This window comes from Ectothiorhodospira haloalkaliphila ATCC 51935 (assembly GCF_000633935.1).
In the GTDB taxonomy this organism is placed as follows: Bacteria; Pseudomonadota; Gammaproteobacteria; order Ectothiorhodospirales; family Ectothiorhodospiraceae; genus Ectothiorhodospira; species Ectothiorhodospira haloalkaliphila.
In genome coordinates this window covers 747,888-805,433 of sequence record NZ_KK214996.1, presented here as the reverse complement: position 1 = coordinate 805,433, position 57,546 = coordinate 747,888, and the positions used below count along the sequence as shown (strand labels likewise).

Genomic DNA, 57,546 nt, shown 5'->3' with positions numbered 1-57,546 from the left:
CCTTGTCGGGCGGGGCGTCCATGATCACCCGGGAGGTGTTGTGATCCCGTAGCCGGAAATAACGGCGAAAGCTGGCATCGGCCGACAGGAGGGTGGGTTCGGGCGTCTCGGGCCCCAGGGTTTCCCGTAGCCATTCCTGCATGGCCTCAAGTCGCTGGTCCGGTTCACTGATGAGGGCTGTCATGGGGGGCGAGGCTCTCCGGAGCGGTGTTTCTTGCGCCGTGTCATTATTACACGCCCGCAGCCTCAGCCAATGCCCCGGTGGCCATTGACCGACAGGGTGATGGTCGGGTGATCATAGTACGAGTGGTCGTAGCGGCCGCGTGTTTTCCATGGGCGCCCACAGGCGCAGAAGGTTATCCGCATGAGCCAACCGAACTGGGCCATCTGGCCCGGCAGTCCCTATCCCCTGGGTTCCACCTGGGATGGTGAAGGGGTGAATTTCGCGCTGTTTTCCGAGCATGCCGAGCGGGTGGAGCTGTGCCTGTTCAGCGAAAGTGGCCGGCGGGAACTGGAGCGCATCGAGATGCGCTGGCATACCGATCAGGTCTTTCATTGTTACCTGCCGGAGGCGCGCCCGGGGCTGCTCTATGGCTACCGGGTGCATGGGCCTCACGATCCGGCCGCCGGGCATCGGTTCAATCCCAACAAGCTGCTCATCGACCCCTACGCCAAGGCCCTGCATGGTCAGGTGAAATGGAACGATGCGCTGTTTGGTTACCACATCGGCGCCGAAGAGGCGGATCTGGTCATGGACAAGCGGGATTCAGCCCCCGGCATGCCCAAGGGGCAGGTGATTGACACGGCCTTCACCTGGGGGGATGACAAGCCGCCGAAGACCCCCTGGCACGAGACGGTCATCTACGAGCTGCATGTGAAGGGATTCACCGCCCAGCATCCCAGGGTGCACCCGGAGCTGCGCGGTACCTACGCCGGGTTGGCCACGGCGCCGGTGGTCTCCTATCTGCAGCGCCTGGGCGTGACGGCGGTGGAGTTGATGCCGGTGCATGCCTTTCTGGATGACAGGCACCTGGTGGAGAAGGGGCTGCGCAATTACTGGGGCTACAATTCCATGTCCTTCTTCGCGCCGGACATGCGTTACAGCGCATCGGGGCATGTGAACGAGTTCAAGACCATGGTGAAGACGCTGCATTCGGCGGGGATCGAGGTCATCCTGGACGTGGTGTACAACCACACGGCCGAGGGCAGTCACCTGGGGCCCACCCTGTCGTTTCGCGGTATCGATAACCGGGCCTATTACCGGCTGGTGCACGATGATCAGCGTTATTACATGGATTACACCGGCTGCGGCAACACCCTGAACATGCAGCACCCCCGGGTGCTGCAGTTGATCATGGACTCTCTGCGCTATTGGGTGCAGGAGATGCACGTGGACGGCTTCCGTTTCGACCTGGCCTCGGCGCTGGCGCGTGAGCTGCACGAAGTGGATCGCCTGGGGGCCTTCTTCGACATCATCCATCAGGATCCGGTGTTGTCCCAGGTGAAACTGATCGCCGAACCCTGGGATCTGGGCGAGGGGGGCTATCAGGTGGGCAACTTCCCGGTGGGCTGGACCGAATGGAACGGACGGTACCGGGATACGGTGCGGGCCTATTGGAAAGGCGAGGACGGGCTGATCGGCGATATGGCCTATCGTCTCACCGGTTCATCGGATCTGTACGAATCCAGCGGTCGCAGGCCCTATGCCAGCATCAACTTCGTGACCTGTCACGATGGCTTCACCCTGGATGACCTGGTGAGCTTCAACGAAAAGCACAACGAGGCCAATGGTGAGGAAGGCCGGGACGGCGAGAGCCACAACCTTTCCTGGAACTGTGGCGAGGAAGGGGCCACCCGCAACAAGCACATCATGGACCTTCGGGCGCGGCAGAAGCGCAATTTCCTGTCCACCCTGTTCCTCTCCCAGGGCATCCCCATGCTGTTGGCCGGGGATGAGCGCGGTCGCAGTCAGCAAGGCAACAACAACGCTTATTGCCAGGACAACGAGATTTCCTGGATGGACTGGGCCCTGGACGAATATGGCCGTGACCTGTTGCCCTTCGTGCAATACCTGATCACCCTGCGACGCGAGCACCCCGCGCTGAAGCGGCGGCATTTCTTTCAGGGGCGCCCCATCATGGGGGCTGGCGTGAAGGATCTGGCCTGGATCCGACCCGATGGCGAGGAAATGGACGACGAGGACTGGCAGCAGGGTTTCGCCCGCAGCCTGGGCATGTTCATCGCTGGTGACCTGTTCGAGGAGTATGACGAGCGCGGCCGCCGGGTGCGGGACACCGACATGCTGCTGTTGATGAATTCGAATCACGAGGCCATCTCCTTTCGGCTGCCCGCCCAACCGGAGCGTACCCGTTGGGATGTGCTCCTGGATACGGTCTACCCCCGCGGACCCCGTCCGGACCATCGCAAGTTCCACAGCCACGAGGTCTACCCGCTGCAGGGGCGCTCCCTGGTGCTGATGATCAATGCCAGCCGACCCGTGCCGCGTACCAGCAATGGCATCGAATGAGTCGCAGTGGGTGCCTCCCGTTCGCAGACCGGCCCGCTGCCACAGGGAAGCGGGTACACGAATCAGTGGTACCTGGAATGGTCATGCCCCCGTGGGAGCGGCCCTTGGCCGCGAATGGCGGCGTTGCCGAAGGAGTGGATGCCTGGGTCTGCCTCAGGATCCACACAGCCGCCATGCGGGGGCTTGGGGCAGGTATTCCACCCGGGTGTGGATACGGCCATCCGGGAACAGGTCCAGACGCCGGTAACCGGGTGGCAGGTCATCCAGACGCACGGTCTGACTCCCGGGTGCAAACTGTGCACCGGTGGAAGGCGCGCACAGCAGGCGCACGCCGTTGCGGGTCTGGTCCACTGCCTGATGGGCGTGACCGAAGAGCACGCCGCGCACCTTGTCGTGCTGATCGATGACTCCCCAGAAGTCATCGGCGTTGCGCAGGCCGATGCGATCCATCCAGGGGGTGCCCACGGGGATCACCGGATGATGCAGGCAGATCAGTGCATGCCTTGCCGGGTGTCGGGACAGGCTTTCCTCCAGCAGGTCCAACTCGGTGTCTTCCAGTCTGCCGTGACTCCCTTCCGGTACCGCACTGTTGAGCAGGACGACAAGCCAGTCATCCAGACTCAGAATCTTGCCGCAATGCAGGTTGCTGCCTGCAAGGGTATCCTCCATGAGGTCGGCATCATCATGGTTGCCGGGCAGGCAATGCACCGGGCAGGGCAGGGCGTTCAGCTGTTTGCTCGCCCGCTGGTAGGCCTCGGGCACCGGATCGTGAACCAGATCCCCCGTCACCAGCGCCCGGTCCAGGTGTGGCTCCTGTCGCTTGACCTGCGCGAGCACACGCTGGAGGCTATCATCGGTGTTGATGCCCGACCCCATGACATCTCCCGGTTGCGGGCATAGGTGGAGATCGGTGATCTGAAGGATTCGCAGTGGTGAGACGTGCGCGCCCATATCGCTCATGATGACTACCTCCGTGAGCCGGGATAAGGCATTTTCCAGACAGAAAGTGTATAAAAAGACATCATCCTGTCTCCGGATGGGCGAAGTATAACCGAATTCTCTGACAAAGCTCTGACGGAACCGTCACGGCCCGACGACACAGCACGCCAAGGAGTCACCTGATGTCCAACCTGACCACGCCCATGGACGAGCGCCTGCAGGCCTACATGCGCTCGGTCTCCCTGCGGGAGCCCGCCTTGTATCGGTGCCTGCGGGAGGAAACCGCCCATATGCCCGAACACAACCTGCAGGTGGCGCCCGAGCAGGGCCAGTTTCTGGGCCTGCTGGTGGAGTTGCTGGGGGCGCGGCGCATCCTGGAGATCGGTACCTTCACCGGTTACAGCGCTCTGTGGATGGCGGGGGCCATGCCGGAGGATGGTCAGCTGGTCTGCTGCGACATCAGCGAGGAGTGGACGGCCATCGCCCGTCGTTACTGGGCCGAGGCAGGGTTGGCCGACCGCATTGACCTGCGCCTGGCGCCGGCTCTGGACACCCTGGATGGGCTCTTGGCGGACGGTCAGGCGGGTCGGTTCGACCTGTGCTTCATTGACGCCGACAAGGCCAATTACGTGAATTACTATCGGCGCTGTCTGCGCCTGATGCGCCCGGGCGGAGTGGTCTGCCTGGACAACACTCTGTGGGGTGGCCGGGTGGCCGACCCGAACGACCACGAACCCGATACAGAGTCCATTCGCGCCTTCAACGCCCTGGCCCACGAGGACCCGGGCGTGACGGTGAGTCTGGTGCCCATCGGCGACGGCCTCACCCTGGCCCGCAAGCGCTGAGATTGTCTCAGGCGAGCTTGCGACGCGTGTGTCGGGGCTGCAGTGGCTTGATGAAGATCTTTGAATTTCGCTGGATGTTGTACATCTGCTGCCGGCTGATGGGCAGGGACTGGATCTCCCCGGGCTCGAACCCCCGCTCCCGGAACCAGTGGGCGGTGCGGGTGGTGAGCACGAACAGCCGGGTGATGCCCAGGTGGCGGGCCTGGGCCTCCAGGTGTTCCACCAGCATGTCGGCGCGACCACCGCCCCGATGTTCGGGGTGCACGGCCACGCAGGCCACTTCCGCCACGGCCTCTTCCGTGGACGGGTACAGGGCGGCACACGCCAGGATCATGCCGTCCCGCTCGATGACGTAAAACCGCTCGATCTCCAGCTCCAGTTGCTCCCGGGAGCGGCGCACCAGGATGCCCTCCACCTCCAGGGGCTGGATGAGTTCCAGGATGCCGCCCACATCCTCGATGGTGGCCTGGCGCAGGCGTTCGTAGTTCTCCCCGGTGATCAGGGTGCCTGCCCCCTCGCGGGTGTAGAGTTCCATGAGCAATGCGCCGTCCCGGTTCCGATCCACCAGGTGCACCCGTTCCACCGATTGCCGCGAGGCGCTGATGGCGCATTTCAGGTGCAGGGCCAGTTCCTCGGGCAGGCGACGACGACCGTTCAGGAGCGCCTGGGCCTGGTCAGCGGTCATCTGGGTGATGGGACGCCGGCTGGCGTTGCGCAGAGCAGAGGTGTCGCTGAAGAAGATGAGCTTGTCGGCCCCCAGGGCGGCGGCGGCGGCGGTGGCCACGTCCTCGGCGGTGAGGTTGAAGATCTCGCCCGTGGGGGAATAGCCCATGGGCGGCAGCAGGACCATGTCGCCGGCTTGCAGGTGGTGTTTCATGCCCTCGGTATCCACCCGCCGGACTTCGCCCGTGTGCTGATAGTCCACACCATCACGCACGCCCAGCGGGCGCGCCGTGACGAAGTTCCCGGATGATACCCGCACCCGCACGCCGGACATGGGGGTGTTGGCCAGCCCCATGGACAACAGCGCCTCGATCTCTGCGCGCAGCGAGCCGGCTGCCTCCTTGACCGCCTGCAGGGCGGAATCGTCGGTGAGCCTCAGGCCGTTCACGTACTGTATCTGTGCCCCCCGCGCCCGCAGCCGTTCCTCGATCTGCGGGCGCGCCCCGTGCACCAGGACCAGTCGCACGCCCAGGGTCTGCAGGATGGCGATATCGTGCAACAGGGCGGCAAAGCCCGGTTGCAGGGCTGCCTCGCCACCAAAACAGATGACGAAGGTGCGTTCCCGGTGGGCGTTGATATAGGGGGCGGCGTCCCTGAACCAGGCGACATGGGGGGATGTGGGGTTTTTCTTCAAGGCCATCAGGTCCTTAGGCGGTGCGAGCGTATGCGGCACGATCATAAGCAATTGCCCGCCCCGCTGCCAAATACCGGCGCGATCCGCCTGCGGGCAACCGATGAGTCAACGCGCTGTTCGGCGGAAGTCACGCATGGATGCAGAATCGCTGGATCAGGCCGCGCAGGATCTTCAGCATCGGTTCGATGCGGTCCAGGGCCAGGTATTCATCCGGTTGATGCGCCTGCCGGATGTCGCCGGGGCCCAGGATCACCACGTCCATGTCCATCTGGCGCAGGAAGGGGCCTTCCGTGCCGAAGGCGACCGCCTCGGCGGCATGGCCGGTGAGCTCCTCGGTGACCCTCACCAGTTCACTGTCGGCGGGCGTTTCCATGGGGGGAACGCCCGGAATCAGGCGGAAGACCTCGTGATCCAGGCCCGTATCCTGCAGGGCCTTGTCCACGCGCTCGGTCAGGGTTTGGCGCAGTGCGTCGGGCTCCATGCCGGGCAGGGGGCGCAGGTCGATATGCAGCTCGCATTGGCCGCAGATGCGGTTGGGGTTATCACCGCCGTGTATGTGACCCAGGTTCAGGGTGGGTACCGCCACCTGGAACTGCGGGTTGCGATGCCGGGCCTGGAGTTCGTCCCGCCAGGCCAGGACCTCGCCCATCACCCGATGCATGCCTTCCAGGGCGCTGTTACCCAGGCTGGGGTCGCTGGAATGCCCGGCCTGCCCCGTCACCCGGATGCCTTCCATGAGAATGCCCTTGTGCATGCGCACGGGCCGCAGGTTGGTGGGTTCGCCGATCACCGCCTGGCGCCCCAGGGGTTGTCCGGCTTCAGCAATGGCCCGGGCCCCGCGCATGGAGCTTTCCTCGTCCGCCGTGGCCAGGATCACCAGCGGGTGTCGGAAATCTTTTGGGTCAAAACCAGCTGCAGCCTCCAGGGCCAGGGCCAGGAAACTCTTCATGTCGCAGCTGCCCAGGCCGTACAGGCGGTCGTCACGGAAGACCCCCTGGAAGGGATCCTGGGACCACAGGTGAGGATCGCAGGGCACGGTATCGGTGTGCCCTGCCAATACCAACCCGCCAGGCCCTTTGCCCAGGCTGGCCACCAGGTTGGCCTTGTCGGCCACGCCTTCCAGGGGCCTGACCTCCACTCGAAAGCCTCCCGCCTCGCACCAGCCGGCCAGCTCGTCGATCAGCGGACGGTTCCCCATGTCGTGGCTCGGCGAGACGCTGCTCACCGAGGGGATTTCGATGAGGCGCTTGAGCATGTGGTTTAGCGAAGTGTGTGACATGGTGGGCTCCGGTAAAGGGCCTTTGGGGAGGGGGTCTAGCAATGAATCAGGTGTGGGTTCGTGTGCAGCGTGTTTCCATATTGATACACCCGGCTCCGCATAGCCCAAGGTCAGTGCCCTTGCGCATCCGCGGCCTGAAATGAGCTTTATATGTTGTTGAATGTATCAGGCTCGAAACACTTTTGGTTACTCGAAGTGTATCGCAGCCCACATCAGAAATGTGTCATGTGTCCCAACCTGCAGATCTTGCGGGGTTTTTTGTTGTTGGCTCGATGGTTGCAATTGCTCTTCATCGCGGACCCGGGGTTCATGGGATACCCGCAGGGGGACCGTCGATACGTTGAGGAGGAAGAATCGATGTTGAACTTCAAGAAGACTGCAATCTGCGCTGCTGTTGCCATGACATTGGGTGTGGCTGCGCCTGCCTGGGCTGAAGATGGTATTCCGGGGGGCGCCAGTAACGCGGGCGAAGGGGAATTCGGTGGACAGAGTGCCTACAGTGGGCTGGATTCGTCCTTTAACAGTTCCACCGCAGACTCGGGCAACGCTAGCTATGCCGATTCCAAAAACACGAGCTATGCGGATTCCAATAATACCAACAAGGAAAGCAGTTGGAGTTCCTCTGTGGCTGACTCCGGTAATACCAGTTACAGCGATTCTCATAATACGAACAAGGAGAGCAGCTGGAATGCTTCTTCGGAAAGTAGCTGGAGCTCCGATATTTCTGATTCGGGCAATAAGTCCTGGACCGATTCCAATAACTCCAGCAGCACCAGTGAGAGCAGCTGGACCAGCAGTATGGAGAAGGATGATAACTCCAATCACAGCACCAACGATTCGTTCAACAAGGCGATGGCCGACTCCTACAACTCCAGCAGCTCCAGCGAGAGCAGCTGGACCAGCAACTGGGAGAAGGACGACAATTCCAATAACAGCGTGAACGATTCCTTTAACAAGGATGATAACTCCAACAACAGCATCAACGACTCCCAGAACTACAGCAGCACCAGTGAGAGCAACTGGAGCAGTAGTATGGAGAAGGACGATAACTCCAATAACAGCATCAACGACTCCCAGAACTACAGCAGCACCAGCGAGAGCAACTGGAGCAGCAGTATGGAGAAGGATGATAACTCCAATAACAGCACCAACGATTCATACAATACGTCGGATTCCCATAATTATGCGGACAATTCCGACAGCAGTAAGAATGACTCGTTCAATACGAACATGAGTTGGACCGATTCAAACGATGACAATTCCGATTACAGCAACAATGATTCGTTCAATACAAACATGAGCTGGACGGATTCGAATGATGATAATTCGGACAACAGCCAGCACACCACCACCAACACCACCAACAACATCGACAACAGTGTGACGGATTCATTCAACGTCGAGACCATGGTGGTGTCCGAGAATGACCTGAGTGGCAGCGTGAGCTTCACCGGGCTCAATATCGATGCCGAGACCACCTACACGGCGTACAACTACATCGGCGAGGGTGGCGTGAGTAACTCGGCGGGTGTCACGCAGGTGGCCCAAAACAGTGGTACCAATAGTCTGGTTCAGCAGCAGGTCTCCGTGCAGGCGCATCTGGGCCTGGGCAACGGCAATGGCAACTGATGAACCACGGTTAGGCTGACCGTGTGTTGGGGACGGCGGCGGGCGTGTTGCCCGCCGCCGTCATCGTCCACCGAGTTACAGGGGTGAACGCGTGATGAGCAGTCAATCCGTTCTTGGGCGATATTCAATGCGTCTGGGTGCCTGCCTCGTGGTCGGCACCTGGCTTTGCGTGATCGCGCTGCCAGCTGCCGGGGACTTCGCTGCACTTGAGGGAGCGCTGTCGGATGCGGAACTGGAAGGGGAGCGCGCGATGAGTGATGTGGGTACCCTGCAGATGACCCGGGTGACCTCCAATGCCTACATGTCCAATACTTACATCGAGCGGGGAGTCAGCGGCGACAACATCCTGGCTCCGGGCGCACTGGCGCATGCCCAGGGTATCAGCACGGTGATCCAGAACTCTGGTCATAACGTGATCATCCAGGATTCAACCGTCATCAACCTCAACATGGCGCCGTGACTCCGTCATGTCGTCGCGTGGATCGAGCATCATCGGTGTGGTGGCCCTGGTCTGGGGTGGATGGGCGCTGATGGCCCCGTCGCACGGTCATGCCACGGGCATGGTGCATGTTCCGGGCGCCATGGGCAGTCACGAGATGACCGTGACCAGCTTGCAGGGGATGCGTTTCAAGACGGTGGTGCGCCAGCAGTATGACTTCAGCTGCGGCTCGGCAGCCCTGGCGACCCTGCTGACCTACCATTACGACCGTCCCACCCAGGAGCGTGACACTTTCGAGGCCATGTATGAAATGGGGGATCAGGCCCGGATTCGTGAGCAGGGTTTCTCCATGCTGGACATGAAGCGCTATCTGGCGGGCCTGGGAATCGCTTCAGATGGCTTTCGGCTTCCTCTGGAAACGCTGGAGGAAGTGGGTGTGCCGGCCATCGCCTTGGTGGACATCGAGGGCTACCGTCATTTCGTCGTGGTCAAGGGGATCAAGGGGGACCGTGTTCTGGTGGGCGACCCCGCACTGGGTGTGACCGATTACAGTCGCGCCGAATTCGAGGCCATTCGCAGTAACGACATTCTGTTTCTGATTCGTGACCAGCTGGACCTGGGGCGGGCGAATTTCAACGCCCCGGTGGCCTGGGAATCCTTGGCGGCACCCCCCTATGGTACCGCCCTGGCACGTAATGGGTTGGCGGATTTTATCCTGGCATTGCCACGTCACTCCGACTGGTAGGCCGAGGTACAGGCAGATATGGAAGCGCTATCTTTCGAGCGGGTCGATACACCGCCTCGTGCTTCGGGGCTCTGGATGCGTTTTTTGTGTCTGAGCCTTGTGATGGGCAGCGTGCTGCCGACCCTCTCGATGGCTCAGGGTGAATGGTCTTATCCTTCGGACCCTGCCGGCACGGGTGACCCTTTGGAGATGATGGCCTGGGCGGTCGTGCCGGATCATGAACTGGCGGATCAGCGGGGTGGGCTGATTCAGCGCGGTGGTTTTGAATTGGCCTTGGGTATCGAGCGCACCACGGCGATCAATGGGGAGGTTGTGGCACGCACGGTACTCATGGATCCCTCTGGAACCGGGATGAATGCGGCTCCGGGTAGCCTGCGTATCCGCAACACCCTGGATGGGGTGTCGGTTCATGCCCTGTCGGGTCCAGGCTGGAATACCGTCGTCCAGAATCAATTGAACCACCAGGTGATCAGCAACCAGACCATCCTGAACGTGGACATGGCAGGCGTGAACTTCAACCGCATGGAGATGCGCCGCATGCTGGACGCCCAGATGATCCAGGGGCTGAGGGGCTACTGAGCCGATTCAAACCCTCAGAAACGCATGGGCAAGCGAAGTGTAATCTGGGTATCGGGCGCAGCCGAGGTAGCTCCTATGCCCACCGACAGGTTCATGCTGGTGCGGTCGGACACTCTGTGTGACAAACCCCAGAGGAAGGTCCCCACCTGTATGCGGTCGAAGGCCGGGTCCAGCGGTGGTGCATTTTCATACCGGGTCTTGAAGACCATGCTGTGATCGTAGCCGAGGCTGATGGAAGTCCGGTTGTTCAGGGCGATACCCACGCCCATGCTCATTCCCAGGGCATCCCCCGGGTTGATTTTGCCCAGATCGTTGCCCACGTCGCGCTCAACGTTCCACAGGTAACTGATGTTGCCGTAGATCACGGCCGGATCGGTGGGGTAGGTCATGGTCAGGCTCGGCTGGACGGCCCAGAAACCCGAGCCGGTGGGCTGTTCGATGAAGATTTCCGTGATGGGGCGCCCATCATCGTCGAGGATGAGCTCGCGTTCCACATCGAACGGGGAGGTGCCCGTGGGGGCTTTGACGCGCAGGTTGCCGATGAAGAACGGCTTGCCCGTCACGGCCCGGTTGAATTGGTAGTGCAGGGCCAGTTCCACGTCCCCAAGGCCATGGCCATCGGAACCCGTGACCTGTTCGGCAGAGGTGCCCACCAGGACTTCCCGCCGACGCAGCGATTCATCCCGCCAGACGTAAGGTATGCGAATACCCACTTCCATGCGATTGGACAGGCCATAGCGGAAGGAAAGCGCTGCGGTGAGCGTGTCCCTTTGGACTTCGGTCAGGTCGATCAGGCCGATGGCAATGGCCGGCAGGATGGTGAACCCGTCGATGGCCACCGTGGTGGATGAACTGTGCACGTACTGCAGCGATGGCTCCACCACCCAGCCCCCCTTGGGGGTGAGCAGACCGCGCTCCTGGAACACCGCCGCCACGTCCGGCTGGGCCTCTTCCTGGGGCGGCCTCTCACCCACCTCTTCTGGCGGCTGTCCCTGGGCCCAGGCTGCTTGAGTCAGCAGCAGTGGCAAAGTGGAGCAGGCAATTGCCAGGCGTTTGCGGGTGAATCTCATGACCTATGGGCTCCCTTGTATGGATGCTTCAGTGCGGCAGTTATTGAGCGGGCACGTTGAGCGATGCCGTGTTTGCCTTGCCGTTCGGGTCTCTAGCTCTTGATTGCCGCTTGCCCCTGCAGGGAGATTTCGTGACGTCGAGCCAGACGGTAGAGTGTGATGCGCGAGACGTTCAGGCGACGGGCAGCCGCCGAGACGTTGCCCTCGCAGGCCCGCAGGGCGCGGACAATGGCGGCGCGTTCCGCCTCTGCCCGCACCTCCTCCAGAGAGGCCTGGGGCAGGGTGTTCTCCAGTGCGTCCTCGAGCCCCAGATCCTCGGGCTGGATGAAGCGGTTCTCGCACAGCACCATGGCGCGCCGCACGCGATTGATCAGTTCCCGGACATTGCCGGGCCAGTGGTGCTGGCGGATGGCTTCCAGGGCGGACGCGCTGAAACCCTTCACGCGGGCGTTGCGGTCGCGTGCGAAGGCCTGAAAGAAGTGATGAGCCAGCAATACGCCATCCCCGTCCCGTTCCCGCAGGGGTGGCATCTCGAAGTGCAGGACGTCCAGGCGATAGAACAGGTCCTCCCGGAATCGCCCTTCCTTCACTGCCTCCGTCAGGTTGACATGGGTCGCAGCCACGACGCGCACATCGACCTTCTCTTCATGATCGCTACCCACCTTCTGCACTGTCTGGTTCTGCAGGAATCTGAGCAATGAGGCCTGTACCTCCAGGGGCAGGTCACCGATCTCATCCAGGAACAGGGTTCCACCATGGGCAGACTGCACCCGGCCACCTCGGGTGCGATGGGCGCCCGTGAAGGCCCCGCGCTCGTGCCCAAACAGCTCCGACTGAATGAGCGAGGCCGGCACCGCGGCGCAGTTGATGGCCTCGAAGGGGCGGCCTGCCCGGGGGGAGGCCTCGTGCACGGCGCGGGCCGCCAGCTCCTTGCCAGTGCCGCTCTCACCGGTGATCAGCACCGGGGCGGCGACGCGGGCCACCTTGGAGATGGTGCGGCGGATCTGATCCATGGGTGGACTCTCGCCGGTGAGAGGGTCCTTCTGATCAAGGGAGTTGCAGTGCACGTCGGAGTGCATGAGCAGCTCAGCCATGCCGAAGGCATGCCCCAGCACCACCTCCAGGCGATAGGTATCCACCGGGAGGGAGTGGAAGTCATAGCACCAGTGGCGCAGGATCTCGCGAACACGCGGGTCCCAGAGCAGGTCTGGTTCCACCAGTGCAATCCACTCCCGGGTACCATGCTGTTGCAGGAAACGCTCGAGGGCGGGCAACTGGTTCAGCAAATCCTGCCTGAGCGGGAATACCCCTATCATCACGCTGGGGTCCCTGAGGATTGCTTCCGCCTCGGCGAGGCAGGGGACCACCAGGATCTCCCAGGAATTCGTCAGATCAGGTGGCTCTGTGTGTTCCGAGAGGTCCACCCAAAGAAGTCGGTGTGCTTTTATCGCACCTGAGTCCACGCCTGATTGCCTGCAATCCGCTTATCCTTAACTTGATCAGCATATCTCGTGCCGTAAACTGAGTTGCTAATGAAATCAGAGTGTTGAGCGTTTTTTGGGTATGCATCCTGGCGTGTGCTGTAAAGAATTTTGACGATTCAGCCATTGCTGCCGGCATGATCAGCCCCGGCCTTTCAGGCTTCTCCCGGCGAAGGCTCCACGGGGCGATCCGACCTTGTTACCGTTGCAGATACTCGGAACGGGTCGGGTGCCGGTGTAGACTGTGCGCCATCAGCAACAATCTTCGGAATCACCCCATGCCCCAGTACAGATCTCGCACCACCACCCACGGACGCAACATGGCCGGGGCCCGCGCCCTGTGGCGCGCCACCGGCATGAAGGACGGGGACTTCGACAAGCCGATCATCGCCATCGCCAACTCGTTTACCCAATTCGTGCCCGGGCACGTCCACCTCAAGGACCTGGGACAACTGGTGGCGCGGGAGATCGAGAAGGCCGGTGGCGTGGCCAAGGAATTCAACACCATTGCGGTGGACGATGGCATCGCCATGGGCCACAGCGGCATGCTTTATTCCCTGCCCTCCCGGGAGGTGATCGCCGACGCGGTGGAGTACATGGTGAATGCCCACTGCGCGGATGCCCTGGTGTGCATCTCCAATTGCGACAAGATCACCCCGGGGATGCTCAATGCCGCCATGCGTCTGAACATTCCTGTGGTGTTCGTCTCCGGCGGCCCCATGGAGGCGGGCAAGGTGCGCCGCGGCGAGCAGGTGATCAGCCTGGACCTGGTGGATGCCATGGTGGCAGCGGCCACGCCTGGGGAGAGCGATGAGAGCGTGATGGAATATGAGCGCTCCGCCTGCCCCACCTGCGGCTCCTGCTCGGGCATGTTCACCGCCAATTCCATGAATTGCCTGACCGAGGCCCTGGGCCTGTCGCTCCCGGGCAATGGCTCCCTGCTGGCCACCCATTCGGGTCGTCGGGATCTGTTCCTGCAGGCCGGTCGTCAGGTGGTGGATCTGGCGCGGCGCTACTACGAAGGTGACGATGACTCCGTGCTGCCCCGCTCCATCGCCAGCATGAAGGCCTTCGAGAATGCCATGAGCCTGGATATCGCCATGGGCGGTTCCACCAACACGGTCCTGCACCTGCTGGCGGCGGCCCGGGAAGGAGAGGTGCCCTTCACCATGGAGGACATCGACCGGCTCTCACGCAAGGTGCCCAATGTCTGCAAAGTGGCCCCGGCCACCCAGAAGTACCACATGGAGGATGTGCACCGGGCGGGCGGGGTCATGGCCATCCTGGGCGAACTGGAGCGAGGTGGTCTGCTCCACACGGAGGTGCCCACGGTGCACAGTCCCAGTATGGGACAGGCCCTGGATGAGTGGGATGTGGCACGCACCACCCGATCGGAAGTGGCCCGGGAGCGTTACCTGGCGGCCCCGGGCGGGGTGCCCACCCAGGAGGCCTTCTCCCAGTCGAAACGCTGGGACGACCTGGATCTGGATCGCGAACAGGGTTGCATCCGCAATGTGGCCCACGCCTATTCCCGGGACGGGGGGCTGGCGGTACTGGCGGGTAATCTGGCCTTGGACGGCTGCATCGTCAAGACCGCGGGTGTGGACGAGAGCATCCTGAAATTCTCCGGTCCGGCGCGGGTGTTCGAGAGTCAGGATACGGCGGTCGAGGCCATCCTTGCGGATCAGATCAAGGCAGGGGATGTGGTGATCATCCGCTATGAGGGCCCCAAGGGTGGCCCAGGGATGCAGGAGATGCTCTATCCCACCAGTTACCTGAAATCAAAGGGACTGGGCAAGGCCTGTGCCCTGATCACCGATGGCCGCTTCTCTGGTGGCACCTCGGGACTGTCCATCGGCCATGTGTCTCCGGAGGCAGCCGAGGGGGGTGCAATCGGTCTGGTGGAAGAGGGGGATACCATCGAGATCGATATCCCGGCACGCAGCATCCGCGTGGCCGTGGAGGATGCGGAGCTGGATCGCCGGCGCCAGGCCATGGAGGCCCTGGGCGAGGAGCGGGCCTGGCAGCCGGTGAGCCGCCAGCGGGTGGTGAGCCAGGCCCTGCAGGCCTATGCCCTGATGGCCACCTCGGCCTCACAGGGCGCAGTGCGTGATCTTTCCCAGTTGAAGCTCAAGCGCTGAGGTCAGATCTCCACGGTCTGTCCCAACTCCGGCACCCGGGCATCGCGTTTGGCCCGGGTGCGCAGGGCCTCCGCAAGCGCCTCCCGGGCCTCGGGTTCCCCGTGCACCATGTGGAACACCGGCTGGTTCTTGAAGGCCCCGGCCCAGTCCAGCAGAGCCGACTGCCCGGCATGGGCGGACAGCCCCCCCAGGGTGTGGACCTTGGCGGCCACCGCCAACTCGTTGCCGAGCACCTTGATCCTTTTGGCTCCGTCCACCAGTTTTCGTCCCAGCGTGCCTTGTGCCTGAAAGCCGACGATGACCAGGTGTGTCTGGCGGCGCCACAGGTTGTACTTGAAGTGGTGGGTGATGCGTCCGCCATTGCACATGCCGGCACCGGCTATGATGATGGCGCCCCCCGTGATCTGGTTGATGGCCATGGATTCTTCCACCCGTCGGGTGAACTGCAACTGGGGCAGATAACGCTGGAGATCGCCCCCTGATGCCCGGTCCAGTTCATCCATGTCGGCGCCATTGAGCAGTTTGCGGCGTCTGGCGTAAAGCTCCGTGACCTGGATGCCCATCGGGCTGTCCAGAAAGACCTTCTGCTGAGGCAGGCGCCCTTGATGATGCAGTCGGCCCAGGTGGTAGAGCACCTCCTGGGTGCGACCTACGGCGAAGGCGGGGATGAGCACGTTACCGCCGGCCTCATGGGCCTCTTTCAGGATGCCGGCCAGTTCTTCGATGGTCTCTTCAAGAGGGCGGTGATCCCGGTTGCCGTAGGTGCTCTCCAGCATCACCAGGTCGGCATGGGTGAGCCGGGCCGGCGTGTTCATGAGCACCGAGTCCGGATTGCCCAGGTCTCCGGAGAAGACAAGATGACGGGAGCGCCCGCCGTCCTGGAGGACCATCTCGACGATGGCCGAACCCAGGATATGTCCGGCATCGTGGAACTTGAGCTGGATGTTCTTGCCCACCGCCTGCAGGTGGCCATAGTCCACGGCGCAACACTGGTCCAGGGCGGCTTCCACATCGTCCATGTTGTAAAGCGGTTCGATCAGATCCTTGCCGGCGCGTTGGCGCCATTTGTTCTCCCATTCCACATCCTTGGACATGACATGCGCGGAGTCCCGCAGCATGATGTGCAACAGGTCCCGGGTGCCGGTGGTGCAGTAAATGGGGCCCCGGTAACCATCCCTCACCAGCTTGGGCAGGAGGCCGGCGTGGTCCAGGTGGCCATGGGAGAGGACGACCGCATCCACGCTGTCGGCCAATGCCTTGAGGGAGGCCTGGTTGGCCTCGCCGGCCTGGCGTCCGCCCTGCTGCAGGCCACACTCCAGCAGCAGACGGGTGGTTTCGGTCTCGATGAGGTAGCGCGAGCCGGTGACTTCGCCGGTGGCGCCCAGGAAGGTGAGCTGGGCCATGGCAGGGCCTTGATCGATGGGCTTGCACCCAGCCTACTCCCGCTCAGCGCGGGGTAACAGGGGCCTGGGTCAACGCTCGCGCCGGTAGAGCAGGTCCATGCTCTGGGCCTCGCTGCTGGAGCGGGTTTCAAGGCTCAGGGTACGGGTGAGCTGGTAACGCAGCATGACGGTATTCACCCGATCGAACAGGCCCACGCTGTAGCGCAGGAACAGGCGCGGCGAGAGATACTTGCCCATCATCAGGGCCGAATCCTCCAGTTCTGTGCCCGTGTCCACGGTGAACTCGTCCAGGCCCACCTCCTGACCGATGCGGTCGGTGATGAAGCCACCTCTTTCGATGCCGAACATGGCCACCGCCGACACGATGTCGGTGGCCTCTCCCTCGCCTGCGCCCGACAGGGGGCGCCCCGTCACCAGAAAGGCCAGGGCATCGCTGTCCTCCATGGGGGGCTCCGAGAAGACCCGTGAGCGGGGCTCTTCCAGGGTGCCACCGATCTCCAGCCCCACGACCACGTCGTAGGCGGGCACACTTCTGGACGCCCGGATGTTCAGCCCCGGGTTCTCCGGCGGACCCTGGAATACGATGATGCCCCGTTCCACGGTCAGGTCCTGTCCGTAGGCCTTGTAGCGGCCCTCAGCCACGCGCACTTCGCCCACCAGTCTGGTGGGCCTTCCCGGCGAGTCCTGCACGGCGATGTCGCCGGTCAGGCGGGCCTCCAGGCCATAGCCGCTGATGCGCACGTCATCTCCCAGGATGACCCGCACCCGGGCGATCACCACCAGCGCCTCACCCGCCTCTTCCTCGTCATCCAGGATCAGCTCGTCCCGGGAGACGGACACCGCCTGGGGCGGCAGTTCCACCAGTTCCACTCGTGCTTCGGGAATCTCCACCTGACCGGTGACGATGGCCCGCTGGCCGATGAGGGTGATGCGCAGATCCGGGCTGACCAGGGCCTGCACATCGGGGCGACGCGCGGCCTGGAAACGATCCCCGCGCACGTTGATGATGATGGGCATGTCCCCGTCGGCCAGCTGCACCTCGCCATCCACCTCCAGGGCGCCGGGGCCGGAGCGCATGTCACCCGCGAACACCAGGCGTTCCAGGCCCTCGTTGCGCAGCTCCAGATTCAGGGCCTCCACGGTGATGCCCGCCTCGGTGATGAAGGCCGTGCCCTCGGTGAGGGTCAGCAGGCCCTCGATGCGGGGATCCGCCGTGGTGCCGCCCACGGTCAGGTCCACACGCAGGCGCCCACCGGGGTCTGTCACCTGGGGAACCAGCGGCATCAGCCAGCGGAATTCGTCCAGGGCCACCTGGACGTCGCCGTCCAGGTCCAGGTCGCCGTCGTCCCGTTGACGGGCGTCCAGTCGGCCGTCAACCTGTCCGCCCTCCAGAAAGCCCAGTGCCAGGCGCGCGGTGATGTCCCGGTCCTCAACGAGCAGATCCACCTGGCCGTCCTGGTAGGGGATGATGTGTTCCTCGTCGTCCAGGTCCCGCAGACGCAGCTCTCCGGCGCTGGGCTCCACCCGTGCCTCGAGCCATAGCTGATCGTCCAGGCGCAGGCTCGCCGTGGCACCCAGCGAGCCGTCAATCCGCAGGTTGGGGGGCAGGAAGGGGGTCAGAATCTGCAGGGAGAGCTCGGTCAGTTGCAGGTCGGCTGCGGCCCCCGCCTCGGCGGACCAGTGGCCGTCCAGACACAGGCGACCCTCGTTCTGTGCCAGGCAGAGGCTGTCCTCCAGGCCTGCCGCATGGGGAGAGGCATGGAGGCCTACGGCGGTTTGCAGCTGCCAGGCACCTGCCTGGGGCTGATCCAGATCCAGGCGGGTGAGCTGGCCCGCCCAGGCGGGGCCCTCGTCCAGGGCGCCTTCCAGGGTGAGCCCCAGTTGGCCCTGATCCGCCTCCAGGTCCAGGTTGATCTCATGGGCCTGCGCGGTGCCACTGCCCTGCAGGCTGAGGCTGCTCAGTTCCAGGTCCTGCCCAAGCCGCAGGTCGCGAGCCTCCAGGTCCAGGCGCAGGGGGCTGTCGGGACTCACCCCGGCCTCCAGGTCCAGATCCAGTCGAGCCAGGGAGAGATCCCCCAGGCCCAGGTCGCGGATGTCTGCCCGGGTGGAGACCACCGGGGCCTCCAGGGGGCCGCTCACCTGTCCGCTGGCGTTCACCCGACCTTCCAGTCCCGGCCACAGAGCAGGCAGGTCCGGGGCATTGAGATCAAAGTCCAGTGCCAGGGTGTCGCTCACCCGACCGCGGGTGCTCAGGCGGTTCTCGCCCACGCCCAGTCTCAAGCCGGGGGTGTTGAGGGTAGTGCCTTCGATGGCTACCTGCCCCTGGCCCGTCACGGGATAGTCACGCAGTTGACCCGCCAGACGCTGCAGGTCCACCTGCGCCACCACCCCCTGTTCCGGATCCAGGCGCCCCCGGGTGTGCAGGTCCAGGTTGAGGCGGCCGGTCAGGTCCGCCACGAACTCAGCGGGATTCAGGTCCCGTCCACGAACTTGTAGTGCCCAGTCCGGGGCGTCGACCCAGCCCAGGCGACCGGCCACTTCCAGGTTGCCGGCCGGACTGGTCACGGACAGGGGGGCCAGATTCAGGGATTCCAGGTTCCCATCGGCGGCGAGGGCCAGGTTTGCAGCGGGCAGGTCGGTGACCTGCAGGGCCGCGCTCAGACCCAGTTCATAAGCCTCCAGACCACCTCGCGTGGTGAGGGTGCCCGAGGCCACGGACAGGCGCTGTTCGGGTGCCAGATCCAGCTCGAAGGGTTCCCACTGGTGGGTCAGGTCAAGATTGAGATCGGTGATCGGTTGATTGATGCGACCCGCGCTGACCAGGGACAACGGACCCAGCAACCGATGATGGATTGTCAGGCTGTCCAGATCTCCCTCCAGGGCCAGTCGCCCGCGGGCGGGTTCGTCCGGCAAGAGCTCCCGGGCGGCCTCGGGCAGATCCAGTTGCCAGTCCAGCGACAGGGCAAGGGGGTAAGGTTGGGCCAGGGCCGCGCGACCGGAGGCCCTGGCCTGAATGTCGGGCGTCTGGGCGTTCAGATCACGGATGAGGGCACGCTCGGCATCCAGGTGCAGGGTCAGGCGCACCTCATCCACGAGGATCGGTTCGGCCTGCTCCTGGGTGCGAAAGCGGATGTTCTGAATCACCCCTTGGGTCAGATCCACCGTGACCGGCATGGGGATGGCATCGGGCAGGGTGAAGGGCGCATCCGGGTCCGGCGGTGGCGCGTCGGGATCCGGTGTGAGAGTGAGCTCCAGGCCCTGGGCATCCAGTGCATTGATATGCACTGCCAGACCGGTCAGGGGCAGCAGTTCCATCTGCAGGTCGAGGCTTTCCAGGGACGCGTTCAGGGCCTCGTGGGTGTAGACCACCCCCTCGGCCCGCAGGCCGGTGAGCAGGGTGCCGCTCACCTGTTCGATGCGCAGTTCCCCCGGCACGAAGCCCACGCCCTGCTTGACCACCAGGCGGGCGCCGGGTTCGGTGGCCACCAGGGCCGTCACCAGGCCGGTGATCAGGGCCACCAGCAGCAACAGCACCACGACGAAGCTGATCAGGGCGCGTCGTATCACAGATCCATTCCCATGGTCAGGTGCAGCCGGAAGTTGTCATCGCCATCGGTGGGATGGGCGATATCCACACGAATCGGCCCGATGGGCGAGCGCCAGCGTACACCGGCCCCGACGCCGTACTTGGCGTTGTAGTCGTCCAGGCGCTCGAAGGCGTTACCTCCGTCCACGAACACGGCGGCACTCCATTGACCGACGATGGGATATTCGGCCTCCACGCTGGCGGTGAAGAAATGCCGTCCACCGATCACCTCGCCGTCATCATTGGTGGGCCCCAGCTTTTGGTAACCGTAGCCGCGCACGCTGTTGTCGCCGCCGGCGAAGAACCGCACGGAACTGGGCAGCTCGGCAAATTCATCCACTGCCGTGGTGCCGGCATCTGCCCGGGTGAGCAGGCGTCCCTGGCCCAGGGGAGTGATCAACTTGGCCCGGCCCGTGGCCTGGCCGAAGGTGACGGTGGAGAGCAGGTCTTCGGATGCGCCACGCACGTTGGCGCTCAGGCGCCAGCCCTGGCGCGGGAAGATGGGGTGATCCGCCTGGATGCGTGACCATTCCAGACCGGGGGTCAATAGCCTTGAGGTGCCCCGGGTGTCGGAGATCTTGTAGTCCTCGTGCTCGTAGCGCAGGAAGCGGGTATGGGTCCAGCCCGAGGGTCTTTGCCGGATGTGGGCGACCCCCAGGGTGAACAGGTCACCGTCGGCGGTGTCGGTACTTTCGGTCTGAAAGCCCGCGGTGAGATCCAGTCGTTCCCGGGCCGGGTCCCCCAGGGGGATCTGATAGTTGAGGCCGATACTGGAGCGCACCGGTGACAGTTCCAGGTCTGCACCATAGCGGTGTCCGGACAGATTGGCTCGGTGGTTTTCCAGGCCGAGGCGCAGCCGGGGGCCGATGTCCGTGCTCACCCCCACGCCAGCCAGATAGGACCATTTGTTGCGGGCGCCCAGGGTGGCCGTGATGGGGATTTCCAGATCTTCGGCATCCTCCGGGTGGGTATCCACGCGCACATCGGAGAAATAACCGCTGTCGATGAAGGCCTGCTGCAGCTGGATCAGGCGTCGACTCTCAAAGTCGCTGCCCTGCTGGAAGGGTACGAACTTCTGGACCAGTTCATCGTGGAGGATGTCCTGCTCCACGCTGACTGGGCCAAAGCGGTAACGGGGGCCGCTGTCCATGTGCACCACCACATCGGCGGCCTGCTCGCTGACCTGAACCCGGATCTGGGTGGTGGTGAACCGGGCATAGAAATAGCCACGGGAGGATGCCAGCCGGTTGAGGCCACTCTTGATCTGCTCGTACTGGTTGTGGCGCAGGCGCTGGCCTTCGCGCAGGGGCAGGTTGCCCAGGAACTCTTGGAAGGCCGAATCCTCACTGGCGGCACCGGTCAATGCCACATCCATGGAACGGATGCGTACCGGCGGACCCGGGTCCACCCGGACGTTCAGTCGCCAGCAGTCGTCGATGCGTTGGAAATCAATGTCGATCTCCGGGCTGTAATACCCCAGGGCTCGCAAGGCGTTGCGGGCATCCTCCCGGGCCGCCCGCACCAGCGGGCGTTCCCGCCAGGGGGGCAGGTCGCATCCCTCGCGGGCAAGACCCAGGTGGGCGCGAATGTTATCCCGAATTTCACTGTCGCCGCCGGAGATCTCCACCCTGGGGCTGCCCCAGGCACTCGACGCCATCACCAGCAGTAACACGGCCGCGAACGCCGACGTCAGCCGGGTCCTGGGGCGTGGCCGTCGCGAGGGATGGATGGAGACTTCAGGGATGAGGGCGGGTGTCATGGGGCGATTGAGGATCCTTTTCCATCGGACACCGGGAGGGTCGCTTGGTTCACGTGGAAGCGGGGCCGGGTCCTTGGTGATGATGCCAAGGATAACCCATGGGCATGGGGTATGCCTCCTGCGGGGCCACTCGGGGTTTACCGCGCTGGCCTCGCAGGGGGCAGGGGCTTCAGCCCTGTAGCTGGCGTCTCTGCAGGTTGCGGGGGTCGTGACGGCGATGGTTGAGGATGACCACCACGCCCTGGCGTTTGCCCTCGGGCAGGGACTGCACGATGGCACGACCCAGATGACGGGGCAGGCGCTCGAACAGGCGGGCGACGGTGTAGGTGGGCAAGCCGCCTGCCAGGCGAACGGCATCCTGCTGGGGGATGTGCTGGAGAACACCGATCTGGGATGACTCGGCCAGTTTCAGAAACCGGGTACGGGCAGTCTGGTAATGCCCTTGTCTAACGGCCCGGTCCACAGTCTGCAGTGCGGGGTCCTGGCGCTCATCAATCCAGTGGATGGCCTGGTTGCGGCTGGTTTCGAAGTGGTCATTGGCCTTGGTCATCATCTCGGTCATCTCATCGTTTCCTTCTTGCCCGGGGGCGTGCTGCGCGGTCTGGCGGATATGGCAACGGGCGGAGGGTGGGGAGAGATGATCCCGACATCAATGCCGTACCCCCACGGGACCGGCCGGGCCGGGCGTGGGGACGCGAAGTCGGGTGTCGGGCTCTCCCGTGCGTGCCGGATGGCGGCGCCTGGGGGAGGGCCCGGGAAGGTCAGATGACCATTGCGGGGCGCTCGTCCCGATGGACGCTGCACACCATCCTGGGCAAGGCCGGAAGGGCCGCCGCGCGTGTGCCGTTTGTACTGCAACTGTCCATACGAGAGGTGAATCCTCTATTGCCTCACAAAGGCCCCCGGGCAGGGTTTTCAACCTGCACGGGGATGCGGACGGGGTGGCCAGGGGCCAGGGTTCGCATCCCTCCGGGAACGGGCGCCACCATAACGCTTCGGGACGCATTTTTGAAGGGTTTTAAAGGGCTTTTTTCATGCCATTGGTCTGCCCTTCAAAGCCATGCCCGGCGGTGATATGTTCATGCCTCCTCCCACGGACCAGGGAAGTCCTTCGATGCCCATGGATGTGCCTGCCAGACAGCCCCATCACACCCCTTTATCCCGGGTTGTCCCGGATTCGACCTTGCGCCTGACCCTGGGCGGCCTGGATCTGCCCGTCGTGGCCCTTCGGCTGCGCGAGGGGTTGTCCCGTATCACCCGCATGGAGGTGGAGGTGATCCATGCCGGATCGGCATGTCTGGAGCGTCTGGGGGCGTCGGCCCGTTTGACGCTGTCTGCCGCCCCCGGCTCTGTGCGTGAATGGCAGGGCATTCTGATGGCCTGTCGCCCCAGTGGTCTGGCTGGGGACGTGGGGCGGCGCTGGCGCCTCACCCTGCGCAGCCGCCTGGCGGGACTGACCCTGCATCGCCACACCCGCCTGTTCGCCGGTCTGGATGCGGTGGACCTCGCCCGTGAACTGCTGGATCCGCTGGGGGTGGCGGTGGATGCCCGGTACCTCACCCTGGATCACCCGCGTCGCGGGGCCATCCTGCAGGCGGACGAGAGCGACGCCGATCTGCTGTTTCGGGTGCTGGCCCGGGCCGGTATTCACACGCGGCTGGCCGTGGTCCAGGGAATGGAGACGTTGCGACTGGCAGACGGCCTGGATGCGAACCCGCCACGGGTGCTGGACTGGCTGGGATCACCCGGGGGGTGGGGGGATCGAGCCCCGGGGGTTTTCAGCGTCCGGGAGCATCATCGCCAGGTCTGCCGGCAGGTACGGGTTCGGGGTCGGCTGGCAGATGGCCGGCCCTGCGAGGCCCTGGCGGATACCGGGCATGGCGAAGGGATTCAGGACCATCCGGGCTGGGGGCTGCATGACAGCCAAAGCCTGGAATGGCGTGCACGTATCCTGGCCCAGCGAGAGGCCTGTCGGGCTCGTACCGTGTTGCTGGAGACCACGGTGCAGGATCTGCAGCCCGGAGACCGGGTGCGGATATCGGCCCCGGACCACCCCTCAGTCCCCCCGGGGGTTTGGCGTGTGGAATCCGTGCTGCATCGGGCGCGCTCCGATGCGTCGGGTCGATGGGCTTATTGCAATCGGGTACGGCTGTGCCCCGGGGATATTCCCTATCGACCCGACGAGCCCCGTCGTCACGGGTCGTTGCCGGATATGCTGCAAGCCCGGATTCAGGGATTGAACGTCCCGGACCTGGATGAGGCCGGGCGCCAGCGGGCCCGCGGGCTGTTCGAGGATGCGGGCCTCGTGGAGCCCGACAGGAGGGGCCGCTGGGGGCGCCTGACCCCTTACGTCGCTCCACCTGGGCAGGATGGCCGGGCCAGTGGCTGGCATGCGCCGCTGCATCCTGGTCAACCCGTGAGCCTGCTGATTCTGGGCGGTGATCCGGATGGCTTTGCGGTGATCGCCGGCGCCGGCTTCGATGGGGCCCATGCCAATCCGGTGAACGGCCCGGATGACACGACGAACCGCTACCGCAGCGCCAGCGGTCACACCCTGCTGATGGACGATCGGGAGGGGCGGGCGCTGCTGAGGTTGTTCACCCGCAATGAGCAGCATTTGCTGGCCCTGGATTCCCACGCGGATGCGGCCATGCTGTCCCTGATCTGCCGGCAGGGGGCGCTGATTGCCACCACCGGTGGTTGCCTGCACATTCGGTGCGGTGGCGATCTGGAGGCGCGGGCCGGGGGGGATCGGCATGAGCGTGTGGCAGGCGAAGCCTCGGTTCAGGTTATGGGGCAATGTCTCCATGGGGCTGCGGCTGACTGGTGTGGGCGCGCTCGCCGCCACGTGGCCATGGTGACTGAAGGGGGGCTGCAGGTGACGGCCGCCCGCGAACTGAACCTCGCCAGCGGTGATCGGGTGGGCCTGGAGGTGGTCGCGGGGGATGGTCGCTGGCAGGTGCAAGGGGATGTGTACCTGTGGGCAAACCGGGATCTGCATATCCGATCCCGGCGTGGGCGCCCCATCGTCATCGGCACCCCCGAGGCGGGGATCACCCTGCTGCCGGCCCGTGGTGTGGTGATCCTCCATGGGCGAGCCATCCATCTGGCGGGCAGCGCCGTGCAGCTGCGGGGCCGGGTGGAGCATCACCTCAGCGGGGGAAGATGACCAGATGATTGAAGCCCAGTTTGAGGGGGATGCGTTCCCCCAGGGCAAAGTTGTAATGGGAGGGGGTCAGGCACAGCACCCGGGTGCCGCTGCCCAGCTGCAGGTTGTACAAAAAGCTGGCGCCACGGAAGGCCTTGTCCATCACTTCCCCGAAGATCTCGCTGTCGTCGTCGGGCATGATGTCGTCGGGCCTGACCAGGACATCCACCGGGGCCCCGGGGCTGCAGTCCTGGGGGACATTGCCGGTGATGGTGCCCAATTCCGTCTTCACCTCGTGCTCGCTGAGCACCTGGCCGGGAAGCATGCGGCCCTGACCGATGAAGTCGGCCACGAAGCGGTCACGAGGTTTGTGATAGAGGTTGTAGGCGGTATCCCACTGCAGTACCCGGCCGGCATGGATCACGGCGATGCGGTCGGCGAAGGCAAAGGCCTCGTTCTGGTCATGAGTGACCAGCATGGCGGTGATTTCCTCCTGCTTGAGGATGGCCCTGACCTCCCGGGCCAGGCCCTCGCGCAGTTCCACGTCCATGTTGGAGAAGGGTTCATCCAGCAGCAGCACCCGGGGGCGGGGTGCCATGGCCCGGGCCACGGCGATGCGCTGCTGCTGCCCGCCGGAAAGGGCATGGGGGTAGGCCTCACCATAGCCATCCATGGAGATCAGGCCCAGGAGCTCCTTGACCCGCTGACGGCGCCGAGCCGCCGTTTGACTGCGGATTCCAAAGGCGATGTTCTCGGCCACGGTGAGGTGCGGGAACAGGGCAAAATCCTGGAAGACCATGCCCACCTGACGACGTTCCGGCGGCTGGGTGCGGCCCGGTCGACTCACCTCCTGGCCCTCAAGCCGGATCTGTCCGTCGCTGATGGGCTCGAAACCGGCGATGGAGCGCAGCAGCGTGGTCTTGCCGCAGCCGCTGGGGCCCAGCAGGCAGCCAATGACGCCGGTGTTCAGGTTCAGGGTGACATCGTGGACGACGTTGGTACCGTCGTAGCCCACGCTGACGTGGTCGATCTCAAGCAGGCGTGTCATGTCCGGGTCTTGAGCGGCTGATGGTGCGGCTGATCAGGATCACGGGGATGATCCCGACCAGGACGATGGCCAGCGCGGCGCTGGCCGAGTCTGCCAGGCGTTCATCGGAAGCCAGCTCGAAGGCGCGCACCGCCAGGGTGTTGAAGTTGAAGGGGCGCAGTATCAGGGTGGCGGGCAGTTCTTTCAAGACATCCACGAACACCAGCAGCAGGGCGGTGAGGATGCTGCCGCGCATGATGGGCATGTGCACGCGCCTGAGCACGGTGCGCGGCCCCGAGCCCAGGGAGCGGGCGGCATCATCCATGGAGGGCTTGATCTTGGCCAGGCCCGCCTCGACCGTGTTCAGCGACACGGCCAGGAAGCGCACGCAATAGGCAAACACCAGGGCCACCAGGGTGCCGGAGAGGATCAGTCCGGTGGAGATGCCGAAGGCCTCGCGCATGAAGCTGTCGATGGTGTTGTCGATCCAGGCGAAGGGCAGCATGATCCCCACGGCGATCACCGTGCCCGGGATGGCGTAGCCCATGCTGGCGATGCGCACGGCGGCGTTGGTGGTGCGGGAGGGGCCCAGGCGTTTGCCATAGGCCATGATCAGGGACAGGAACACCGCCAGCACCGCGGCGATGGCCGCCAGGGACACGCTGTTCCACACCAGCCCCAGGAACTGCGGCTGCATCCACATGTGGGTGGTCTTCAGGGCCCACTGGAACAGCTGCGTGGAGGGCACCAAAAAGCCCAGCACGATGGGCAGCAGGCAGGCCACCAGGGCACCGATGCGGGCCCAGCCCGTGAGGCGATAGCGGGGCAGGCGGGAATAACGGGCACTGGTGTGATGGAAGCGGGCCCGGCGCCGGGAATAGCGCTCGAGCACGATGAGCACCAGGACGAAGGTCATCATCAGCGCCGCCAGTTGCGCCGCCGCCCCCGGGTCGCCCAGGCCGAACCAGGTGCGGAAGATGCCGGTGGTGAAGGTGGGGATGCCGAAATATTCCACGGTGCCGTAGTCGGCCAGGGTTTCCATCAGGGCCAGGGTGAGGCCGGTGATGATGGCTGGGCGCGCCAGCGGCAGGGCCACGCGCCGAAATCCGGACCAGGGGCTCGAGCCCAGGGTGCGGGAGACCTCCAGCACGCAGATGGATTGCTCCAGGAAGGCGGCACGGCTGAGCAGGTACACATAGGGGTAGAGCACCAGCGTGAGCATGGCGATGGCGCCCGAGAGGGAGCGGATCTCGGGGAACCAGTAATCGCCGTAGCCCCAGCCGGTGAGCTCGCGAATCTGCGTCTGCACCGGGCCGGCGAAGTCCAGCATGCCGGTGTAGGTGTAGGCGATGATGTAGGCGGGCATGGCCAGGGGCAGGAGCAGGGCCCATTCGAAGATGCGCCTGCCCGGGAAGTCGCACATGCTCACCAGCCAGGCCGTGGGCACGCCGATGAGCAGCACCCCCACGCCCACGCCGAGCATCAGTATCAGGGAGTTGACCACGTAGTCCTGCAGCACGGTCTGCCGCAGGTGCTCCCATACCTCCGAGGCGGGTATGAACACGTGGGCGAAGATCACCAGGATCGGCAGGGCCAGCACTGCCGCGATCAGCAGCGTGCCAATGCTCCAGGCGTCCGGTCGCCGCCAGCGGGGACCAGACAGCGCCCCTCCGAGAGTGGCCAGGGCCGATTTCATGAAACGCTTGGATGATGGGTCATGGGTACGTGAAGCTAAAAGCCCGACATGTTAACGCGTTGCGGCCCGGATGACAGCCTGTTGTGCGGCGTCCGGGGGTGAATGCGGGCTTGCGGGCGGGGTGCCATCCAACCATCGAGATGGCCATGGACCCTATCACAAGTGCGGGAGAGGGATGATTGTGGGAGCCGGCCTGCCGGCGATGGGCTACTCACCCCTCACCCCAACCCCTCTCCCCGCAGGGGAGAGGGGCTTGTCACGGGTGGTGCTTGAAAGTCAGCGCCAGTTCACCCGGTCCATCAGACGCACGGCTTCGGCGTTGTACTCACCCAGTCGACCCAGGTTGACCGAGTCAGCCTCAAATTCACCCAGGCTGGTGAGGGTGTCACTCCATTCCACGCCGGGTTTCACCGGGTATTCCTGGTTGGCCTCGGCATACCATTGCTGAGCCCGGTCGCTGGCCATGAACTCCATCAGCTTGATGGCGTTGTCCACGTTTTCGGTATGGGTGATCAGGCCCGCGCCACTCACGTTCACATGGGTGCCCCGATCCTCCTGATTGGGCCAGAACACGCCGATGGCCTCGGCAGCGGCCCGCTCGGCATCGTCGCTGGAGTTGAGCATCTGACCCAGGTAGTAGGTGTTGGCGATGGCGATGTCGCAGACACCGGCGGCTGCGGCGCGGATCTGATCCCGGTCGCCGCCACGGGGTGGCTGGGCCAGGTTGGCCACCAGGCCCCGTGCCCATTCCTCGGTTTCGGCCTCACCGTGGGCGATGATCATGGAGGCCACCATGGACTGGTTGTACACATTGCTGGAAGAGCGTACGCAGATGCTGCGGCGCCACTGCTCGTCCGCCAGGGCCTCGTAGGTGGAGAGTTGCTCCGGGTCCACCTTGCCCTTCACATACATGATGGGCCGGGCGCGCATGGACAATCCGTACCAGTAGCCATCGGGGTCACGGTAGCTCTCCGGTATGGCCTCCTTGAGCACCTCCGATTCGATCGGACGGAGCACACCGGCCTCCTTGGCGCTGTGCAGGTTGCCCGCATCCACGGTGATCAGGACATCGGCGGGGGTGTTACGGCCCTCGCTGCGCAGGCGCTGCAGCAGGGCGTCGGCCCGGGCGCTGACGATGTTGACGCGAATCCCGGTCTTTTCGGTAAATTCATCCATGAGGGGCTTGATCAGGGCTTCCTGTCGGGCCGAGTAGACGTTCACCTCGCCGTCGGCCAGGGCCGGCAGGGGCAGGGTGAGTGCGGTCACGGCGGCCACGGCAAGGCTGGCCAGGGCGGTGATGGGGCGTTTGATCATGGACGGGGTCACTCCCTATCTTGAAGGTGCGGGACTCGGCTGTGGCCGAATTAAACAAGAACGATTGTTATTTTGTTTCGTGTCCATGTCAACAAGATCCGCATGGCGGTCTTCGTCAGCGCAGGATGTTTGCGGCATACTGTCCCGTCATCCGTCGATGATCGCCAGATCCTCCATAGGGGGCACCCGTGGACAAAGAAGCGCTGAAGATTCCCAAGAAGCTCAAACCGGTCAAGGTCTGGGTGCATCCTGATGGCCTGGTCGTGGGCTCCCTGTTCGTGCATCTGCAGAGTGCGCAGCATGCGGGCGAGGAGACGCCGGCGGAGATTCTCAACGGGGCCGAGCCGTTCTTTGTGATCCAGTGCGGCGAGGAGGAGACGCGGTTCTACAACAAGCACTCGGTGGTGCGGGTGGAGCACGAAGTGGATGCTCCCGGGCCCGATGAGCGCGGCGTCTGCCTGGGCGCGCGGCTGCATCTCATGGACGGCTCGAACCTGACAGGCACCATCCGGGAGTTGCTGGATCCGCAAAACGCCCGCCTCTACGACTACATCAATATCCACGATCAACGCTTTGTGCGCCTGTTCCTGTCGGACACGGAAGTCACGCTGGTGAACAAGGCCTACATCGTGCGTGTCTCGCCCGATGATGGCCCCCGGGACTGAGCGTCTGTGTGCCCCGCGGCGTCCCGGCAGACGGGGTGATGCCATCCTTCGCCTGCCCGCCGGGGGCTTTGCGGGGAGCTGCCCATGAGCGTGTTCAGCGATTTTCGTGCCGAACGCCAGATCCAGCGCCTGTTGGAGGCAGCGGATCTGGACGAAGCGGAAGCGCAAAAGCGCCTGAACAAGCTGAGGTCCCTGGGGGAAGCCGGCGTGCGGCGCCTGCTGCATGGGCTGGCCGATGCGTCGGGTGACGGTCTGCCCCGGACCATGGAGCTGTTGCGGCGGCTGGTGAACGATACGACCCTGCCGGTGTTCCTGCGGGCGCTGGCCGACATCAACCAGACCCGGGTGGACCGGGTTGCCCAGGTGCTTGAGGGCGCCAGTGGTTTCGACCCCAGCCCCCTGGCCCGTGCCTTTCGGGACCCCACTGTGTCCAAGTCGGCCCTGGTGCGGGTGCTGCATGCCCACCGGCACCGGCTCAATGCCAGCCTGCTGTTGCGCGAGGCGTATGACTTGCAGCCGGTGGACCGCAATGCGCTGTTCCGTGTGGTGGACGAGGTGGCTGACGAATCGGTGCTGCCCGACCTGGTAAGCCGTGCCTCCGGGAAGGATCCCGTGATCCGGCGGATGGTGGTCAAGGTGCTGCGCCGCTTTGATACCCCTCAGGTGCGCGCCGTCCTGCAGGAACGGCTCAACGACGAGGACAAGGGGGTGCGTGGCGCCGCCCTGGAGGCGCTGATGGCCATGGGCGCGGTGGACATGGAGGCCGGCTCCCTGTGCACCTTGCTGCATGATCCTGACATCAACGTGCAGCACAAGGCCATCGACGCCATCATCCAGCTCGACGACCCCCACATCATGCGTCACTTGTTGCCGGTGCTGCAGGACGAGTCGGAGTATGTACGCCGGGCCGCCGTGGAGGTGCTCAACGGTGTGGGTAACGCCAGCAACATCAAGGAACTGCTGGTCTCCATCAAGGATGAGGACTGGTGGGTGCGCGCCCGTTCCGCCGACGCCCTGGCGCAGATCGGTGGGCCCCGGGTGGTGCGGGCCGTGGTGGAGCTGATCCGTGATGAGGATGAATTCGTGCGCCGCTCGGCGGTGGAGATCCTCAACTCCACTCGTGATGAGACGGCCCTGACCTATCTCATCGATGCCCTTGAGGACTCGGACTGGTGGGTGCGGGAGCGCGCCGTGGATGCCCTGGGGAGTATCGGCAATGCCTCGGCGGTGCCGGCCTTGCTGAAGATGCTGGATCGGGACGCCGATGCGGCCCCCGTGGTGGTGCGTAACCTGGCCCGTCTGCAGGATGACCGGGCCGTGGAACCCTTGATGCGGCATCTGGCAGGCAACGATCGTTCGGTGCGCCTGGAAGCGGTGAATGCCTTGGTGGAACTGGCCGATGCCCGCACGGCTCCCGAAGTTCTCAGGGCCATCCAGCAACACACGGCGGATGCCGACGAGGAGTTGCAGGACATGGCGCGGGATGCCAGTGCCCGGCTGGAGGCCAGGTTTGCCATTTCTTCGCTTGGGCAGGGGGGCTCCGGTCAGGCCCTGCCTGAAGCCACTTCCATGCTGGATAGCGATACAGGGCAGATCGCCCTGACCCTGGGCGGGGCGGACGAGACCGCTGCAGGCACCCGTCGCTTCAGTGCCCACGGCGCCGGTCTGAACCTGGAGGCCCTCAGGCCGGGGGAAATGCTGGGCGAGCGCTACCGCTTCATCCGCCGCGTGGGCAAAGGGGCCTTTGGCACCGTGCTGCTCATGGACGATGTGATGATCTCCGAGACCATCATTCTCAAGGTGATGAATCCGCAGCTGGCCACCGATGACGAGATGATCAAGCGCTTCGTTCAAGAGCTGCGCCTGTCCCGCAAGATCACCCATGAGAACGTGATACGCATCTACGATTTCCTGACGGTGCAGGGGGTGCTGGCCATCTCCATGGAGTATTTCCCGTCATCCACCCTGGGTGTGGTCCTCAAGCAGGAGCGCCCCATGCCCCAGGACAGGGCCGTGGGGTTTGCCGCCTGCATTGCATCCGGCATCGGTGCTGCCCACGAGGTGGGCGTCATCCATCGGGATCTCAAGCCGGGCAATGTGCTCATCAACAACCGGGAACAGGTCAAGATCGTGGATTTCGGCATTGCCTCGGTGACCGGTTCGGCGGATACCCGCCTCACCCGCACCGGTATCCTCATCGGCACCCCCAAGTACATGGCCCCGGAGCAGGTGACCGGTCGCAAGATCACCCACAGTGCCGACATTTATGCCTTGGGAGTGATGCTTTACGAGATGATCACCGGTCAGGTGCCCTACAGCGGCGAGGACCAGATGGCCATCATGTATCAGCATGTGCAGGGTCAGGCGACACCGCCCCATGAGGTGAACCCCGGAATCGACCGTGAGCTCAGCGCCATCGTCATGTCGATGATGGCGGTAAACCCTGAGGATCGCTTCCCCACCATGCAGGATGTGCGCAAGACTCTGTTAGAGTTCCAGCAAGAGCGGCGGGCCTGATGGCCTGCGCGGCTGGATTGGCTGACTGAACGAGACCTCGCCATGCCCAGAATCGACGCCTTTCTCAAGCTGGCCCGGGAACAGGGGTGTTCCGATCTGCACCTGGCCGTGGGGGTGCCCCCCATGCTGCGCATGAACGGCGAGCTGATGCCCATCCGGTTTCGCGACCTGGGTGATCGGGAACTGGAGGCCTATGTGATGGAGATCCTCACCCCGGCTCAGAAGGAGCGGTTTCGAGACGGTGACGACCTGGATTTTTCCTATGTGAACGACGAGGTGGGCCGGTTCCGGGCCAACCTGTTCCGCAAGGCCACCGGGGTGGGGGCCACCTTCCGGCACATCCCGGCCCAGGTGCCTTCCCTGGAAAGCCTGGGCCTGCCGCCGGTGGTGACCCGGATGGTGGATCATCACCAGGGCATGGTGCTGGTGACGGGCTCCACGGGTACCGGCAAGTCCACCACCCTGGCGGCCATCATCGACTACATCAACACCCGGCGTGCGGTGAACATCATCAGTCTGGAAGATCCGGTGGAGTTCGTGCACCGCTGCAAGCGGGCCCAGGTGATCCAGCGGGAGGTGGGTACCCACGTGCCCAGTTATGCCAAGGGCTTACGGGCGGCCCTGCGCCAGGACCCGGACGTGATCCTGGTGGGGGAGCTCAGGGATGTGGATTCCATCATCATGTCCATGGTGGCCGCCGAGACGGGCCACCTGGTGCTGGGCACCTTGCACACCACTTCGGCGGTCAAGACCATCGACCGCATCCTGGATGCCCTGCCACTGGAGCAGCGCGAGCAGGGCAAGACCTTCCTTTCCCAGAACCTGCATGGCGTGGTCACGCAGAACCTGGTCAAGTCAGCCGACGGTCGGGGGCGGCGGGCCATTGTGGAGTGCCTGGTCATGAACCGGGCCATTGCACGCATGGTCATGTCCGACAAGGTGCATCAGATCCCGTCGCAAATGCAGACGGGCCGGGATCAGGGCATGCAGCTCCTGGATCAGGCCTTGCTGGAGGCCATACAGCGCAATGAAGTGGACCCCGACGATGCCTACCAGTACGCCACCGACAAGCAGGCCTTCCAGCGGTTCGTCACCGACTCCAGCCTGTTACCCCGGATCAACCTGGCGGGAGGGTGAGTGATGCATCAGGTGGATGGTTATCTGCGGGAGCTGATGGCGCGGGGTGGCTCGGACCTGCACCTGATCGGCGGGGACCCGCCGCGTGTGCGCATCAACGGTGAGTTGGAAAATCTGTCCGAGGAGGCCCTCACCTCCCAGGCGGTGAATGACCTCACGGCTGAGATCCTGCCCAATGCGGCGCGCCAGACCTTCGAGCGGGAGGATGGCGCGGATTTCGCCTATGCCATTGAGGATCTGGCACGTTTTCGTGTGAACCTCTCCCGCCATCTCAACGGCCTGGCGGTGGTCTTTCGTGCCATCCCCGCCCGGGCCCTGTCCCTGGACGAGCTGAAGATGCCGCCGGTGATCGCCAGCCTGGGGATGCAGCGCCACGGCCTGATCCTGGTGACCGGCAAGACGGGTTCGGGAAAGTCCACCACCCTGGCAGCCCTGGTGAATGACATCAACGAGCGCCGTCGTGGTCATATCATCACCATTGAAGACCCCATCGAGTTCATCCATGAGCGCAAGCGCTGTCTGATCAGCCAGCGTCAGCTGGGCCTGCACACACCCAGCTTTGCCGCCGCCCTGCGCTCGGCACTGCGCGAGGACCCCGACGCCATTCTGGTGGGGGAAATGCGTGATCTGGAGACCATTTCCCTGGCAGTGACGGCAGCCGAGACGGGCATCCTCGTGCTGGGCACCCTGCACACCAACGGGGCCGCCGCCACTGTGGACAGGGTCATCAATGCCTTTCCGGCCATGAAGCAGGCGCAGATCCGCACCATGCTCTCCACCTCGCTCAGGGGGGTGATCTCCCAGCAGCTGGTGCGGCGGGCCGATGGCGGTGGCCGAGTGGCTGCGGTGGAAATCCTGGTCAATACGCCCGCCGTGGCCAATCTGGTGCGCGAGGGCAAGACTGACCAGTTGCCCGGCACCATGCAGTCCGGTGCGTTGGTGGGCATGCAGACCATGGATACCGCCCTGCGGCGATTGGTGGATTCAGGCCAGGCCACCCCCGAGGAGGCCCGGCATCATGCGATCAACAAGTCCGACTTTGGCGGCAGTGCTCCGCCTTGAAACCCAAACCCCACGCTCTCGAGTTGCCCTGATGACCCTGCCCGCCCCCGAAGATCTGCCATTGGATGCCGTGCCCAAGGCGGCCCGCGCGAGTGTGAGCCATCTCGCTGACGACTTCCTCAAGGCCTGCGAGCGTGAGGGGCTGTCCCTGGATGCCTGGCCGGCGTTCACGGGGACCATCTGGTATTACAGTGACTTCGTCGCCCGGGCCTGCGTGCGCCGGCCGGCCTTGTTGGTGGACCTGGTGACCTCCGGTGACCTGGAGAGGGTGTATGAAGACGGTGAGATGACCCGTCACGTGGCGGATGCCCTGCAGGATGCCGCCGACGAGCCGGCCCTGATGCGTGCCCTGCGCCGGGTGCGCAATCGGGAGATGGTGCGCATTGCCTGGCGTGACCTGGCGGGCCTTTCCGACCTGAATGAGGCCCTGGAGGATCTGACCTGCCTGGCCGAGCATCTGATCGACGAGGCCCTCACCTGGCAGCATCGGGAACTGGCACGCCGGCACGGCGAGCCCCGGGATGCCCAGGGCCATGCCCAGCGGCTGGTGGTGCTGGGCATGGGCAAGCTGGGGGGGCGTGAGCTGAACTTCTCCTCGGATATCGACCTGATCTTCGCCTACCCCCAGCCGGGGCAAACCGATGGGGAGCGCTGCCTGGAGAACCAGCAGTTCTTCATTCGCCTGGGCCAGCGCCTGATCAAGGTGCTCAACGAGAAGACCGCCGATGGTTTTGTCTTTCGCGTGGACATGCGCCTGCGGCCCTTTGGCGATGCCGGCCCCCTGGTGATGAGTTTTGACGCCCTGGAGGACTATTACGAGAGCCATGGCCGTGAATGGGAGCGCTATGCCCTGATCAAGGCCCGGGCCGTGGCTGGAGATCGGGAGAGCGCCGAGCAATTGCATACCCTGCTCAGGCCCTTCGTCTACCGCCGCTATCTTGATTACGGGGCCTTCGCGTCGCTGCGGGATATGAAGGCCATGATCAACCGCGAGGCGGCGCGCAAGGGCAAGGAGCGGGACGTGAAGCTGGGCGAGGGAGGCATCCGCGAGGTGGAGTTCGTAGGGCAGGCCTTCCAGCTCATCCGTGCCGGCCGTGACCCCTCGCTGCAGTTGCGCGGTATTCGCCCGGTGCTGGATCAGCTGGCTCGCCAGGAGGTCATGCCGGAATACGCCGTGGAGCAACTCAAGGAGGCCTACGCCTTTTTGCGGCGTACGGAAAATCGTTTGCAGATGGTGGCGGATCAGCAGACCCATTGTCTGCCGTCCGACAGTGCGGGTCAGCTGCGCCTTGCCCTGTCCATGGGTTTTTCCGACTGGGAGGAGTTCGAGGCTGCCCTCGGGCGCCATATGCGTCGTATCCACGGGCACTTCGAACAGGTGTTCGCCGCGCCCCAGCGCGCCGACGAGGAAGAAGAGGCCGCCGCCCAGCCCGAGGCGCAGCGTGATCTGGCGGCCCTGTGGGCCGGCAGCCTGGGGCAGGAGCGTTCCCTGAGCGTGCTCGTTGGATTGGGGCTGAAGGACCCGGAGGCGGCCCTGAACGCCGTGGAACAGTTGCGTGAAAGCAGCGCCTGCCGTTCGCTCACCTCCACCGGGCGGGAGCGTCTGGACCGCCTGATGCCCCTGATGCTGAGCGTATTGAATGGCCTGGAGGAAGTGGATGCCACCCTGATCCGGCTGGTTCGGCTGGTGCAGACCATCGCTCGGCGCTCCGTATACCTCTCCCTGCTGGTGGAAAACCCCCTGGCCCTGTCGCAGCTGGCGCGTTTGTGCGAGGCCAGCCCCTGGATCGCCGATCACCTGACGCGCTACCCCTTGTTGCTGGATGAACTGCTGGATCCCCGCAGCCTGTATGCTCCGCCGGATCGTCAGGGGTTGCGCCAGGCGTTGGAAGATGAGCTGGTGCAGGTGCCCCTGGATGACCTGGAACAGGTGATGGACCGCCTGCGCATGTTCAAGCAGGTTCAGGTGCTCAAGGTGGCAGCGGCTGACATCATGGATGTGTTGCCGGTAATGAAGGTGAGCGATCACCTCACCTGGATCGCCGAGGTGGTGCTGGAGAAGGTGCTGGCGCTGGTGCTGGAGCAGCTCATCGCCAAGCATGGCCGCCCCCGCTGCATCATGGATGGCGAGCCCTACGAGCCGGGTTTCGCCGTGGTGGGGTATGGCAAGATGGGCGGGCTGGAACTGGGCTACGGTTCCGATCTGGATATCGTCTTCCTGCACGATAGCCGGGGTGAGCAGGCCATGACCGATGGTGATCGCCCCCTGGACAATAGCGAGTTCTTTGCCCGGGTGGGGCAGCGCATCCTGCATTTTCTGGGGGTGTTCACCGGGGCCGGACGGCTCTACGAGGTGGATACGCGCCTGCGCCCCAGCGGTGCTGCCGGGCTATTGGTGATCGGCCTTGAGGCCTTTGAGGACTATCAGATGAATTCCGCCTGGACCTGGGAGCATCAGGCCCTGGTACGGGCCCGCCCGGTGGCGGGGGATGCCCGCATCGCCGAGGCCTTCCAGGCCATGCGCCAGCGCGTGATGGAGCGGGAACGCGATCCTGAAGAGCTCAAGCGCCAGGTGCGGGAGATGCGCGAGAAGATGTGGAAGGAGCACGCCAGCCGCGATCCAGCGCGCTTTGACCTGAAGAGAGACCCCGGCGGTATCGCGGATATCGAATTTATGGTGCAATATCTGGTTTTGGCGCATGCCAGAAAGTATCCGGAGTTGTCCACCTATCCGGACAATATCCGTATCCTGGAATCACTGATCGAGACCGATCTCATGTCCAGGGACGACGCCGTGTTCCTGATGGATACCTACCGGGCCTTCAGGGATCGCATCCACGAACTGACGCTTCAGGATCAGACGACACGGGTGGATGCGACCCAATGGTCCCGGGAGCGGGACCAGGTGCGCGCTTACTGGCGGCAATTGATGACCTGACCCATCGCCCCAACCGGCGATGTTCCATCCCCCGGTGGGGGACCGATGACCGAATATTCAAGAGGAAGCATTGCATGTCCATCATGGCCGATCGCGATGGTCTGATCTGGTACGACGGTGAGATGGTGCCCTGGCGCGAGGCCAAGACCCATGTGCTCACCCACACCCTGCACTATGGCATGGGGGTGTTCGAAGGCGTACGCGCCTACCTGACCGACCGCGGTCCGGCCATTTTCAGACTGGGCGACCACACCCGTCGTCTGTTCCGCTCTGCCCACATCCTGGGCATGACCATTCCCTATACACCCGACGAGCTCAATGCCGCCCAGGTGGCCGCCGTGCGCGATAACAAGCTCACCAGCGCCTACCTGCGCCCCATGTGCTTCTTCGGGGCCGAGGGCATGGGTTTGCGGGCCGATAACCTGAAAGTGCACGCCATCGTGGCTGCCTGGGAGTGGGGCGCCTACCTGGGGGATGAGAGCCTGGAGCGCGGCATCCGCGTGAAGACCTCCTCCTACAGCCGTCACCATGTGAACGTGACCATGTGCAAGGCGAAGGCCAACGGCAACTACATGAACTCCATGATGGCACTGCAGGAGGCCCAGGGTTGCGGCTGCGACGAGGCCCTGCTGCTGGATACCGAGGGCTATGTGGCCGAGGGCAGTGGCGAGAACTTCTTCATGGTGTACGACGGCGTGATCTACACCCCCGAACTCACCTCGGCCCTGGATGGCATCACCCGGCGCACCATCATCACCCTGGCCGATGAGTGCGGCATCGAGGTGCGCGAGAAGCGCATCACCCGGGACGAGGTCTATGTGGCTGACGAGGCCTTCTTCACCGGCACCGCCGCAGAAGTGACCCCCATCCGCGAACTGGATGGCCGCAGCATCGGCAATGGCAGTCGCGGGTCCATCACCGAGAAACTGCAGACGTTGTATTTTGATGTGGTCAAGGGCCGCCATCCCAAGCATGATGAGTGGCTGACCTATATCTGACGTGCCCCAGGAGTGAGACGCCATGCCCAATCCGAATACCGCACTGCATCAGGATGAGTATCAGGTGGCCAACCAGCAGACGGCCATCCGGGTGACCCGCAAGGATCTGCCCCTGCATTGCCCCATGCCGGGCACAGCGCTGTGGGCATCGCACCCGAGGGTGTTTCTGCCCATCGAAGACAGCAAGGATGGTCGGATCCTGTGCCCCTATTGCAGCACGGAGTTCACCCTGGAGGACTAGCGGTCGGTATCCCTTCGGCTTCCCCCTGCCTCTCTCAAGGGGCAGGGGCGTCGAACCGGTAACCGAACATCTCGATATCCGGTCGGTAATGGGCCTCCACGATGCGGGCAGTCTCGTCCGTGTAGTAGCGCCGGTAATCGTCCCGCCCCTCGGCCTTGCGCCGATGGGGTAGGGCAATCCGGGGAATGCCGATGCGGTCGCAGGCCGTGTCGAAATCCGCCTGCAGGCTTTCGTAGTGGCCGATGAAGTCGACGATGCATCGTCCGCTCATGTCGGTCACGTAGTCCCGTTGCAACTCCTTCGAGGTATCCAGCATGTAGTTCCACTCCCGCTCGGGATCGAACTTGAGCTTCACGAACTGCTCGAAGCTCTCCACCCCCTCCAGCACATGAGGCCGCTCCCTGCGGATATGGAAGAAGGAACTCACCTGAAGATCCCAGGGGTTGCGCACGAACACGAACTTGAAGAGGTTGTCGTAAAGCTCCGCCGGCAGCATCTCCCGGGCGGCAATGGCCTTGGCATGACGGGGGAACTTGGCACCGATCCGGTGCCCACTGATCTGATCCAGCTTGTCGGCCAGAAACAGGGGCACGCCCCAGGGCCCCCGGTAACGGTAGCGGGACAGCGCCGCCCGCACGCTGGTGCCGCCGGTCTTGGCGATGTGGACGAAGAGGAAGTTGTGCTTGAGGGAGAGAAGCATGGGGGATCAGCGGGTTTCGGCGTGGGGCAGAGTATCCGGTCCCAGGGGGTGGGTGTCTACCGGTGTCTTACCGCACATCGTTTGTGTTTATTCGGGGACGTCAAGGCCCATCACTTCCAGGTAGCGGCGGGCGCTGGTTTCGGCGTGGTATTCGCTCACCGCCGCTCGTATGTCATCGGATGGTAAGGGTGTATCCAGGGTTTCGAGTATGGCCTTCCCCAGTGCTGACACATCGCCCACGGGTACCAGCGGGCCATATCGCCCATCCTGAAGGATCTCCCGGGGGCCGCTGCGACAGTCCGTGGAAACCACTGGCACCCCAAGTGCCATGGCTTCGGTGAGGGCGTTGGGGGAGCCTTCCCAGGCGGAGGAGAGCACGAACAGATGCGACCGGCTCAGCCAGGCATAGGGATTGACTGCGAAGCCGGGCATCGACACCTTGTCCTGCATACCCATTGACCGGGTCAGGGTGGCCAGGGCCTCGCGGTCGCCGCCTTCTCCCAGAATGATCAAACGCGCAGGCCGGTGGACCTGAATATCGGCAAAGGCTCTCAGCAAGGTGGGAAAGTCCTTTTGCCGGGTCAGCCGCCCCATGCCGATGATGACCGGGTCACCCCCATCTTCCAGCCAGGGGTGTGGAGCGGGTTTGGCGGCCAGCGCCTCAAGCCCCGGCGTGATCACAGGGTTGCGTACCACGTGCACCCGGTCTTCTGGCAGGCCTGTAATCTGGCGTACGTCATCCGCAACCCCTCGGGATACTGCTACGATCCCGTCTGCCAGGGGGTAGAGTTGTCGCATGGGTCGGTAGCGTAGCCATTTGCGCAGTCCCGATCGCCCCTCGAGTGCTTCGGAAAGGGTGGTGCCCAGGCGGATGAAGACGCGGGTGTCCACGCCCGCGCGCCGTCGGGCCTTCAGTGCAGCCCTCCCGGCCCGGTCCTTGGCAGCCAGCAGGAGGGTAGGGCGGTGCTCCTGAAGATATCGGACCAGAGGGGCAACGCTCAGGGCGCTGTGCCGAGTGCCCAGGCGGACGACATTGACGTTCTCGTGCAGGTCCTGCAGGTGCCGACTTTCCTCGCGGATCAGCACAAGATCGATGCGCAGATCCATCTCCGCCAGTGCACGCACCAGATTCAGGACCATGCGTTCGACACCGCCTTCGCCGGAAAGGGAGATGAGGATAGCCAGGCTGTGGGGGGGGGTCACTTGATGTCCTTCAGCCAATCAGGGCTTTGAGAATAGTCGAAACGCTCGAAATCTTGCCGATAAACCCGGGCAATAATCCCTGCCGTGTCGCGGCTATAATAAGCCTTGAGTTTTTGATCGGCGTCGGTGCGATGTCTGCGTTGGGAGCCGGCATCTCCAAGTTTTCGTGTGCTATCGATACGACTCATGATGACTTCCAGTTCGTCATTCAGGCTTTCCATCTTCCCCACGTGCGCCATCGTGCAGATATCGCGGGGGATGAACCAGTTCTGAGGATACCAGTGAGGATCATGCTTGAACCCACCATGATCCAGGTAGTTGCAGAATTCCCCGAAGCTGATCTCGCTCTCCAGCGGTTTCTGGAGGGCACGACACGCCCTCTCCTTACGCTTGCCCTTGACGATCTTGTCAAGATATGCGGAGAGTACCCTTGTGTAGGGGTCGCGCGTGATGGTGAACAAGAAGAACTGCCGGTCCAGTGTCTTTACCTCGTGCGCTCGCAGCTTGCTCGGGCGTATGAATGACCTCTTGCCCTCATATGAGTTGTATCGTACGTCCTTTTCGCTGGTAAGGAGGCGGATTACGGTTGAATTGGCGGCTTTGGGGATGCGGAAATATATGAATCCTCTGGTTCGGTCTACCGCGATGCGCTGATCCAGTTGAGGTAGCGCGTGCAAAGGCATGTCATTGAAACGGCGGTAGAATGGGCGGGAGCGAAGGTTCAGGGCCTTGAACCAGTCAGTCATGCTGATGCCTCCAGGTTGTCTTTGCCAAGATGTCGGAGTACGCGTACCAAGGCTTTCTCCACGGGCTCTCTTGCGTTGCTTGTCTGCATGCGCCACCACTCTCTACTGATGTGATGGACTCTGACGGGTACTGATGTCAAGCCCAGCACTTGGGCCATCGCCAATCGATGTTTGCCGCTGGATATCTTGAGCAGTTCGCCAGCGGCGGAAACTGCAATGCCGAGTTCATGCGGATCGGCATCCTCTCGGTATCCGTGGGTTTGCATATCCTTCATGATGGCCAGATACCGCGACATGTAGTTGAGCAGCTTTGTCTCCGTATCGATCAGGATGTGGCGCCTGCCCTTGCGCTTAAAGGCCTTTCCGCGACGAATGTCGGCCAAAAGATCCTGGTAGGTGGCACTGGTAGTAAGATCGTCCTGGTGATTCTAGATGTCTTGGATCAACTGGTATTGGTATGATTTACGGAAATCGGTCTGCAGCCAGCCCCCCTCGTCCTTCAGGAAGAATCTTCTTCTGCGGGCTCGACTTGATTTTTCGGGTTTGCTCAGGCGCTGCCTGATGCTGTGAGGATTGATTGCAATCCTCGTGGCGCCCGGGAATGACTGGATGACTGTGGTTTGGTCCTGCAAGGGTTCCAGTAGTCTTCCAGCCCCTACGGGTAGGCGTCGCCAGATTCCGCATATTGCCCGCGCGGTCATGTTGGTATTAGTCATGGAGGGGGTGTTGGTGTGGTTCATGTTCATATTTGCAGAGGGTGTGACAGCCGGCTGCTGGTGACTCTGGGTTCAATACATGACAAGTCCATTGTTTTCCATATTCATTCCAGCCTATAACCGGGGGCAGGTTATCGCTCGTGCGCTTGATAGTATAACAGCTCAGTCCTGCAGTTCCTGGGAGATTATCGTTGTCGATGATGGCTCAACCGATGCCACCGATGATGTCGTGGCCCGTTGGTCGAAAGTAAATGGTATAAGCGTGCGCTACATTTATCAGGCCAATGGTGGGAAGCATGTAGCTCATAATCGGGGTGTCTCGGCGGCAAAGGGTGAGCTATTCATGGTTCTGGACTCAGACGACAGGTTGACCCCGGGTGCTTTGGGTATACTGGCCAAGGCCTGGTTGAGTTTATCTCCGGAGCAACGACTGACATGCGCGGGTGTTGAAGGGTTGTGCGTTACCAGTGAAGGTAGGTTGCATGGGACGGCTTATCCACGCGATATCTGGGATGGGAACTATCTTGAGCTGCGTGGCTTGCAGGGCATTTGTGGAGAAAAGCGATCCGCTTTGCGGGTTGATGTATTGAGGCAGTATCCCTATCCGGTTTTTGCTGGTGAGACTCATGTTCGACCTAGCTACATCTGGAAGCAGATTGCACATCGATATAGCCTCCGTTGCGTCAATCAGCCGGTTCAGATAGTTGATTTTGCCAAAAATGGGTTGACTGCCACCTCTTCGAGGCGACGTCTACGCAATGTGAAGGGATTGCTGGCTTATTGGAGAGATGATGTATGTTTTCATCAGTGTTTCTTAAGTACGTCTGAGCGGGTCAGGCATTATGCGGAGTTCATTCGGTATGGACTGCACGCCGGTTGTGCCTTGAATGAGCAATGGCGCGAGGTTCCCCGTCGACTTCTCTGGTTGCGTGCATTGCCAAGAGGGGTGGCCAACTATCTGGGCGATCTCCTGAAAAAATACCATCATCGCTGATTTCTCAGGAGGAGGTATTCCTGGCTAGCTGCTGGATAGTGATTTCATCCATCCATTTGGCGATGGCTGATTTTACGGGAAGGTCATATCTATTGACGCAACGTCGTGCCCATCGACTATGGACAAGGTCTATCTGAACCTTGACAGCCTTTAAGTTTAGAATCCTGGCAATGGCAAGTCTGTGGGTGCCTTCGCCGCATTTGATGAGCCTGCCATCTCTGTCAATCCGGACCATGATGTCGGTATTTGCCTCATGATGCCGGGCTGGTTGATATCCATGTTCCCGCATGCTTGAAAAGAGGGCTTTAACTTCTTGAAAATAAAGCTCAATTTCCTCCTTTGATTCGCATCTTGGAAATCGTGTACGTCCATGGCGTTGTAACTCGTTCACTAGCCGTTTGTAGCTGGCAGTTCTTGAATGATCTCCGTTTTCCAGTAAGAACTCCCTCAATTCAGCTTCCCTGAAGGCGGCCTTGGGCGAATCGCAAAGATCCCATTGACCCGGGCATGCTAGCCAAGGCCAGTGCCTGATATAAAAAGGCCATTCAGCGCTTTTCCTTGTGTAGATAACTTGGTATGGGTCAATCCAGCCCTTGAGGTTGTTTCGGCGAGTGGCGATCAATGCGGGGCTGAATTTATTGGAGAGATCCATCGGCAGTCAGCTCGCGGTTTTTTGGATTGATTGGGCCTTGGTGTTTTTTTTGGAAAATATTGCAAGCCCATAAAATGATAGCAGAAATAGTAAGAAAGCTCGTCCCTCTGGTTGGCCAACGCGTATTTCGAAACTTAGGATGATTGCGGTAAACAATGTGATTGCAATAACGCTTGAATAAATGGTATCCGGTATTCTTTCTGTTTTCCTTGCGTTGATCAATGTGTGTATCATTAACATGATCAGGGTCAGGAATCCGACGAGTCCCGCAATTCCGTACCCAATTGTGAATTCAATGTAGAAGTTATGAAAATGACGGTATTTTATCTCGCTCAGTATGATTTGGCCAGCACCTCCTCCCCAGCCTAGTACAGGTCTTTCGCGGATGGCTTCGATTCCCACTATCCACATATGCAATCTTGATCCCACGGATTGACCTTGTGCTGCGGCAGCAGAAAATTCACCCTTGGCAATAAGCGAGATTGTCTCGTTCTCTGCTTGGATGCGGTCGATCAGGGTAAGCTGATTCCCGGAAGCATGAAGTGCAGTAATGATGATGGCAGGAGCGATAATGAGGGTGGATGTAATGGTGGTTATCCTCCGGCGTAGTTGCGGTTGGGAGGCCCAGTTGCTCATCAGCATGAATATGAGGGCGATAGGTAGCGCTAACCAAGCTGATCGCGATTGGGAGATGATTATCATGGATGCGAAGAGGATGCTGGCTATCGTCAGTAAGAGTATGGAGATTGATTTCTTTTCCTTGCCCAAGGTCAGTATGGTCAGGCAGATAATTAGCCCCGCGCCAGCAATCAGGCCAAGAAAGTTGGGTTGATATCCCCATGCGTACCGGGATGAAAGGTCTATTTCGAGTAGTTCGGTGAGCATTAATTCACGACTCATTCCCACTAAAAAACCAAGGAATGCCACCAATAGTATCGGTTTCACATGATGTTGATGCTGGTTTAGCCACCACCCCATTATGATTGGTATTGGTAGGCTTATGATGATGAAGTGTCTCCAGTGTGGATTCCTCATTTCATTGAGTTCCGGGAATTCCGTTACTGCGGCGATAGAGCGAGCCGCTATGTAGAGACCGAGCAGCAGGCTGATCCAGAAGATGGGTTCGTTTTTGAGGTCTCTCCACAGAAAAGCAGTAGCCCCTGCTGATGCAATTGCCGTGACGAGCAGGCCCAATGCGGCGCCGGAAGGGGAGTGGAGTGCAAAGAATGCAAATAAATACCAGCCCAGCAGGGCCGTATAGGATACAAGGCCTGTTGGCTGATCAGGAGGCTGCAAGTGATGGGGCATTGTTAATCCGGAAAATGAGCGGCAGTGGCGATTGCCTGTTGCGATATCCTTTTCTCGCGTCGGTGCTTTTGAAGCTGCCCGCAGTAGTAACTTATTTACTATTTAAATTCATGTCTGGAATTCAATTCTTTCAAGTATCTTATGGTAGGTTTCGAGGTCAAGTCGAGAAATTATTCTTGTGCGTTCTTGTTTTGAGAATGTGTTGTTGAATTTTGATTCAGATAAATTTATTTCGTTGGTGGTATTTTCTTTCCATTCTTCTTTTTTTCGGAAAATTCTTTTGTCGTCGATTTTTATTTCTGGCCACGACTCCCGGCGGGTGTTCATGCCGAACTTCTTCATGAGTTTGTCAATCGCCCTTTTGGGCTGTTTGCAAAACTCCTCATAGGATATTGCGCAATGGTGCGTTCTATGCAGGTTTGCGGCAGTGGCCTTTATCGCCTTGTTCCAGTTCCGGATTGCATATTCCGGGTTCGATTGCCCCTTGAACCGCCCTGGAAATCTCCTTGCGCGGTCAACGATTGATGCGACGACAGAGGTGCCTTCCCTGACGACATGAACAAAATGGGCGTCTGGCACGGTTTTTTCTATGAGATGTATATGTTTGAAATGTTTCGGAGTTTTTTCTATCCACCCAAGACTGCCATCATGTTGTGCCAGGCTATCCAGTGCTCTTGTGAATCGAGAGGCTGCTTCGGTGATGCTGATGGCATGATGAGGTACCTCGATCGTGATGGAATGCGCATTCAGATCGTCTTGCAGTCTCTCCAGGGCAGTCAGGTGCCTTTTTCTGGGGGCGCCGGCCAGGCTAAGCAATTGCGCGGCCCTGCCGCCTCCGCCGGCTATCCCGAAGAAGTCGGTTTCTGGTAAAGTGCTGAGGCTCATCGATTCAGAGAGATGTTTCTGGATTATGGTTGTGCCGGATCGAGAACACCCGATAACAAAAAGCCTGAACATCGCATTCCTGGTGTTGTTCATTTTAAGTTGCTGCTCCCTGTTGCCCGGGTTTGGGTTCGTTGAGGTACTTCGCAAGTCAGGGGCGGGTAAGGGGTTGGCCCGTGATCCATGGCTTCCCGGCATGAGATGCTGCTGGCACGTTGCGATGAGCAGCATATTGTATACTGGGCGACTCTGATTGAGGAAGAGGATAAGGGGTTGCATCATGGGTCAGGCATCCCATGAGATGGGCGGCCTTATATGCTGCGTGACGGGAATGTTTCTCACCTACCCATGCTATCATGTGATCTATGTCAAAGATATCCAATGTAGTTGATCCATGTCTTGTGGAGTTGTTTGGTTTTCCTGGTTCTGGTAAAACCAGCATCGCTCGATATGCAGTGCAGGAATTGCGGCACAACTCGAGTGTTTTGCCATTTTACTATGGCAAGCATGGTAAATTGCCATTTCGAACGAGTCATTTTCCGGGGGCATTGGCCCTGTGCCTCAGGGTGATGAGAGGAGCCCTCCATGGTAGTCATGCCCGAGAATTGACTCGCATGGCTCGTGCTGTCGACAGCCTGTTGATTCTTGGGAGAGCTCGTCTTGAGTTGCGGGGAGAGCCCATCGTCCTGTTTGATCAGGCAGTGATTCAGAAGCTTTACCTGATGCGTGTGCAGGATCAGGTTACTGCTGAAGCAATTGAATCCGCACTCGAAGTGCTTGAGCCGGAGCTGTCAGACTTCTACGTGATGGTGGACACGCCACCCGATGTTGCTGCTGAACGGTTTTCCTCACGCAACAAGCGAAGTTCCATTCGCCCTTTCAAGCGCTGGTCGACAGAGGACGTAGCCTCCTTGTATGGCAGGCAGCAGTGTGTGCTTCAGTGGATGGCTGATTGGTTTGAGCGCTCGGAAGTCATCACCTTGATAAGGTTGGACGGACAGTTGCCAATCGAGGAGAACGGCCAGTTGCTGGCCCGAGAGATTGAGCGTCTTGCCACTTGCCACCCAAATGGGTCACTTTGATACCTTCGGCGTCCATTTTCTGGCCATCAAGACATCCGCATGCCTTCGATCCTGATCGTCCGCCTCTCTGCCATTGGTGATGTTGTCATGGCGTCTCCGCTGCCTGCTGCCCTGCGATCCCGTTGGCCAGGGGCAAGCGTCACATGGGTGGTGGAACCACAGGCTGCCCCTCTTGTCGCTCGACTTCCGCTGGTGGATCGAGTGGTGGTGTGGCCCAAGTCCCAGTGGCGCTCATGGCTGCAGAGCTTTCGCTGGATCCGTCTGGGGCGGGACGTGATCCGGTTATTTCGAGAGTTGAGACAGGATTCTCCCGGCCTCGCTCTGGATCTCCAGGGCCTGCTCAAGAGCGGCCTGCTCACCCGGTTGTCTGGTGCCCGTGAGCGGGTGGGGCTGGGCTCCCGGGAGGGGAGTCATCTGCTCATGACGCGGGTGGTGCCCCGGGGGGGCGACAACCGGTTGATCGGTTCCGAATACCGTCACTTGGCGCAGGAACTCGGCCTGGAGGTCGGGGATTTCCGAATGCGGGTGGGCCTCTCCGAAGCAGACAGCCAGGCAGCCGCATCCGTGGCCCAGGGACATCTCCGAGGCTACCTGGTGGCGTGCCCCTTCACCACTCGCCCGCAAAAACATTGGGTGGAGTCCTACTGGGCCGAACTGGCGCCACGGCTTTGGGAGCGCTACGGGATGCGTCTGGTTCTCCTGGGTGGGCCTGATGACCGTGCGGCGGCGGATCGCATTGCTGCCCGGGCGGGTGAGGCGGTGGATAATCGGGTGGGCGAGACCTCGCTGACCGAGGCTGCGGCCGTCATCGCCGGTTCCCGCCTAATGGTGGGCGTCGACACCGGCCTCACCCACATGGGCCCGGCCTTCAATGTCCCCACGGTGGCCCTGTTCGGATCCACGTGCCCCTACCTGGGCACGGGACGGGAGAACACCACAGTCATCTACCACGACCTGCCCTGCGCCCCCTGCAAGCGCAACCCCACCTGCAATGGACGTTTCGATTGCCTCACGGGCATCACCGTAGATGAGGTGCTCACCGAGGTGGAGAGACTGCTGCCGGTAAAAGGGGCGAGTCGGTGAGTCTGACTGTTTTGCACGTGGAGGCAGGGCGGCATCTCTACGGGGGTGCGCTGCAGGTGCGGTATCTCATCGAGGGTTTGAGCCGTCGCGGTCTGCGCAATGTGCTGGTCTGTCCCCGGGGCGCCGCCATTGCCGAGGCGGCGGGCCCGTTCTGCGATCGGGTTGATGAGTTGCCCATGGGAGGGGACCTGGATGTGGGGTTCGTGTGGCGCCTGCGTCGCGTGATCCGGCAGGTTCAACCCGATCTGGTGCACGTGCACAGCCGCCGGGGTGCAGATGTATTCGGTGGTATGGCGGCCCGCCTGTGCCGGGTGCCTGCAGTGGTGTCCCGGCGCGTGGACAACCCGGAGCGGGCCTGGGTGGCCCGCCTCAAGTACCGGCTCTTTCATCGAGTGATCACCATTTCCCAGGCGATTCGTGAGGTTCTGCTGAGGGAGGGAGTGCCCCCGGAACAGGTGGTATGCGTGCCCAGCGCGGTGGATGTGGCTGCATACAGCGGTGGGTGTGATGGGAGGGTCCTGTGCGAGGCCTTTGGTCTGTCCGGCGACGAGACCGTGGTGGGGGTGATTGCCCAGTTGATACCCCGCAAGGGGCACCGTTACCTGCTTGAGGCCGCCCCCCGGATCCTTCAGGCTCACCCTCAGGTACGCTTCGTGTTCTTCGGGCAGGGCCCGCTGGAGGGGGAGATCCGGGAGCAAGTGTCGCGGTTGGGGCTGGCTGCACATGTCCTGCTGGCGGGTTTTCGTGATGATCTGCCCCGCATCCTCCCCTGTCTGGATTTGGTGGTACATCCGGTGGAGATGGAGGGGCTGGGGGTGTCGCTGCTCCAGGCGGGGGCGGCGGGTGTGCCTATGGTGGGGGCCCGGGCCGGCGGCGTGCCCGAGATCCTGGGAGACGATGCCGGCCTCCTGGTGCCACCAGGCGATGTGCCGGCTCTTGCAGAAGCGGTGCTGCGCTTGCTGGACGACCCGGATCTGCGCCTGCGCCTGGGCGGTGCGGCCCGAGAAAGGGTGAGCCGGCGGTTTTCCCTGGATGCGATGGTGGATGGGAATCTCGCGGTCTACCGTAGCGTGCTTGGTAAAGGGGCGGGCTAGCGCTGCCCTTTCGCGGCCAGGGCCGCTCCCACGGGGATGTCAGCGGGAGGGCGCGCGATAGGGGTCCGGTATGCCCCAGCGCTTCTTGTACTTGAAGCGGCGGTGGGTCCAGAAATACTGTTCCGGGGCTTCGCGGATGGCGCTTTCGATCACCTGGTTGATGCGTGTGGCATCCGCTTCCGGGGTGTCACCGGGGAAGTCCTCAAGCGGCGGGTGGATCACCAGGCGGTAGCCCTGGCTGCCAGGCAGCCGGTACCCGAAAAAGGGTACCACCGGTGCGCCGGTGATTTTGGCCAGTCTCGAGGTGGCCGGATTGGTGGCGGCCGGGTGGCCGAAGAAGGGCACGACCACGCTGGCGCGGGTCTTGAATGCCTGGTCGGGGGCATACCACACCACTTCGCCCTGACGCAGGGTACGAATCACGTCTTTGGCCTGATCACGCCGAATGGCCCGGGTGCAGTGTTTTGCCCGGTTGCGGCGAAAGAAGTACTCCACCACCGGGTTCTGGTTGGGGCGGTACATGGCCGACAGGGCCTGATGTCTCAGCATCAGACGCCCGCAAATCTCCAGGGAGGTGAAATGGGCCGAGAGCAGAAGCACCCCTTTGCCCTGAGCCTGCGCCTTCCTCAGATGCTCCAGGCCCTCGATGTGCCCCAGCGGGGCCAATTGCTTCTCCGACGCCCACCAGCCGAAGGGGGTCTCGAACAGGGCGGCTCCCATGGCGCGGAAATGGTCCTTGACCAGGCGCCGCTGGGCCGGGGCATCCAGTTCAGGGAAGCACAGGCGGATGTTGGTCTCGGCGATGCGGCGTCGCACCCGGGCTAGAGGGTAAAGTGCTGCGCCGACGCCTTCCCCGAGACGGACGAGCCAGCGCCAGGGCAGGGCCTTGACCAGCACCCACAGCAGCCCGACGCCGACCCACATGGGCCAGTGAATGGGATGATGCAGTTGGGCGGAGGGTTTGCGCTTGGGCATGGGTTGCGGACAAAACCGCGATTGTATCAAATCGCGCTGTGATCGAGTTTCCTGTGGGAGCGGCCCTGGCCGCGAAGGGGCCAACCCGGGCGTCCGCCCCTTCGTCGGGCACCGGCGTGAACCTTGGTGGGGCGGTGTGCCTGTCCGCGGGACGCCGTGAATACCTCCCTGTAGGCTTGATCGCCGCATCCATGCGGCGAACACCCGCTCCCAGGCACACCGCCCCACCAAGGTTCGGATGCTTCCGTGACTTCGTTTGGAGTCCCCTTCGCGGCCAGGGCCGCTCCCACATCCACATCCACATCCATCTCCAGATCCATCTCCAGATCCACGCCCGGCATGCGCTGCCCCCCATGAGGGTGGACCGGTCTTGTATCATGCCCGGGATTGCTGAGTGAGGTGAATGCTGGTGAAACCTGGAATGCCCCCCTTCGAACAGGCCCGGGTCATGGTGGTGGGTGACCTGATGCTGGACCGCTACTGGTCCGGTGCCACGGCGCGGATCTCGCCGGAGGCCCCGGTTCCGGTGGTGCATGTCAATGAGGTGGAGGAACGCCCTGGCGGCGCCGCCAACGTGGCTCTGAACCTGGCGCGACTGGGTGTGCAAACGCACCTGGCGGGCGTGGTGGGCCAGGACGAGGCGGCTGCCTCGCTGGATCGGCTGCTGGCGGATGCGGGGGTGACCTGCGAGCTCGTTCGGGACCCGGCGGTTCCCACCATTACCAAACTTCGGGTGATGAGTCGGCATCAGCAACTGCTGCGCCTGGATTTTGAACAGCCGCTGGACAACGTGGATACCCAGGCCTTGCTGGATATCCTGCCCGATGCGCTGGCCTCGGTGTCGGTGCTCGTGCTTTCCGATTACGGCAAAGGAACCCTGGCAGCCGCACCTCAGCTGATTGCCCGGGCCCGTGAGGCGGGCGTGCCCGTGCTGGTGGACCCCAAGGGAAGGGACTTCGAGCGTTATCGCGGGGCCACGTTGCTCACGCCCAATCTGGCTGAGTTCGAGGCTGTGGTCGGCGCCTGCCCCAGGGACGACATGCTGGTGGAGCGAGGCGAACGGCTGCGCGCTGAACTGGGTCTCGAGGGGCTGCTGATCACCCTGAGTGAGCGGGGCATGCTGCTGATCCGCGAAGGGCACGATCCCGTGCATCTGCCCACCCGCGCACGGGAGGTTTTCGATGTGACCGGGGCAGGGGATACGGTGATCTCCTTGGTGGCCGCCGCCCTGGCCACGGGGCAGGACATGGCCGCGGCTGCGGCCCTGGCCAACCTGGGTGCCGGGATCGTGGTGGGCAAGCTGGGTACGGGCTACGTGAAGCCCGCTGAACTGCGGGCCGCGTTGCGCGGGCATCATGGCGGCTGGAGCAGTCTGCTGTCGGAGAGCGATCTCATGCTGGCCGTGGAGGAGGCGCGGGCCCAGGGAGAGCGCATCGTCATGACCAATGGCTGTTTCGACATCCTCCATGCCGGGCATGTGGCTTACCTGGAGCAGGCCCGCAAGCGGGGTGATCGTCTGATCGTCGCGGTGAACGACGATGCTTCCGTGGCCCGCCTCAAGGGCCCGGAGCGGCCGGTGAATCCGCTGGAGCGCCGCATGGCCGTACTGGCGGGGCTGGCCTGTGTGGACTGGGTGGTGCCCTTTGGTGAAGATACCCCGGAACGCCTGATCTGCGCGGTGCGGCCCGATGTGCTGGTCAAGGGCGGCGATTATCGCCCCGATGAGATTGCCGGAGCTGGCTGTGTGCGCGAAGCGGGTGGCACGGTGGAGGTGTTGCCGTTCCTGGATGGGGTGTCGACGTCGGGGGTGATTGATCGGATTCGGTCGGGCGGTTAGATGATCGGCCCTCACCCCAACCCCTCTCCCGCGAGCGGGAGAGGGGCTCACCATCGGGGGATGTGTTGCTGATCTGTCCCTCTGGATGCTCGATGATGCATGCACTCTATAATCTCCTGATCCATTTGCTCACGCCCGTTTTCCTGCTGCGACTGCTTTGGCGCAGCCGTCGCAACCCGGCCTATCGGCAGCGCTGGGGCGAGAGGCTGGGGTTTCCAGAGCCGCCTCGTGATAGGCGTGCCCATCTGTGGGTGCATGCCGTATCGGTGGGGGAGGTGGTGGCGGCCACTGCGCTGATCCGGGCCTGGCGGGAACGGCATCCGGAGCAGCCGGTGCTGGTCACGACCACCACCCCCACGGGGGCAGACGAGGTGGTCCGGCGCTTGGGGGATGCGGTGATCCATCGCTATCTGCCATTCGATCTGCCGGGTGCCGTGGGGAGGTTCCTCAAACGGATGCCCATGGACCGGTTGCTGGTCATGGAAACCGAACTCTGGCCCAACCTCTACCGGGCCTGTCACGCCCATGGCATCCCGATCCTGCTGGTGAATGCCCGCCTGTCTCCCCGTTCCTTTCGCGGCTATCAGCGACTGCGCCCGCTGGTGCAACGCACCCTGGGGTGGCTGGAGGGCGTGGCGGCCCGCGGTCCGGAGGATGCTGACCGCTTCGTCGCCTTGGGGGCGTTGCCCGATCGGGTCCGGGTGGCCGGCAACATCAAGTATGACCTGACGCTCTCCGACGCCCTGCTGAATCAGTCCCGTGCTCTGCGTGATGCTCTGGGCATGCATCCGGTCTGGATCGCCGCCAGCACCCATCCCGGTGAGGATGAACAGGTGCTCAAGGCCCACGCCTTCGTGCGCCGGGCACTGCCCGATGCCTTGCTCATCCTGGTGCCCCGGCATCCGGAGCGCTTCGAGACCGTGGCACGCCTGTGCCGTGAGTCAGGATGGGAGCCTGCAAGGCGCAGCGCGGGACAGGTGCCTGACAATACTCAGGCGTTATGGCTGGGCGACAGCATGGGGGAACTGCTCATGCTCTACGGCGTGGCCGATGTGGCCTTTGTGGGGGGGAGCCTGGTGCCTACGGGGGGACATAACCCCCTGGAGCCTGCTGCCCATGGCGTACCTGTGGTGACGGGGCCTGAGGTGTTCAATTTTAGCGAAGTGTTTGCGGCGCTGTCCGACGCGGGTGGGGTGTGCAATGTGAAGGGCGCTGACGAGCTGGGCCAAATCATCCTGCAATTGCTATCCGCAGGTGAGGAGCGTAAGGCCCTCGCCGGGGCGGCCTTGCAGGTGCTGGAATCAAATCGTGGAGCAGTGGCTCGAGTACTCAAATGGGCAGAGGATATGGCGCCGACTCCCCCATAGTGTATAGGGGCGGGTCATTTCCGTTCCCATGAGTGTCGGGGTGACTTCTGTGGGAGCGGGCCTTGCCCGCGAAAGCGGTGGGCATATGGCCTGGCCCGGCCGAGTTATGTGGGAGCGGGCCTTGCCCGCGAAGGCGGTGGGCATATGGTCTGGCTCGGGCGCTGCTGTCGCAGCGCATCGCCGGCAGGCCGGCTCCCACAAGGGGGGGCAGGCCGGCTCCCACAGGGGAGGTTGGCTGGCTCCGACTGAGGGGGCTGGCGATCAGCGGATCAGCTTCAGCAGATCCTTGAAGCGGGGGTGGGTGCACTCGCCCAGCCATTCGAACATCACCGACTCGGCATTGGTCACGATCACGCCGGCGCGGGCCATGCGGGCCAGGGCATTGTCCCGGTTGCGGGGGGCGCGGGAACAGATGCCGTCCTCCACCACGAATACCTGGAAACCCTCCTGGGTGAGCCGCAGGGCCGTCTGCAATACGCACACATGGGCCTCCATGCCGCAGACGATCACCTGCGGGCGGCGGGCGCTCTTGAGGGCATCCATGATGCCTGGGTCGCCGCAGCAGGAGAACGAGGTCTTGTCCAGCACCCGGGCCGTCTCGGGTAACTGTTCCAGGACCTGGCCAGCCGTGTGACCGATCCCCTGGGGATACTGCTCGGTCACGGTGACGGGAATGTTCAGCATCCCGGCGGCCCGGGCCAGGCGGCCTGCGTTGTGGTAAACCCCGGCGCGCTCTGCCTCATCCATGGCCATCGCCAGTTTCTCCTGGATGTCCACAACCAGCAAGTGGCTGCGATCAGGGTTGCAGAGCAGTTCGGCCATGTTATTAATCCAGTCGGCTTAATCCAGCCAGGTGTTCACGCTCACCAGATCTTCCTGGGTGAGGGTGCCCGCAGCCTGCTTCAGGCGCAGGGTGTTGAGCAGGTAATCGTAACGGGCCTCGGAGAAGTCCCGCTCGGCCCGGAAGACCTGGCGCAATTCCAGCAGCACATCCACGGCCGTGCGCGTACCCACCTCGAAGCCGGCTTCGGCAGCCTCGAAGGAGGCCCGTGTGGACTCCAGGGCCTGTTCCAGCGCCCGCACGCGGGAGATGCCGGCATTAACGGAAAGGAAGGCGCTGCGGGTCTGCTGGACGGTGCGGCGCTCCGCCAGTTCCTGCTGCTCGCGGGAGGCATCGAAGTTCTCACGGGCTTCCCGGGTCAGGGAACTCACCCGGCCACCGGTGTAGATGGGCACGCGCAACTGCACGCCGATCTGGGTGTCCCGGCGGTCCAGGAATTGCTGACCTTGCTGTGGGCCCAGGTCGGGCAGGTCGTTGAATTCCTGATCCGTATAGCTGGCCGACAGCCCCAGGGTCGGGTAGTGACCGGAGCGCTGACGCCGGATCTCCTGGGCTGCCACCTCGGTACCCAGGCGCTGGGCCACCAGGTTCAGGTTGGCCTCCCGAGCCGTTTCCACCCACTGGTTCTTGTCCACGGGATCCGGTATCACCAGAGGCATGCGGTCGGAGAGTTCCGACATGCTCTCGTAGTACTGTCCGGTGATCACCGCCAGGTCCTCCCGGGCCTGATCCAGCCGGTTCTGGGCGGCAATCTCCTCGGCCACCGACAGATCGAACTGGGCCTGGGCCTCCTTGACGTCAGTGATGGCGATCAGGCCCACCTCAAAGCGACGATCCGCCTGCTCCAGCTGCCGGCCAATGGCCTCTTTTTCCGCCTCGGCGAAGGAGAGGTTGTCCTTGGCCGAGAGCACTCCGAAATAGGCCTCGGCCACCCGCAGGATCAGTTCCTGACGGGCGGCATCACGCACTGCCGTGGCCTGGGCGATGCCCAGATCCGCCTGGCGCAGGGCCACGTAGTTGGCGTGATCATAGATCGTCTGATTAAGGGACAACTCGAAGCTGCGGGTCTGAAAGTCGAAGGAACTCCGACCCTCCAGATTCGTGTCCGTGTAGGCATACCCCAGGGTGCCCTCGATCTGCGGCAGCAGCACGGAGCGGGCCTGGGGGCGGGCCTGCAGGGCGGCGCGGAACTCGGCCTCGGCGGCGCGCACTTCCGCATCCCGCTCCTGGGCAGTGCGGTAAACCTCCAGCAAATCGGCAGCATACAGAGGCGCGGCCGCCGTGGTCAGTGAAACAAACAGGCCGGCCAGCAGCGGTTTGCGAAAGCGGATCATGGGCATCTCCAGCCGCAAGGGGTGGGGGTCACAGGGAACATCAGCATAATCTGATATCGTATCTTCATCGAGGCCGGATTGGGAACCTTGGCGGACTTCTTCAGTAGGTGGGCAGCTTCGGGTCCACCTGGCGGGCCCAGGCGTCCATGCCGCCCTCCAGATTGATCACCCGGGTGAAGCCCTGATGTTCAAGGTAGTGGGCCACCTGCAGGGAGCGGATACCATGATGACAGATCAGCACCACCTCTTCGTCCGGGTCCAGGGTCTCTTCAAGTTCGTCCAGTTGCCCCAGGGGGAATAGCTGGGCCCCTTCCAGGTGCACGATTTCGTATTCCCAGGGTTCGCGCACGTCAATGAGTTGCGGCGGCTCCTGGCTCGACCGCAGATGATCGTGAAGCTGCTGTGCCGTCAGTCTCTGCATGGGCGGATTCAGAAGACGAAACGGGGGGGCTCTTCGAACCCCTGCAGTGGTTTCAGGCAGGTTTCGAAGAGGCCATGACGGGAGAAATCATTCTCACCCACGCGGATCACCAGCATCGCCTGCATGGCCGGCGGTTCTCCCACCACCACGAACAGACGTCCACCCAGATTCAATTGACGCTCGAAGTCCTCCCGGTAGCGTGCCATGGAGGCGGTCACGGCGATGACGTCATACAGGCCATGGCGACCGGACCAGCCCTCGGCGGCATTGCCGGTGACCAGGTTGACGTTGCGCAGTTGCAGATCCTTCAGTGGCTGCCCCGCGGTACGGGTGAAGTCTTCGTGAATGTCCACGCTCTCCACATGACTTCCCAACTGGGCAAGGCAGGCGGTGAGATAGCCGGAGCCGGTGCCCACCTCCAGGATGACGTCACGGGGCTGAATGTCCAGTGCCTGCAGCAGGCGTCCTTCCACGGTGGGGCGCATCATGGATTCGCCATGACCCAGAGGGACCTCCAGGTCGGCATAGGCCAGCATGCGCTGACTCTCGGGCACAAAACGCTCCCGGGGGGTGTGTTCCATCACGGACAGTACACGCGGATCCAGCACCTCCCAGGGGCGGATCTGCTGTTCAACCATATTGAAACGGGCTTGTTCGAGGTTCATGGTGGTGGTCTCTGCATCTTGTGGTTGTTATGCCGGGCGGCCATGATGGTGCGCCGCCCGGTGATGAGTCGTGAACGGAAGGTTAAGGTCTTGGGCAGGGTGGGGCAAGACCCGCGCCCATCGGGTGCGGGCATCACACGGTGACGGGGTCAGGCATGTTCGAAGCAGCGGAGTTGGGCAGAAAGGTATCGAAGCAGACTTACAAGGAGGCGGTGCCACGACTGCGGGCCGATCTGCTGGAGGCCCAACGCCGTCTGCGGGACACGGACGCCGCTGTGATCATCATCGTCGAGGGTGTCGATGGCGTCGGCCGTGGTGAGGTGGTGAACTGCCTGAATACCTGGCTGGATACCCGGGGGGTGGAGACCCATGCCTTCTGGGAGCAGAGTTCCGATCAGTTGCAGCGTCCGCCCCTGTGGCGTTACTGGCAGTCCATGCCCCGCCGAGGCAGTATCGGCATCTTCTTCGGCGGCTGGTATGCCCGGCCCATCCGTCAGCGCATTCATGATGAATGGGACGAGGCCAGCCTGCATGAGTCCCTCACCCGCATCCGGGATTTCGAGAGCATGCTGGTGGTGGATGGGGCCCTGATCATCAAGTTCTGGTTCCATCTGACCCGTTCCGAACAGAAGGCCCGGCTCAAACAACGCCTCAAGGACCCCGCCAGCCGCTGGTATCGGTTGCCCAAAGGCAAGGATCAGACCATCCGCTATCAGCGCCTGGTGGAGACCGGGGAGCGGGTGATCCGCGAGACCGATAGCGGACTCGCCCCCTGGTATCTGATCGAGGCCACCGATCCCCGGTACCGGGATCTCACCGTGGGTCGCACCCTGCTCGATGCCATTAACGAGCGCCTGCAGGCAGGTGGGCCGCCCCATGAGGGCGTCTCGCTCTCCCACGCGCCGAGCCTGCCTCCCGAGCCTTCTGCCCGTGTGACGGTGCTGGACCATCTGGACATGACTCAGGCCCTGGAAAAGACGGACTACAAGAAACGCCTGGCCCGTGCCCAGGCGCGGCTGCGCGATCTGACCTGGCGGGCCAAGGACAAGGGGGTGGCCATGGTGATCGTGTTCGAGGGCTGGGATGCCGCTGGCAAGGGAGGGGCCATTCGTCGCCTCACCTCC

The 57,546-nt window shown here is 62.8% G+C and carries 47 protein-coding genes (2 of these 47 running past the window's edge); 22 read left to right on the top strand and 25 right to left on the bottom strand.

The window, feature by feature from the left end:
- On the bottom strand, window positions 1–184 hold the 5' end (the start) of the coding sequence (locus ECTHA_RS17180; RefSeq protein ID WP_051582582.1) for an aminoglycoside phosphotransferase family protein. The gene continues 896 nt to the left of window position 1, outside the view; 184 of the gene's 1,080 nt are visible here — the first part of the coding sequence; its start codon is at window positions 182–184; its stop codon lies off the left edge, out of view.
- Window positions 185–364: 180 nt separating this feature from the next.
- Here ECTHA_RS17180 and glgX point away from each other — a divergent pair, with 180 nt between their 5' ends.
- Window positions 365–2,527 (top strand): glycogen debranching protein GlgX, encoded by a 2,163-nt coding sequence (glgX, locus tag ECTHA_RS0105610; protein WP_025282837.1) that lies wholly within the window; start codon window positions 365–367, stop codon window positions 2,525–2,527.
- Window positions 2,528–2,680: 153 nt separating this feature from the next.
- Here the strand turns inward: glgX and cpdA are convergent, their stop codons facing one another.
- Window positions 2,681–3,487: a 3',5'-cyclic-AMP phosphodiesterase gene (cpdA, locus tag ECTHA_RS0105605; protein ID WP_025282836.1), complete on the bottom strand. Its 807-nt coding sequence runs from the start codon at window positions 3,485–3,487 to the stop codon at window positions 2,681–2,683.
- 161 nt (window positions 3,488–3,648) lie between these two features.
- Here cpdA and ECTHA_RS0105600 point away from each other — a divergent pair, with 161 nt between their 5' ends.
- On the top strand, window positions 3,649–4,311 hold the full coding sequence (locus tag ECTHA_RS0105600) for an O-methyltransferase (RefSeq protein WP_025282835.1): 663 nt from the start codon (window positions 3,649–3,651) through the stop codon (window positions 4,309–4,311).
- Between the two features lie 7 nt (window positions 4,312–4,318).
- On the opposite strand, the gene argA is transcribed toward ECTHA_RS0105600, so the two are convergent.
- Both argA and argE read right to left on the bottom strand, forming a co-directional pair.
- A complete protein-coding gene (gene argA / locus ECTHA_RS0105595; protein ID WP_029762685.1) occupies window positions 4,319–5,674 on the bottom strand; it encodes an amino-acid N-acetyltransferase in 1,356 nt (451 codons plus the stop codon).
- A 121-nt stretch (window positions 5,675–5,795) separates the two neighbouring features.
- Entirely contained in the window at window positions 5,796–6,947 is a 1,152-nt protein-coding gene (gene argE, locus ECTHA_RS0105590; protein WP_084306725.1) for an acetylornithine deacetylase, read from the bottom strand.
- 357 nt (window positions 6,948–7,304) lie between these two features.
- On the opposite strand from argE, the gene ECTHA_RS0105585 reads away from it, so the two are divergent.
- The 4 genes from ECTHA_RS0105585 (at window position 7,305) to ECTHA_RS0105570 (ending at window position 10,339) form a co-directional block, all read left to right on the top strand.
- The gene (locus ECTHA_RS0105585) at window positions 7,305–8,576 is read left to right on the top strand and encodes a hypothetical protein (RefSeq protein WP_128571963.1); all 1,272 of its coding nucleotides are present in this window, start codon (window positions 7,305–7,307) and stop codon (window positions 8,574–8,576) included.
- Window positions 8,577–8,670: 94 nt separating this feature from the next.
- On the top strand, window positions 8,671–9,036 hold the full coding sequence (locus ECTHA_RS17175; protein WP_128571962.1) for a hypothetical protein: 366 nt from the start codon (window positions 8,671–8,673) through the stop codon (window positions 9,034–9,036).
- A 7-nt stretch (window positions 9,037–9,043) separates the two neighbouring features.
- Window positions 9,044–9,760 carry a C39 family peptidase gene (locus ECTHA_RS0105575; protein WP_025282830.1) on the top strand — a complete coding sequence of 239 codons (717 nt, stop codon included), beginning with the start codon at window positions 9,044–9,046 and terminating at the stop codon, window positions 9,758–9,760.
- An 18-nt stretch (window positions 9,761–9,778) separates the two neighbouring features.
- Complete coding sequence (locus tag ECTHA_RS0105570; RefSeq protein ID WP_128571961.1) at window positions 9,779–10,339, top strand: hypothetical protein; 561 nt, start codon at window positions 9,779–9,781, stop codon at window positions 10,337–10,339.
- 14 nt (window positions 10,340–10,353) lie between these two features.
- Here the strand turns inward: ECTHA_RS0105570 and ECTHA_RS0105565 are convergent, their stop codons facing one another.
- Window positions 10,354–11,409 carry a transporter gene (locus ECTHA_RS0105565; RefSeq protein WP_025282828.1) on the bottom strand — a complete coding sequence of 352 codons (1,056 nt, stop codon included), beginning with the start codon at window positions 11,407–11,409 and terminating at the stop codon, window positions 10,354–10,356.
- Between the two features lie 92 nt (window positions 11,410–11,501).
- A complete protein-coding gene (locus ECTHA_RS0105560) occupies window positions 11,502–12,833 on the bottom strand; it encodes a sigma-54 dependent transcriptional regulator (RefSeq protein WP_275259721.1) in 1,332 nt (443 codons plus the stop codon).
- Between the two features lie 335 nt (window positions 12,834–13,168).
- Here ECTHA_RS0105560 and ilvD point away from each other — a divergent pair, with 335 nt between their 5' ends.
- Complete coding sequence (gene ilvD, locus ECTHA_RS0105555; protein ID WP_025282826.1) at window positions 13,169–15,031, top strand: dihydroxy-acid dehydratase; 1,863 nt, start codon at window positions 13,169–13,171, stop codon at window positions 15,029–15,031.
- A gap of 2 nt (window positions 15,032–15,033) precedes the next feature.
- On the opposite strand, the gene ECTHA_RS0105550 is transcribed toward ilvD, so the two are convergent.
- From ECTHA_RS0105550 to ECTHA_RS17170, 4 genes are all read right to left on the bottom strand, one after another.
- The gene (locus tag ECTHA_RS0105550; protein ID WP_025282825.1) at window positions 15,034–16,434 is read right to left on the bottom strand and encodes an MBL fold metallo-hydrolase RNA specificity domain-containing protein; all 1,401 of its coding nucleotides are present in this window, start codon (window positions 16,432–16,434) and stop codon (window positions 15,034–15,036) included.
- 69 nt (window positions 16,435–16,503) lie between these two features.
- Entirely contained in the window at window positions 16,504–20,001 is a 3,498-nt protein-coding gene (locus ECTHA_RS0105545) for a translocation/assembly module TamB domain-containing protein (protein WP_025282824.1), read from the bottom strand.
- The gene (locus tag ECTHA_RS0105540; RefSeq protein WP_084306723.1) at window positions 19,998–21,779 is read right to left on the bottom strand and encodes an autotransporter assembly complex protein TamA; all 1,782 of its coding nucleotides are present in this window, start codon (window positions 21,777–21,779) and stop codon (window positions 19,998–20,000) included. The genes ECTHA_RS0105545 and ECTHA_RS0105540 overlap by 4 nt, the downstream gene beginning before the upstream one ends.
- 169 nt (window positions 21,780–21,948) lie before the next feature.
- Entirely contained in the window at window positions 21,949–22,341 is a 393-nt protein-coding gene (locus ECTHA_RS17170; RefSeq protein ID WP_025282822.1) for a hypothetical protein, read from the bottom strand.
- A gap of 621 nt (window positions 22,342–22,962) precedes the next feature.
- Here ECTHA_RS17170 and ECTHA_RS0105530 point away from each other — a divergent pair.
- Entirely contained in the window at window positions 22,963–24,948 is a 1,986-nt protein-coding gene (locus ECTHA_RS0105530; protein ID WP_025282821.1) for a type VI secretion system Vgr family protein, read from the top strand.
- On the opposite strand, the gene ECTHA_RS0105525 is transcribed toward ECTHA_RS0105530, so the two are convergent.
- The 3 genes from ECTHA_RS0105525 to ECTHA_RS0105515 form a co-directional block, all read right to left on the bottom strand.
- Entirely contained in the window at window positions 24,932–25,975 is a 1,044-nt protein-coding gene (locus ECTHA_RS0105525; protein WP_025282820.1) for an ABC transporter ATP-binding protein, read from the bottom strand. The two genes, ECTHA_RS0105530 and ECTHA_RS0105525, sit on opposite strands and share 17 nt — an antisense overlap.
- A complete protein-coding gene (locus tag ECTHA_RS0105520; protein ID WP_025282819.1) occupies window positions 25,959–27,650 on the bottom strand; it encodes an ABC transporter permease in 1,692 nt (563 codons plus the stop codon). Before ECTHA_RS0105520 ends, ECTHA_RS0105525 begins: the two co-directional genes overlap by 17 nt.
- Before the next feature lie 276 nt (window positions 27,651–27,926).
- Window positions 27,927–28,964 (bottom strand): Fe(3+) ABC transporter substrate-binding protein, encoded by a 1,038-nt coding sequence (locus tag ECTHA_RS0105515; protein ID WP_025282818.1) that lies wholly within the window; start codon window positions 28,962–28,964, stop codon window positions 27,927–27,929.
- A 188-nt stretch (window positions 28,965–29,152) separates the two neighbouring features.
- Between ECTHA_RS0105515 and ECTHA_RS0105510 the strand changes: the two genes are divergently transcribed.
- From ECTHA_RS0105510 to ECTHA_RS0105480, 7 genes are all read left to right on the top strand, one after another.
- A complete protein-coding gene (locus tag ECTHA_RS0105510) occupies window positions 29,153–29,629 on the top strand; it encodes a hypothetical protein (RefSeq protein WP_025282817.1) in 477 nt (158 codons plus the stop codon).
- An 84-nt stretch (window positions 29,630–29,713) separates the two neighbouring features.
- Window positions 29,714–32,146: a protein kinase domain-containing protein gene (locus tag ECTHA_RS0105505; RefSeq protein ID WP_025282816.1), complete on the top strand. Its 2,433-nt coding sequence runs from the start codon at window positions 29,714–29,716 to the stop codon at window positions 32,144–32,146.
- A gap of 42 nt (window positions 32,147–32,188) precedes the next feature.
- Window positions 32,189–33,283: a type IV pilus twitching motility protein PilT gene (locus ECTHA_RS0105500; protein ID WP_025282815.1), complete on the top strand. Its 1,095-nt coding sequence runs from the start codon at window positions 32,189–32,191 to the stop codon at window positions 33,281–33,283.
- A 3-nt stretch (window positions 33,284–33,286) separates the two neighbouring features.
- Window positions 33,287–34,345 carry a type IV pilus twitching motility protein PilT gene (locus ECTHA_RS0105495; protein WP_025282814.1) on the top strand — a complete coding sequence of 353 codons (1,059 nt, stop codon included), beginning with the start codon at window positions 33,287–33,289 and terminating at the stop codon, window positions 34,343–34,345.
- 31 nt (window positions 34,346–34,376) lie between these two features.
- Complete coding sequence (glnE, locus tag ECTHA_RS0105490) at window positions 34,377–37,283, top strand: bifunctional [glutamate--ammonia ligase]-adenylyl-L-tyrosine phosphorylase/[glutamate--ammonia-ligase] adenylyltransferase (RefSeq protein ID WP_025282813.1); 2,907 nt, start codon at window positions 34,377–34,379, stop codon at window positions 37,281–37,283.
- Between the two features lie 74 nt (window positions 37,284–37,357).
- Window positions 37,358–38,281, top strand: a complete 924-nt coding sequence (locus ECTHA_RS0105485; protein ID WP_025280436.1) for a branched-chain amino acid transaminase — start codon at window positions 37,358–37,360, stop codon at window positions 38,279–38,281.
- Between the two features lie 22 nt (window positions 38,282–38,303).
- Window positions 38,304–38,522 (top strand): zinc-finger domain-containing protein, encoded by a 219-nt coding sequence (locus ECTHA_RS0105480; RefSeq protein ID WP_025280437.1) that lies wholly within the window; start codon window positions 38,304–38,306, stop codon window positions 38,520–38,522.
- Between the two features lie 34 nt (window positions 38,523–38,556).
- Here ECTHA_RS0105480 and ECTHA_RS0105475 read toward each other — a convergent pair whose 3' ends face one another.
- From ECTHA_RS0105475 to ECTHA_RS0105460, 4 genes are all read right to left on the bottom strand, one after another.
- Window positions 38,557–39,222: a sulfotransferase family 2 domain-containing protein gene (locus ECTHA_RS0105475; protein WP_025280438.1), complete on the bottom strand. Its 666-nt coding sequence runs from the start codon at window positions 39,220–39,222 to the stop codon at window positions 38,557–38,559.
- 87 nt (window positions 39,223–39,309) lie between these two features.
- Complete coding sequence (locus tag ECTHA_RS0105470; protein ID WP_025280439.1) at window positions 39,310–40,425, bottom strand: glycosyltransferase; 1,116 nt, start codon at window positions 40,423–40,425, stop codon at window positions 39,310–39,312.
- A complete protein-coding gene (locus ECTHA_RS0105465; RefSeq protein WP_025280440.1) occupies window positions 40,422–41,171 on the bottom strand; it encodes a sulfotransferase family 2 domain-containing protein in 750 nt (249 codons plus the stop codon). Before ECTHA_RS0105465 ends, ECTHA_RS0105470 begins: the two co-directional genes overlap by 4 nt.
- Window positions 41,168–41,554, bottom strand: a complete 387-nt coding sequence (locus ECTHA_RS0105460) for a hypothetical protein (RefSeq protein WP_025280441.1) — start codon at window positions 41,552–41,554, stop codon at window positions 41,168–41,170. The genes ECTHA_RS0105465 and ECTHA_RS0105460 overlap by 4 nt, the downstream gene beginning before the upstream one ends.
- A gap of 412 nt (window positions 41,555–41,966) precedes the next feature.
- Between ECTHA_RS0105460 and ECTHA_RS19330 the strand changes: the two genes are divergently transcribed.
- Window positions 41,967–42,881: a glycosyltransferase family 2 protein gene (locus ECTHA_RS19330; protein WP_084306719.1), complete on the top strand. Its 915-nt coding sequence runs from the start codon at window positions 41,967–41,969 to the stop codon at window positions 42,879–42,881.
- Window positions 42,882–42,885: 4 nt separating this feature from the next.
- Here ECTHA_RS19330 and ECTHA_RS19835 read toward each other — a convergent pair whose 3' ends face one another.
- From ECTHA_RS19835 to ECTHA_RS19325, 3 genes are all read right to left on the bottom strand, one after another.
- On the bottom strand, window positions 42,886–43,533 hold the full coding sequence (locus ECTHA_RS19835; RefSeq protein ID WP_128571832.1) for a ParB N-terminal domain-containing protein: 648 nt from the start codon (window positions 43,531–43,533) through the stop codon (window positions 42,886–42,888).
- 6 nt (window positions 43,534–43,539) lie between these two features.
- Complete coding sequence (locus ECTHA_RS0105445) at window positions 43,540–44,841, bottom strand: O-antigen ligase family protein (protein WP_026623571.1); 1,302 nt, start codon at window positions 44,839–44,841, stop codon at window positions 43,540–43,542.
- 108 nt (window positions 44,842–44,949) lie between these two features.
- Window positions 44,950–46,005, bottom strand: coding sequence for a sulfotransferase family protein (locus ECTHA_RS19325; protein WP_084306716.1), 1,056 nt, complete (start codon window positions 46,003–46,005; stop codon window positions 44,950–44,952).
- Window positions 46,006–46,088: 83 nt separating this feature from the next.
- Between ECTHA_RS19325 and ECTHA_RS0105435 the strand changes: the two genes are divergently transcribed.
- Genes ECTHA_RS0105435 through ECTHA_RS0105425 form a run of 3 tightly spaced genes read left to right on the top strand, consistent with a single transcriptional unit; the run spans window position 46,089 to window position 48,982 of the window.
- Window positions 46,089–46,805 (top strand): P-loop nucleotide/nucleoside kinase family protein, encoded by a 717-nt coding sequence (locus ECTHA_RS0105435; protein WP_128571834.1) that lies wholly within the window; start codon window positions 46,089–46,091, stop codon window positions 46,803–46,805.
- A gap of 39 nt (window positions 46,806–46,844) precedes the next feature.
- Window positions 46,845–47,888, top strand: coding sequence for a glycosyltransferase family 9 protein (locus ECTHA_RS0105430; protein WP_025280447.1), 1,044 nt, complete (start codon window positions 46,845–46,847; stop codon window positions 47,886–47,888).
- The gene (locus tag ECTHA_RS0105425; RefSeq protein ID WP_338042717.1) at window positions 47,885–48,982 is read left to right on the top strand and encodes a glycosyltransferase; all 1,098 of its coding nucleotides are present in this window, start codon (window positions 47,885–47,887) and stop codon (window positions 48,980–48,982) included. The genes ECTHA_RS0105430 and ECTHA_RS0105425 overlap by 4 nt, the downstream gene beginning before the upstream one ends.
- Window positions 48,983–49,021: 39 nt before the next feature.
- Here the strand turns inward: ECTHA_RS0105425 and lpxL are convergent, their stop codons facing one another.
- The gene (lpxL, locus tag ECTHA_RS0105420) at window positions 49,022–49,957 is read right to left on the bottom strand and encodes an LpxL/LpxP family Kdo(2)-lipid IV(A) lauroyl/palmitoleoyl acyltransferase (RefSeq protein WP_026623570.1); all 936 of its coding nucleotides are present in this window, start codon (window positions 49,955–49,957) and stop codon (window positions 49,022–49,024) included.
- Window positions 49,958–50,366: 409 nt separating this feature from the next.
- On the opposite strand from lpxL, the gene hldE reads away from it, so the two are divergent.
- Together hldE and waaA are read left to right on the top strand one after the other, a co-directional pair.
- Window positions 50,367–51,794, top strand: a complete 1,428-nt coding sequence (hldE, locus tag ECTHA_RS0105415) for a bifunctional D-glycero-beta-D-manno-heptose-7-phosphate kinase/D-glycero-beta-D-manno-heptose 1-phosphate adenylyltransferase HldE (RefSeq protein ID WP_025280560.1) — start codon at window positions 50,367–50,369, stop codon at window positions 51,792–51,794.
- Between the two features lie 95 nt (window positions 51,795–51,889).
- The gene (gene waaA, locus ECTHA_RS0105410) at window positions 51,890–53,161 is read left to right on the top strand and encodes a lipid IV(A) 3-deoxy-D-manno-octulosonic acid transferase (RefSeq protein WP_342341609.1); all 1,272 of its coding nucleotides are present in this window, start codon (window positions 51,890–51,892) and stop codon (window positions 53,159–53,161) included.
- A gap of 261 nt (window positions 53,162–53,422) precedes the next feature.
- On the opposite strand, the gene ECTHA_RS0105405 is transcribed toward waaA, so the two are convergent.
- From ECTHA_RS0105405 to ECTHA_RS0105390, 4 genes are all read right to left on the bottom strand, one after another.
- On the bottom strand, window positions 53,423–53,983 hold the full coding sequence (locus tag ECTHA_RS0105405) for a hydrolase (protein ID WP_025280561.1): 561 nt from the start codon (window positions 53,981–53,983) through the stop codon (window positions 53,423–53,425).
- A gap of 18 nt (window positions 53,984–54,001) precedes the next feature.
- Window positions 54,002–55,336 carry a TolC family outer membrane protein gene (locus tag ECTHA_RS0105400; RefSeq protein WP_025280562.1) on the bottom strand — a complete coding sequence of 445 codons (1,335 nt, stop codon included), beginning with the start codon at window positions 55,334–55,336 and terminating at the stop codon, window positions 54,002–54,004.
- Window positions 55,337–55,436: 100 nt separating this feature from the next.
- Window positions 55,437–55,757, bottom strand: coding sequence for a rhodanese-like domain-containing protein (locus ECTHA_RS0105395; RefSeq protein ID WP_025280563.1), 321 nt, complete (start codon window positions 55,755–55,757; stop codon window positions 55,437–55,439).
- An 8-nt stretch (window positions 55,758–55,765) separates the two neighbouring features.
- Window positions 55,766–56,422 (bottom strand): protein-L-isoaspartate O-methyltransferase family protein, encoded by a 657-nt coding sequence (locus ECTHA_RS0105390; protein ID WP_025280564.1) that lies wholly within the window; start codon window positions 56,420–56,422, stop codon window positions 55,766–55,768.
- 155 nt (window positions 56,423–56,577) lie between these two features.
- Between ECTHA_RS0105390 and pap the strand changes: the two genes are divergently transcribed.
- On the top strand, window positions 56,578–57,546 hold the 5' portion of the coding sequence (pap, locus tag ECTHA_RS0105385) for a polyphosphate:AMP phosphotransferase (protein WP_025280565.1). The gene runs 522 nt beyond the window's last position; the window shows 969 of its 1,491 coding nt (coding positions 1–969); the start codon lies at window positions 56,578–56,580; its stop codon lies off the right edge, out of view.

Bases quoted from the DNA above. Each gene is read 5' to 3' on its own strand.
- glgX (WP_025282837.1), top strand. From the start codon at position 365: ATGAGCCAACCGAACTGGGCCATCTGGCCCGGCAGTCCCTATCCCCTG.
- cpdA (WP_025282836.1), bottom strand. From the start codon at position 3,487: ATGAGCGATATGGGCGCGCACGTCTCACCACTGCGAATCCTTCAGATC.
- ECTHA_RS0105600 (WP_025282835.1), top strand. From the start codon at position 3,649: ATGTCCAACCTGACCACGCCCATGGACGAGCGCCTGCAGGCCTACATG.
- argA (WP_029762685.1), bottom strand. From the start codon at position 5,674: ATGGCCTTGAAGAAAAACCCCACATCCCCCCATGTCGCCTGGTTCAGG.
- argE (WP_084306725.1), bottom strand. From the start codon at position 6,947: ATGTCACACACTTCGCTAAACCACATGCTCAAGCGCCTCATCGAAATC.
- ECTHA_RS0105585 (WP_128571963.1), top strand. From the start codon at position 7,305: ATGTTGAACTTCAAGAAGACTGCAATCTGCGCTGCTGTTGCCATGACA.
- ECTHA_RS17175 (WP_128571962.1), top strand. From the start codon at position 8,671: ATGAGCAGTCAATCCGTTCTTGGGCGATATTCAATGCGTCTGGGTGCC.
- ECTHA_RS0105575 (WP_025282830.1), top strand. From the start codon at position 9,044: ATGTCGTCGCGTGGATCGAGCATCATCGGTGTGGTGGCCCTGGTCTGG.
- ECTHA_RS0105570 (WP_128571961.1), top strand. From the start codon at position 9,779: ATGGAAGCGCTATCTTTCGAGCGGGTCGATACACCGCCTCGTGCTTCG.
- ECTHA_RS0105565 (WP_025282828.1), bottom strand. From the start codon at position 11,409: ATGAGATTCACCCGCAAACGCCTGGCAATTGCCTGCTCCACTTTGCCA.
- ilvD (WP_025282826.1), top strand. From the start codon at position 13,169: ATGCCCCAGTACAGATCTCGCACCACCACCCACGGACGCAACATGGCC.
- ECTHA_RS0105550 (WP_025282825.1), bottom strand. From the start codon at position 16,434: ATGGCCCAGCTCACCTTCCTGGGCGCCACCGGCGAAGTCACCGGCTCG.
- ECTHA_RS0105540 (WP_084306723.1), bottom strand. From the start codon at position 21,779: ATGACACCCGCCCTCATCCCTGAAGTCTCCATCCATCCCTCGCGACGG.
- ECTHA_RS17170 (WP_025282822.1), bottom strand. From the start codon at position 22,341: ATGACCGAGATGATGACCAAGGCCAATGACCACTTCGAAACCAGCCGC.
- ECTHA_RS0105525 (WP_025282820.1), bottom strand. From the start codon at position 25,975: ATGACACGCCTGCTTGAGATCGACCACGTCAGCGTGGGCTACGACGGT.
- ECTHA_RS0105520 (WP_025282819.1), bottom strand. From the start codon at position 27,650: ATGAAATCGGCCCTGGCCACTCTCGGAGGGGCGCTGTCTGGTCCCCGC.
- ECTHA_RS0105515 (WP_025282818.1), bottom strand. From the start codon at position 28,964: ATGATCAAACGCCCCATCACCGCCCTGGCCAGCCTTGCCGTGGCCGCC.
- ECTHA_RS0105505 (WP_025282816.1), top strand. From the start codon at position 29,714: ATGAGCGTGTTCAGCGATTTTCGTGCCGAACGCCAGATCCAGCGCCTG.
- ECTHA_RS0105500 (WP_025282815.1), top strand. From the start codon at position 32,189: ATGCCCAGAATCGACGCCTTTCTCAAGCTGGCCCGGGAACAGGGGTGT.
- ECTHA_RS0105495 (WP_025282814.1), top strand. From the start codon at position 33,287: ATGCATCAGGTGGATGGTTATCTGCGGGAGCTGATGGCGCGGGGTGGC.
- glnE (WP_025282813.1), top strand. From the start codon at position 34,377: ATGACCCTGCCCGCCCCCGAAGATCTGCCATTGGATGCCGTGCCCAAG.
- ECTHA_RS0105485 (WP_025280436.1), top strand. From the start codon at position 37,358: ATGTCCATCATGGCCGATCGCGATGGTCTGATCTGGTACGACGGTGAG.
- ECTHA_RS0105480 (WP_025280437.1), top strand. From the start codon at position 38,304: ATGCCCAATCCGAATACCGCACTGCATCAGGATGAGTATCAGGTGGCC.
- ECTHA_RS0105475 (WP_025280438.1), bottom strand. From the start codon at position 39,222: ATGCTTCTCTCCCTCAAGCACAACTTCCTCTTCGTCCACATCGCCAAG.
- ECTHA_RS0105465 (WP_025280440.1), bottom strand. From the start codon at position 41,171: ATGACTGACTGGTTCAAGGCCCTGAACCTTCGCTCCCGCCCATTCTAC.
- ECTHA_RS19330 (WP_084306719.1), top strand. From the start codon at position 41,967: ATGACAAGTCCATTGTTTTCCATATTCATTCCAGCCTATAACCGGGGG.
- ECTHA_RS19835 (WP_128571832.1), bottom strand. From the start codon at position 43,533: ATGGATCTCTCCAATAAATTCAGCCCCGCATTGATCGCCACTCGCCGA.
- ECTHA_RS0105445 (WP_026623571.1), bottom strand. From the start codon at position 44,841: ATGCCCCATCACTTGCAGCCTCCTGATCAGCCAACAGGCCTTGTATCC.
- ECTHA_RS19325 (WP_084306716.1), bottom strand. From the start codon at position 46,005: ATGATGCAACCCCTTATCCTCTTCCTCAATCAGAGTCGCCCAGTATAC.
- ECTHA_RS0105435 (WP_128571834.1), top strand. From the start codon at position 46,089: ATGTCAAAGATATCCAATGTAGTTGATCCATGTCTTGTGGAGTTGTTT.
- ECTHA_RS0105430 (WP_025280447.1), top strand. From the start codon at position 46,845: ATGCCTTCGATCCTGATCGTCCGCCTCTCTGCCATTGGTGATGTTGTC.
- lpxL (WP_026623570.1), bottom strand. From the start codon at position 49,957: ATGCCCAAGCGCAAACCCTCCGCCCAACTGCATCATCCCATTCACTGG.
- waaA (WP_342341609.1), top strand. From the start codon at position 51,890: ATGCATGCACTCTATAATCTCCTGATCCATTTGCTCACGCCCGTTTTC.
- ECTHA_RS0105405 (WP_025280561.1), bottom strand. From the start codon at position 53,983: ATGGCCGAACTGCTCTGCAACCCTGATCGCAGCCACTTGCTGGTTGTG.
- ECTHA_RS0105400 (WP_025280562.1), bottom strand. From the start codon at position 55,336: ATGATCCGCTTTCGCAAACCGCTGCTGGCCGGCCTGTTTGTTTCACTG.
- ECTHA_RS0105395 (WP_025280563.1), bottom strand. From the start codon at position 55,757: ATGCAGAGACTGACGGCACAGCAGCTTCACGATCATCTGCGGTCGAGC.
- ECTHA_RS0105390 (WP_025280564.1), bottom strand. From the start codon at position 56,422: ATGAACCTCGAACAAGCCCGTTTCAATATGGTTGAACAGCAGATCCGC.